Source organism: Pontixanthobacter luteolus, assembly GCF_009828095.1.
GTDB classification, from domain to species: domain Bacteria; phylum Pseudomonadota; class Alphaproteobacteria; order Sphingomonadales; family Sphingomonadaceae; genus Pontixanthobacter; species Pontixanthobacter luteolus.
Genome location: NZ_WTYP01000001.1, coordinates 1 through 57,671, shown reverse-complemented (window position 1 = coordinate 57,671; position 57,671 = coordinate 1). Strand labels below are relative to the sequence as shown.

31 protein-coding genes, 3 tRNA genes, 3 rRNA genes and 1 riboswitch are annotated in these 57,671 nt (G+C 59.0%); of the genes, 14 read left to right on the top strand and 23 right to left on the bottom strand.

Annotation, left to right across the window (positions count from 1 at the left end; all coding sequences use genetic code 11):
* Positions 1 to 12: 12 nt before the first annotated feature.
* The gene (locus tag GRI43_RS00185) at positions 13 to 864 is read left to right on the top strand and encodes a metallophosphoesterase (protein ID WP_202391556.1); all 852 of its coding nucleotides are present in this window, start codon (positions 13 to 15) and stop codon (positions 862 to 864) included.
* A gap of 87 nt (positions 865 to 951) precedes the next feature.
* On the opposite strand, the gene GRI43_RS00180 is transcribed toward GRI43_RS00185, so the two are convergent.
* The 15 genes from GRI43_RS00180 to GRI43_RS00110 form a co-directional block, all read right to left on the bottom strand.
* Positions 952 to 5,037 (bottom strand): hypothetical protein, encoded by a 4,086-nt coding sequence (locus tag GRI43_RS00180; RefSeq protein ID WP_160729118.1) that lies wholly within the window; start codon positions 5,035 to 5,037, stop codon positions 952 to 954.
* Positions 5,037 to 6,794, bottom strand: a complete 1,758-nt coding sequence (locus tag GRI43_RS00175) for a hypothetical protein (RefSeq protein WP_420849991.1) — start codon at positions 6,792 to 6,794, stop codon at positions 5,037 to 5,039. Before GRI43_RS00175 ends, GRI43_RS00180 begins: the two co-directional genes overlap by 1 nt.
* 191 nt (positions 6,795 to 6,985) lie before the next feature.
* Complete coding sequence (locus GRI43_RS00170; protein WP_160729116.1) at positions 6,986 to 8,995, bottom strand: heme-binding protein; 2,010 nt, start codon at positions 8,993 to 8,995, stop codon at positions 6,986 to 6,988.
* Complete coding sequence (locus tag GRI43_RS00165) at positions 8,995 to 10,386, bottom strand: cytochrome c family protein (protein ID WP_235903548.1); 1,392 nt, start codon at positions 10,384 to 10,386, stop codon at positions 8,995 to 8,997. Before GRI43_RS00165 ends, GRI43_RS00170 begins: the two co-directional genes overlap by 1 nt.
* A gap of 293 nt (positions 10,387 to 10,679) precedes the next feature.
* A complete protein-coding gene (locus GRI43_RS00160; RefSeq protein ID WP_160729115.1) occupies positions 10,680 to 11,393 on the bottom strand; it encodes a hypothetical protein in 714 nt (237 codons plus the stop codon).
* Positions 11,380 to 13,440, bottom strand: a complete 2,061-nt coding sequence (locus tag GRI43_RS00155) for an adenylate/guanylate cyclase domain-containing protein (RefSeq protein WP_160729114.1) — start codon at positions 13,438 to 13,440, stop codon at positions 11,380 to 11,382. The genes GRI43_RS00160 and GRI43_RS00155 overlap by 14 nt, the downstream gene beginning before the upstream one ends.
* A gap of 125 nt (positions 13,441 to 13,565) precedes the next feature.
* The gene (gene gcvPB, locus GRI43_RS00150; RefSeq protein ID WP_160729113.1) at positions 13,566 to 15,158 is read right to left on the bottom strand and encodes an aminomethyl-transferring glycine dehydrogenase subunit GcvPB; all 1,593 of its coding nucleotides are present in this window, start codon (positions 15,156 to 15,158) and stop codon (positions 13,566 to 13,568) included.
* Positions 15,155 to 16,516: an aminomethyl-transferring glycine dehydrogenase subunit GcvPA gene (gene gcvPA / locus GRI43_RS00145; RefSeq protein WP_160729112.1), complete on the bottom strand. Its 1,362-nt coding sequence runs from the start codon at positions 16,514 to 16,516 to the stop codon at positions 15,155 to 15,157. The genes gcvPB and gcvPA overlap by 4 nt, the downstream gene beginning before the upstream one ends.
* 42 nt (positions 16,517 to 16,558) lie before the next feature.
* On the bottom strand, positions 16,559 to 16,930 hold the full coding sequence (gene gcvH / locus GRI43_RS00140; protein WP_160729111.1) for a glycine cleavage system protein GcvH: 372 nt from the start codon (positions 16,928 to 16,930) through the stop codon (positions 16,559 to 16,561).
* A 4-nt stretch (positions 16,931 to 16,934) separates the two neighbouring features.
* Entirely contained in the window at positions 16,935 to 18,080 is a 1,146-nt protein-coding gene (gene gcvT, locus GRI43_RS00135) for a glycine cleavage system aminomethyltransferase GcvT (RefSeq protein ID WP_160729110.1), read from the bottom strand.
* Between the two features lie 158 nt (positions 18,081 to 18,238).
* Positions 18,239 to 18,347: riboswitch (glycine riboswitch) on the bottom strand.
* 73 nt (positions 18,348 to 18,420) lie between these two features.
* Positions 18,421 to 19,338 (bottom strand): sulfite exporter TauE/SafE family protein, encoded by a 918-nt coding sequence (locus tag GRI43_RS00130; RefSeq protein ID WP_160729109.1) that lies wholly within the window; start codon positions 19,336 to 19,338, stop codon positions 18,421 to 18,423.
* The gene (metH, locus tag GRI43_RS00125; protein WP_160729108.1) at positions 19,338 to 21,965 is read right to left on the bottom strand and encodes a methionine synthase; all 2,628 of its coding nucleotides are present in this window, start codon (positions 21,963 to 21,965) and stop codon (positions 19,338 to 19,340) included. Before metH ends, GRI43_RS00130 begins: the two co-directional genes overlap by 1 nt.
* On the bottom strand, positions 21,965 to 23,011 hold the full coding sequence (locus GRI43_RS00120) for a homocysteine S-methyltransferase family protein (protein WP_160729107.1): 1,047 nt from the start codon (positions 23,009 to 23,011) through the stop codon (positions 21,965 to 21,967). The genes metH and GRI43_RS00120 overlap by 1 nt, the downstream gene beginning before the upstream one ends.
* Positions 23,008 to 23,937 (bottom strand): methylenetetrahydrofolate reductase [NAD(P)H], encoded by a 930-nt coding sequence (gene metF, locus GRI43_RS00115; protein ID WP_160729106.1) that lies wholly within the window; start codon positions 23,935 to 23,937, stop codon positions 23,008 to 23,010. Before metF ends, GRI43_RS00120 begins: the two co-directional genes overlap by 4 nt.
* Positions 23,934 to 24,920, bottom strand: a complete 987-nt coding sequence (locus GRI43_RS00110) for an ArsR/SmtB family transcription factor (protein ID WP_160729105.1) — start codon at positions 24,918 to 24,920, stop codon at positions 23,934 to 23,936. The genes metF and GRI43_RS00110 overlap by 4 nt, the downstream gene beginning before the upstream one ends.
* Positions 24,921 to 25,027: 107 nt before the next feature.
* Here GRI43_RS00110 and GRI43_RS00105 point away from each other — a divergent pair, with 107 nt between their 5' ends.
* Positions 25,028 to 26,047 carry an aldo/keto reductase gene (locus GRI43_RS00105; RefSeq protein WP_160729104.1) on the top strand — a complete coding sequence of 340 codons (1,020 nt, stop codon included), beginning with the start codon at positions 25,028 to 25,030 and terminating at the stop codon, positions 26,045 to 26,047.
* A gap of 16 nt (positions 26,048 to 26,063) precedes the next feature.
* On the opposite strand, the gene GRI43_RS00100 is transcribed toward GRI43_RS00105, so the two are convergent.
* On the bottom strand, positions 26,064 to 27,089 hold the full coding sequence (locus GRI43_RS00100) for a LacI family DNA-binding transcriptional regulator (protein WP_160729103.1): 1,026 nt from the start codon (positions 27,087 to 27,089) through the stop codon (positions 26,064 to 26,066).
* 82 nt (positions 27,090 to 27,171) lie between these two features.
* The gene (locus GRI43_RS00095; protein WP_160729102.1) at positions 27,172 to 28,677 is read right to left on the bottom strand and encodes a tryptophan halogenase family protein; all 1,506 of its coding nucleotides are present in this window, start codon (positions 28,675 to 28,677) and stop codon (positions 27,172 to 27,174) included.
* Between the two features lie 306 nt (positions 28,678 to 28,983).
* Between GRI43_RS00095 and GRI43_RS00090 the strand changes: the two genes are divergently transcribed.
* The 12 genes from GRI43_RS00090 (at position 28,984) to GRI43_RS00035 (ending at position 51,059) form a co-directional block, all read left to right on the top strand.
* Positions 28,984 to 32,376, top strand: a complete 3,393-nt coding sequence (locus GRI43_RS00090) for a TonB-dependent receptor (protein ID WP_235903547.1) — start codon at positions 28,984 to 28,986, stop codon at positions 32,374 to 32,376.
* A gap of 94 nt (positions 32,377 to 32,470) precedes the next feature.
* Entirely contained in the window at positions 32,471 to 33,487 is a 1,017-nt protein-coding gene (locus tag GRI43_RS00085; protein WP_160729100.1) for a glycoside hydrolase family 16 protein, read from the top strand.
* 1 nt (position 33,488) lies between these two features.
* Positions 33,489 to 34,562, top strand: a complete 1,074-nt coding sequence (locus tag GRI43_RS00080) for a LacI family DNA-binding transcriptional regulator (RefSeq protein ID WP_160729099.1) — start codon at positions 33,489 to 33,491, stop codon at positions 34,560 to 34,562.
* 3 nt (positions 34,563 to 34,565) lie between these two features.
* Positions 34,566 to 35,756: an MFS transporter gene (locus tag GRI43_RS00075; RefSeq protein WP_160729098.1), complete on the top strand. Its 1,191-nt coding sequence runs from the start codon at positions 34,566 to 34,568 to the stop codon at positions 35,754 to 35,756.
* Between the two features lie 107 nt (positions 35,757 to 35,863).
* Positions 35,864 to 38,299 (top strand): glycoside hydrolase family 3 protein, encoded by a 2,436-nt coding sequence (locus GRI43_RS00070; protein ID WP_235903546.1) that lies wholly within the window; start codon positions 35,864 to 35,866, stop codon positions 38,297 to 38,299.
* Positions 38,300 to 38,324: 25 nt separating this feature from the next.
* On the top strand, positions 38,325 to 39,614 hold the full coding sequence (locus GRI43_RS00065) for a sugar MFS transporter (protein ID WP_160729097.1): 1,290 nt from the start codon (positions 38,325 to 38,327) through the stop codon (positions 39,612 to 39,614).
* A 156-nt stretch (positions 39,615 to 39,770) separates the two neighbouring features.
* Complete coding sequence (locus GRI43_RS00060) at positions 39,771 to 41,312, top strand: tryptophan halogenase family protein (RefSeq protein WP_235903545.1); 1,542 nt, start codon at positions 39,771 to 39,773, stop codon at positions 41,310 to 41,312.
* A complete protein-coding gene (locus GRI43_RS00055) occupies positions 41,309 to 42,793 on the top strand; it encodes a tryptophan 7-halogenase (protein ID WP_160729096.1) in 1,485 nt (494 codons plus the stop codon). The genes GRI43_RS00060 and GRI43_RS00055 overlap by 4 nt, the downstream gene beginning before the upstream one ends.
* 167 nt (positions 42,794 to 42,960) lie before the next feature.
* A complete protein-coding gene (locus tag GRI43_RS00050) occupies positions 42,961 to 44,670 on the top strand; it encodes a BCCT family transporter (RefSeq protein ID WP_160729095.1) in 1,710 nt (569 codons plus the stop codon).
* Between the two features lie 376 nt (positions 44,671 to 45,046).
* On the top strand, positions 45,047 to 47,695 hold the full coding sequence (locus GRI43_RS00045) for a TonB-dependent receptor (protein ID WP_160729094.1): 2,649 nt from the start codon (positions 45,047 to 45,049) through the stop codon (positions 47,693 to 47,695).
* Positions 47,696 to 47,779: 84 nt separating this feature from the next.
* Positions 47,780 to 49,756: a tetratricopeptide repeat-containing sulfotransferase family protein gene (locus GRI43_RS00040; RefSeq protein ID WP_160729093.1), complete on the top strand. Its 1,977-nt coding sequence runs from the start codon at positions 47,780 to 47,782 to the stop codon at positions 49,754 to 49,756.
* Between the two features lie 49 nt (positions 49,757 to 49,805).
* A complete protein-coding gene (locus GRI43_RS00035; protein ID WP_160729092.1) occupies positions 49,806 to 51,059 on the top strand; it encodes an MFS transporter in 1,254 nt (417 codons plus the stop codon).
* Positions 51,060 to 51,924: 865 nt separating this feature from the next.
* On the opposite strand, the gene GRI43_RS00030 is transcribed toward GRI43_RS00035, so the two are convergent.
* From GRI43_RS00030 to GRI43_RS00005, 6 genes are all read right to left on the bottom strand, one after another.
* Positions 51,925 to 52,001: transfer RNA gene (locus tag GRI43_RS00030), tRNA-Met, on the bottom strand.
* A gap of 118 nt (positions 52,002 to 52,119) precedes the next feature.
* Positions 52,120 to 52,234: ribosomal RNA gene (gene rrf / locus GRI43_RS00025) — 5S ribosomal RNA — on the bottom strand.
* Between the two features lie 130 nt (positions 52,235 to 52,364).
* A 23S ribosomal RNA gene (locus GRI43_RS00020) occupies positions 52,365 to 55,156 on the bottom strand.
* 255 nt (positions 55,157 to 55,411) lie between these two features.
* Positions 55,412 to 55,487: transfer RNA gene (locus GRI43_RS00015), tRNA-Ala, on the bottom strand.
* A gap of 27 nt (positions 55,488 to 55,514) precedes the next feature.
* Positions 55,515 to 55,591: transfer RNA gene (locus tag GRI43_RS00010), tRNA-Ile, on the bottom strand.
* Between the two features lie 184 nt (positions 55,592 to 55,775).
* A 16S ribosomal RNA gene (locus GRI43_RS00005) occupies positions 55,776 to 57,263 on the bottom strand.
* The 16S, 23S and 5S rRNA genes sit together here with 3 tRNA genes alongside, the layout of an rRNA operon.
* Positions 57,264 to 57,671: the final 408 nt, after the last annotated feature.

The following is a 57,671-nucleotide window of genomic DNA, read 5'->3' as shown; positions in this document are numbered from 1 at the left end:
GAGCGTATCGCAATGCTGATAGCGCAGATGACCGATATCCATATCGGCTTCGATCCGGACGCCAAGCCGGAGGAGCTGAACCGGATTCGCTTTCGCGCGACGCTGGACCGATTGCTCGAAGGGCCGAACGCGATCGATATGCTGGTGCTGACCGGCGATCTGACCGACCACGGCGACAAGGCGAGCTTCGAGAAGACCGCAGCCCTGCTCGAAAAATGCCCGGTTCCGATTTATTCGATCGTTGGCAATCACGACACGCGCGAGGGGTTGCTGCACGCCTTTCCCGATACTCCGGTCGATAAAAACGGATTTATCCAATATGCGGTCGAGCAAGAGGGGCTGCGCATCCTGTTTCTCGATACGCTGGAAATAGGGAGGCACGGTGGTGCTTTCTGCGAACAGCGCGCGGCATGGTTAAGCGCAGAACTTAACGCGCACCCTGACACGCCGACCCTGATATTCATGCATCACCCACCGGTCATCTCAGGCATCGGATGGATGGACCCGGGACCCGACGAAGGATGGATGCTGCGCTTCGGTGAGGCGATAGAGGGGCATAGCCAGATCCGTGCAATCCATTGCGGCCATCTGCACCGCCCGATCACCACAACCTTCCGCGGCGTCCCGCTGAGCGTAACCCCCTCGGTCGCGCCGCTGGTGGCAATGGATTTGCGCCCGATCGACCCGGAAAATCCCGACCACCGCGATCTGATCACCACCGAACCGTCGACCTACGCGGTCCACCGCTGGTCGGGCGGCGAACTGCTGACGCATTACGAAAAGGTCAGCGACTGGATGGTGCTGGCGCGGTACGATCCCAACCTGCAAGGTATGATTAGAGAGATGTTCGCCGAGCGGGAGTAGGCTAGCCTCTCCTAGCTAGTTTTGCCGCTTCCACACGCAAGGCAATCACTACTTTGTCCGCAGGGAAAGGCTCGCGTGAGAGGCTCATCACTCACCCAGCATCACCGCATCTCGCCTGAACGGTCCATCGACCCACGCGCTCATATCAGGTTCGTCGCTGACCTTCCACGGGACGCCGCCGCTGGTCAGGAACAGGCGCTCCATTTCGGCGCGGGTGAAGGGGCGCGAGCCGAGGCGGCCGAACACCGCCATTTGGCCGCCCGTTTCGTCCACCGCGCGATCACGATCGAGGCCTTTGCTGAGCGAAATGGCGGGCGATTTGGTCTTCGCCCAAGCGATCAGTTCGGGCATTGGTTTGGGGCTGAAGCCGTAAAAATTGGGCTGGCTGTCGGGGCTGGTCAATTGCAGCACTTTCATCCCGTTCACGCCGTCTGCAACATAGGCGAATAGCGAGGCGTTGGTCGATCCGACGATCACATCCTCCGCATCGTTGAGCGTGCCGCCCAGTGTTTCGCGCTTGTAGATCGACGGCGCTTCGGGCCGCGTAACATCGAGGATCACCAGCCCATCCTGCTTGGCCGCGACATAGGCATAGGTTCGCGCGACATAGACGCGCTGCGCATTGGCCAGCGGCACCGTCGCATGCGGCAGCGGCACCGGATTGCGCATATTGGTGACATCGAACAGCTTCACACCGTCTGCATCGGTAACCCACAAATAACGGAACTGGATCGTGGATGAGCGGGCATCGGTCAACTCGCGCACGGCAGCCACTTGCGGTGCCATCGGGTCGGCCAGATCAATCACCACAAGCCCGCGTTTCGCGGTGATGAAGGCCAATTCACCGGCCAGCTGGATGTGCCGCGCACCGTCGAGCACACCGCCTTCATTCCAGGTCAGCGCTCGCTTCAGCTTGTTGTTGCGAAATTCGCCGTCATTCATCGTGTTGACGTTGACGAGGATCAGCCCCTCTTCGCTGTCGGTGATGGCCGCATAATTGTAGATCGGCAGGAAGGGCTGCTCTTCATTTTCATCGCGCATCTGCTGTGTGTTGCGCAGCGGGTTGATCGGTTGATTGGTTGGCAGCGCCATGCAGGTCGCGTTCTTGGTGTCGACAATCGTATCATGACCGAGCGAACTGAATGGCGCAGTGATGATGCGTTCGCTTACGCCCTTATTGGCTATGCTGGCCACATCATAGACGCGGAAGCCGCCCTTGCCCTCTGCCACATACATGTATTCCCCGCGCAATTGCAGGCAGCCGACCCGGTCGCCGGTTCCCTCGTGGACATTGGCAAATTCTTCGAATGCCTTTGTTTCCCCCGAAAGGTCATCATCAAATGCCTTGCCGCGCACCCAGTCTTTCAGTTCGCGTTCGTTGTCCTCCACGAACTGCCTGTAATAATCCGGATAGGCATATTTGTGCAGATAGGAACCGAGCACTGCCTGCGGTTCGTCCCATTCAGTCACGCGCACCGCCTCGAACCCGCCTTCCAGCCCGGTCCACGCATTCAGGCCGACAAAATTGACGTAATTCGTGCCAAGCAGCAGCAGCTGCGCCATGATTGCATTGTTGTCGTCAGCCTCGGACAGGTGGCAGTCCGAACACTGTTTCGTCTCGGTCGTGCGGACGGTGTGCGGGAAATGCGGCGCGAACGCCTGAGAGCTGAAACCGATCGCGGAAACCGGCGGCTGCTGCACGTAAATCCGTTCGCGGTTGATGTTGGTCGAGGAAAGCACCAACGCTGAAGTCGAACGAACCGGCGCAACCTGATTGCCCTTGGTCGTCTGGTGCTTGCCCAGCTGGAACATCTGATCGCGCGCGACCTGCGGGTTGTAGGTCGCAAAGTTACGCGTCGTTCCGTTTTCGTAGTGGTGATCCTCTGTCTTCCAGTTCGCTTCGATCGGCAAATGGCACCCACCGCAACTGGTGGTCCAGCTAAGGTGACAGGTGAAACAGGCCATCTCGCCTTCTTCATGCGCGCGGTCACCTGCCGCGATACCGGCGCCAAATTCGAACTTGCCCGTTTCCGCACCCGTTTTGGCCATCAGCTTCGCCCGGGCAGACTTGGCATTGAAATGCGGGGAGGTGTTGTCGACGCTGTCTTTTACCAGGCTGACTTCCCATTCCAGTTCCGGATCGACGATGGACCGCTGGATCAGTTTTTGCCGCCCCATATTATCCCACGACCATTCAAAGCGGCGCTTACCGTCGGGGTTACGCAGCAGCGCCAGATTGTTGCCTTTGGGCGGTGCAGCCGGGCCGCTGGTGCGTAGGGTGGGATAGGCATCGGCGGTGCCGTGGCAATCCTTGCACCCGATCTCGATCGCATTGGCGACCTCGCCATAAATCATTCCGTTACCATGGCTGTCCTGCGCATAGTGGCAGTCCGCGCATTGCATCCCGACCTCTGCATGGATCGACATGAGGTGCACCGCCTTGCCCGGATTTACGCCCGGTTCAACGAACTTGCCTTCACCTTCCTTGCGCCACTTTTCGGGATCGTCATTGGCGACGATTTCCCCCTCTGCATCCAGCAGATTGCCCTCGCGGTCCCGCTTGAAGATGCCGCGGAAATTCCAGCCATGGCCGTGATAATCGGCGAACTGGGTGTCGTTCAGATCCTTGTTGAGATCGTAGACATTCCGCAGAAAATCCAGGTCCGCCCATTTGCCCTTGGGCGATGCACCTTCTGGATTGCGGTCCAGCACCTTCCGGACTTCCTCTGCCGTCGGGTATTTCTGTTCCTTGGGCCACATGGCTGGCGCGTCGGATTCGTAATCCCACATCGTGTAGCCGAGATAAGAGTTCAGGAAGATATTGGGCTGGTGCATATGGCAATTCATGCATTGCGCCGTGGGGATGGAACGGGTGAAGACGTGGCGCAGCGGATGCCCTTTCTCCTTCATCGGCGCATCGTCCCCGTTTTGATCTTCACCGTGACCATCAGAGTGATTATCCCCGGGCTGTTTCAAAGCGCCATGGCCGCTGCTGTCATCGCTTTCGCCATCATGGCCATGACCATCGCCGTGGTCAGGTTCCAGTTTGTTCGCGATCGTCGGGTCGACGGTAATCGTCTGCCCGTCACGCCCGTATTTGGCGTAGGTCAGGCTGTGTCTCGGTTCCCGGTCATTGGCATATACCACGTGGCACGCCGCGCAGCCTGAATGGCGATAGTCGCCCGGCTGATCGTTCGTGCCCATGTACCACATGAAAGGATCATTGAGCCGCGTCTTGTGAATATTGAGCACCGGGATCGCGACACGCAGCCCCGTTCCCATACCCCGGTTGGATTGCTTGATATCGGGACGTCCCGGCTCCTCCAGCCGCTGAATGCTGCCGGTCGGGCTGGGCAGGCCGATCTCTGGGAACTGGGTATTGATGGTGCGACCGCCGCGCTCGAATACGCGGAAAACATCACCCGGCGGAATAACCTGCCATGTCGGCAGCGGGTACATCTCCGCCAGCGCGCCGCGCTTGCGCTGGTTCTCCGTCACCGTACCGGGGGGCGCACCCGGTGAAAGTATCTTCGCCGGCTGGCCATCGCGGGTAAACGCTTCGCCAAACACGTAATTCTTGTAGGGGGCGATTCCGTTATTATACGACGCACCGCCCCACAGCATCGCTCCGGTCGCCATGATCGAACGTTCGCCCGCCTCAATCACATCCATGTGGCAGGCGCCGCAGCTTTCGCGTGCGACGCGGTAATCGCTGGGGTTCACGAAACGGACGAACTCGGGCGATTCCTTGTTAAGCAAGGTGTAGGTCCGCTTGGGATTGGCGGATGACGGATAGTGCCAGCTTTCTGGATATTTCGGCAGCACATGCGCCAGTTCGCGGGCCGCGATATAGGCGGGGTCGTCATGCGCCAGCTCGCTGTTGCCAGTCACGCTTGGGTCGCCGCCATGGCAATCGACGCAGCCCAGCCGGACAGCCGGGGTTTCATGCATGGTTGGCGCATCTGTCTGCACATGACAGGAATAGCAGCCATCCGATTTGGCCATCATTTCTTCCAGCGTCTGCCGGGCAGGTGCAGGCGGCGCAGTCACCCGGCTGTAATCGCGTTTGACCGGTTTCTCACCCGATGCGGCATATGTCTGGTCGCCCAGCAGCATCGCCGCCCCGGCACACAGGATCGCTGACCACAAGGCGAGAAGGCGGATAATACGCATCAGTAAGTCAGCACCACATTTGCAAGCAGGGAATAATAGGTGCCGCTATCGCCAAGCCGGTCGAACAGATCATCGAAGCCGTCCCCCGATAGCAGCGCCGCACCTGACAGGCGCAGGACGATGTTCTGTGTTGCCTTTGGCCGCCAGATAGCTGCGGCCGAAAGGTCCCAACCGATGTCCTTGGGGATCGAACCTTCATTCCGCAGCGCTTCGATCGTGGCGGTGTTTTCGAACCATAGATGGTTGGCATTTGCAGACAGGCGAAACTCTGGGGTCAGGTCGAAATCCGCCCCGGCACCCGCCAGGATCAGGCCGGGATTGTTGAAGTTCGACTGCCCCTGTTCCTTCGAACTGCGCAGGGAGTTGAGAATACCGTTGCGGCCATTCACGCTGATCGCGCGCCCCCCGCCAGCAAAGGGGATCGTCTGTCTGATCCAGTACGACGTGTCGGCACCGGCAAAGATCGGGTTTTCGAACACCGCATCATAGCCTGTTTCAACGTCGTCATAAGGATCGCCATCGCCGCTGGCATAGGCACCCGACAGACGGAACCGCATCCAGTCGCGATCATAGCTTGCCTCAGCTGCGGCGAAGAAGGCGCGAATATCGGCAGGCCGATCGGTGAAGAAACTGTTCCGGTCTTCGCCGAACGCGCCATAGGCGGATGCCGTCAGGTTAATCCGGCCAACGCGGCCATCGGCATTGTATCCGACATAAAGCACATCATATTCGCGCCCTCGCAAGGTGCCGAGCAAGGCGGGTCGAACAGGAAACCCGTTATCGTCGATTTCAACATCATCGGCTTCGCGGTTGCGGTTGTATGCCAGCGTGATCTGGCTGGTCAGCGCAGGGATCAGGAAATCCTGCCGATATGCGTTGGCGATAAACAGGAAGTCGTCACGCGGTGTCTGCGTAACCGCATTCAGCCCGCTATTGGTGTCTTTCTCAAGCCGCCAGAACGCCGCGACGTTATACTGGAAACGATTATTGTCCCGCGTCCCGAAAAAGCGCAGCCCCAATTGCTGATCCTGAAACAGAAAGCCGCGGAAATCCGCCTGAAACGGCTGGATGCCGATGCGGAAACTGTCGAAATCGTACCGGTCGGAAGTGTTGCGGATGTGGTAATCGAAAAACAGTTCCTGCACGCCGACGAAATGGTCCAGCCGGTGGGTCGGCTTGGTCGGCTCAACGAACAGCACCCGGCGTTCCGGCACGTCGACATAGTTTACGTTGAAGGCCAGCGTCGCACGGTATTCGACATCTGGCGGCTTGTACGCGGTATTGCCCTTGAGCAAGGCGAAGCCGGTGATGAAAGTCTGCGACAGAACAAGGCTGGCAGGATCGCCGAACACGTCGAGCCGGTCCGGGTCCTGTGTGGTTTGGACACCGACAGGGATCGGGAATGTGCGTGCCTCCACCACCGTATCGCTGATTGCGTTAGCGACCAAGAACCAGTCATCGCCCTTGATCGGCAGCCACGGAACCTTGTCACGGTTGATCGGTCGATCGCCCTTGTAGGTGTTCTGGTTATACGGGTCCCACCATTTTTCCGTCACCAGCCCCAGAGATTCGATCAATCTCCAGCGGTCAGGGATCGGCAATTGGTCCGTCGGAAACGCCTCTGGCGGGGGTGCCCTGAAAGCGCCCTCGTTCTCCTGCGTCACCAGGTCAGGCAGCGGATCATTGTAACCGGGCCGCCTGCGCCCATCGATCGATTCATTGTCGACCGCCGGCGGCTCTGGCGGCTCCACCTCGATCGTTTGTTCAGCTTCCGTTTCCGCAGCATCCGCACCCGGCCTTTGCCGCCCGGCCGCCGGCTGCTGCAGCGAAGCACTCGTGAGGCTTATAGCCTCTACGCCATTCAGAGCAGCAAACTCAGCCGGGCCGAGCGGCAGATTGTCCGCCACAGGGGCCGATTGGAGAACAAGAGGAATGGCGTAAAACGCGCTCACAGACCCTCGCAAACATTCTGCGCAGGGTCATCAAGGAACGGCGCGAACGGGCAACTGACATAGCGCAGGCGGACCGTTCTGCCGCCAACAGCCACCTGTATCCGATCGGCCCGAATATCATTCGGCGCATTCCCGATGCCGCCGATCCGCAAGCCTGCATTGTGCAGCCCGAGGAAGCTGACCATGTCATCCTGATCGATACCGTCCCCGGAAACTCCGATGCCCCCGATCAGTTGATTGCCTCTGTAAACCGGCACGGATCCGGGGAAAATCTGAATGCCGTTTGCGATGCGTTTGCTACCGCCCGGTGCGTCGGGCACCTGTGTGCATTGCTGCGGCGTGTCGGCACTGGCGCCATTGCTGGCCACGAACGCCAGATGCGCACCGACATTCGGGACAATCAGATCAGTCTGCAATCCAACCGCAAACGGGCTGAAATCACCAGGCGTTTCAACCGATAAAGGGCCGGCAATCGGGCCGACTTGTCCATCTGGGAAATAGGGCCGCGAAAGGTTGCCGCCAGACCGGTCGGCAAACGCGAACGTGCCTGTCAGCGCATTTGGATCGCCCAGAAAGGCGCGCACGCGCTGAACATAGGCCGGCACATTAGTGAGGCCCGGGACCACCGGCGTTCCCAGCAATTGCTGCGCAGCTGCCGGGTTGGAGAAAAATGCCGCCGTGCGGGCTTTCTGCAGTGAGACATCGGTCCCGAAGATCGGACCGTCCGGCGAACGGACGATGCCGAGAACCTGCCCATGCGTATCCACCAGACTGATGGTCGCCTGCATCCGGCTGTCGAGCGGTCGCCTGATCTGCGCGCGCGCGCGCGACAGCACATTGAACGCCTCTTCGAGAATGGCCTGCGCTTCTGCCGCGCTAAGCGGCTGGGTAACGCTCGCGCCGTCCGTACCTGCGCGGATCGGATAGCGGCCCGCGCCGTTTCCATCGGTCAGAATATAGGCATCGGGATTGGCGAATTCCGCATTGGTGCTGCGGCGGATGCCCGACGCTTCACTGCCGTAAGTGGTGCCTGCCCGGACCGCTGCAGCAGCATAACCGGTCACCGCGACCAGCCCGCCTGCCGGGCCATTGATAGCGCCAAAGCTGGTCTGCAGCGGCGACAGATCATTGACAGTCATATCACTGAAACGCAGCGTAGTGCCGTCCACCGGTATCCGATCAGCAACGATCGCAGTGGGCGGGGTAAAGCCCTGGATACCCGCCAGTGCTATCGCTTCCTCGTTATCGACATCGACGTCCAGAATATTCGGGTCGAAACCATAATCGCCATCGCCGGCGATCCCTATGCCGCCGACAACCACGCCGTTTTTATATAGCGGAAACCCGCCAGGATCGGCTGCCAATCCCAGCGGCGAACGTTTGGGGCCAATCAACGCGCCCGGCCCTGCTGCTGAAAAGCGGGCAGACAAGTCTGAACATGGCAGCTGGCTGAACTGGACGCCGAACAACGGGCCGCTTTCCAGCCCCACCGTGGTCGGTGCAGGCGGGAAATGTTCCTGCACGATCTGGCTCGCCGTGCGGGATGAAAATGCGTTGCCCCCGCTCGACAGATAAGCCCCGGTTATCGCCTTTGCGATCGCGGCTGCAGCGTTGGGCACCATCGCACCTTGCAAGCCGACTTCGTCACCCGGCGCGGCATTGCCTGCGATCGTTCTGGTGCTGAGCGCCGCCTGCGCAGGGGCCCCGGTCATATTGAATACCGCCAGCACATTGCCGACGCGGTCGGTCACCGCCACCGTAGATGGAAGGCCGCGTGCCTGCGCCTCGCCCACCGCCTGAGCGATGATTTGCTGAACGTCGGCAACCGACAGCGATTCTGCAGCAGGGTCGGCAAAGACGCGGCCAGATGGCGGCGGAACCGGCGTTGGGGTCGGCGTTCCACCGATGGGCGACGGGGCCGATCCACCATCACCGCCGCCGCACCCGGCCAGTGCCAATGCCAGCGCAGCCGCCAGACAGGATGAATTGCCGAAAGCGCCGCGCATCAGCGGAGCGCCCCGATGGCACGCGCCGCCTGGCCAAGGGCACTGCGGAACTGCGCCGGATTATAACCCTGCGGGCTACGCACCGCGGCGTATGCACGATTGATATTCGCGCGGATGCCAGCAGCAGCCCCCATCGTCACGCGCCCTTCGCGCACCATGGCGTTCAGCAAGGTATCAACTGCCATAACCGCCTGCGCAGAACCGGCATAATCGGTAAAGCGAGGGCTCGTCGCCGTGTCGGTGATTTTCTGGACAACGGTAAACGCATCGCTGCCGGAATATCCGCGCCCAGCCAGTGCATCAGACAAAGCCGCAGCTTCCCCCTTCAGCCGCTGGGCGGCGGCCACTGCCTCGGCCCGGCCCTGTCCCATTGCGCGGTGGAAATCCTTGCTCGCACCGTCGAATGCAGCGGCCCGGCCAGGCGCGAGCGCCCGTGAAACTGCTGACAGCATGATGATGTTTTCGTCGTTGTAGGGCGCAAGACCGAACGGGATCGCGCGCGCCGGATTTGTCTCGAAGGTCAGCTTGCGCTGCGGCCCGTCCGTGATCTGGCGGTGGCAACTGTGGCAGTCATAGAAATAATATTCCGGGAAAACCCCCTCCATGCCGAACTTGGGCCGGGCGAAAAGATCGGTTGAACGGCGCACCGCCTCTGCCTGACCGACTGCCCAAAGGCGCACCGAATCCGTCTTGCCCTTACGGGCGGCATAATCGGCATCCTCGTCGTGATGCTGCTGGAGGGCGGAAAACAGGTCGAGTTCAAACGCGACACGCGGATGGCCGGCCGCCATCATCGAATGACTGACGAACTGGTTGCCGTCAGCGCTGCCGAAATGGCAGTCGAGACACACCTTTGCCCGAACCTGCGGCTTCTCCAGCGGGATCAGGCCATTCGCGACATTTGAGGCATGGGTTGCCGGTTTCGCATAGTGAACGGCGAGCCAGCCGCTCGACGCGCCATGACACGTCTCGCAACCGACCCCGTCGGACGTCTGGAAACGCGGGCCGCGCTTGTTTTGCGGAACGTAGGTCGCATGGCAACCGAGGCAGGCGGGCGCAGACGTTGCAGCGCCCAGTCCAAGGCTGGATGCAATTTGCCTGCCGCGCGGAGATGCGAGAACGGCGTAGGCCCTGCTGTGCGCGCCGGTGGACGAAGAAGGCTCCTGCCAAGTGGCGATCTCATCCTGACGGACGACTTCGCCATTACCTTCTGCCCGGCCGTGACAGGTCGAGCCTGCGCAAGTGGCGACCCCTTCGAAACGAGCGCTGCTGCTTGCGGCCTGCGCACCGGTAGAGGCGAATATCCCGGCCCACTGTGCCGCGACAGCCAGTGCCGGAATGGCCAGCAATGCCATCGCCCGGCCGCCCCATGAATTCTTGCGCAGCTCCATCACGAAAGCCCCTCCCCTGCAAAACAACCTACGGCTTCGCGGGGCGGGTGCAAGAGGCGAATGGCAGGCAGATTGTGTACAATGGCGCGGCATGGCCGTGCTTGCGCGCGCAGCCCGCCGCCAAAGCATTGAAAATACCGCAAAGATGCGATCATCGCTTCTGCCTTCCCCGACCGCCGGATCCGTATGGACCCGCCGCCCCCCTTGAGGGCATTCAAACCACGTATCGGAGGCAGCCTTGTGACTTGTCCGCCGATCTTGCGACCCGGTTTGGCACCAAGTTTATTACATCGTTACATCATCGTGTCAGCCAACAGGTCCAACTGGCCGCTGCATCCCTTTTCCAGCAGCAATTCTGCCAGGGCCTCAGGTGATTGCGGCATCTCGCCCATTTCAGCAAATGTCACCGTTGCAGGGTCGCCGCCGCCCGGACCGGTAATCTGGTAACTCGCCCCGTCAGCCAGCGGCATCCGGGCATTGTCCCAATCCGCAACCATCTGCTTTGGTTCGAAACTGACGTGCACATGCGCTGCCGAGCTGGAATTGGCCAGAACATAGGTCGCGCCCTGATCGAATCCGGGCCGCCATATCTGGACCGAGCCGAAATCAGGGACACACATGGTTCCCGACCGCGAAACATCGACCATCCAGATATTGGGGCGCGACATTGATGGCGCCCGCGTCGCACCTGTGCGCACCCGGGCCTTCGACCTTTGCCGGGTCAGCGCAGCAAACGTCGAACGTTTGCTGGACCCCCGCGCGGCAACGCGGTGGGTGCCCGGGCCGCGGATTACCCGCGTGCCGCCATCGGCCATGATGGTGATCGTATCACCTTCTCTGAGGGTCACGGTGCTGCTGTCCGGCAGTTTCTTGCCCACCGGATATGCGCTGGCAGACGGCCCGCTAGATTTGATCACCACGCCGGCATTGGCGGTGCCCGAAAGCCCCATGAATGCCGCCGAAGTAAGCAGCGCAGCTGAGATCGTTCGTGATTTAACCGAGAACATAAGCCCTCCCCTCGTTCAGATTATTCATTCTATGTAGCAGATTACGCAAGGCCGCGTCATCCGGGTGGTTCTGAAGCACTTCTTCTATCACCGCCGCAGCATCGGTATTGTTAGTTTCCGACAAAATTTCTGCCTGATGCAGTTTCTTCCGGTCTTCCTCGGGGAAATCGGGAGCCGGTTCCATGATGTCGACCGGCCTCGCCCGCCCGCGCAAAACCACCCGTCCCATGGGGCGCCACCAGTCGAGTCCGGACTTCTGTGCGAACTCACGGCTTGCCATGACGCTCGACCCCAGCGCCTTATTGGCTGCTTCGAGCCGGGCCGCTGTATTCATGCTATCGCCCAGCGCAGTATACTGGATACGCGTTTCGCCGCCGAAATTGCCGACAACCGCCTCTCCATAATGCAGGCCCACGCGCGTCTTGCCGATCTTGGGCAGGTTAGGGTCCATTGCCGCCACTTCCGCCCGGAACGCCTCCCCCGCTTGCCAGATTGCATACCCGGCCCTGGCCGCGCGTTCAGCATCGTCCGGACGCGCAATCGGCGCACCCCAGAACGCGACCACCGCATCGCCCACGAATTTATCAATCACGCCGCCATGATCGAGCACCACCTGGCTAAGCATTTCCAGATAACGGTTGAGCAGTTTGGCGACCATTTCCGGCGAGATCGCATGGCTCATCTTGGTGAACCCTTCGAGATCGCTGAACAGCACGAAGATCGACTTTTTCTCGCCGTGCAAGGCAAGCAGCTTGGGGTTGTCGATGATCTCTTTCGCCATTTCGCGCGGCAAGTATTTGCCCAGCGCGCCTTGCGCAAAATTGCGCTGGACTGCGCCGGCGGCACGCGCTGCGGAAGTTACGGCGGTGAATGCGATGATCCATCCGGCCAGCCAGCCGACCGCTGGCAGCCCGTAAGTATCGGCCCCTCGGAAGTGCATTACGAACGGGATTCCGAGCATGATCAGGAATTGCACCCCGAGCAAGGCGTAGATGCGCCAGCTGCCCCATTCCAGCAGCCCGGTCAGAACGGCGGTGCTGACGAACAGGATTGCGAAAGCCCACAGAGTTGCAGGCAATGGTTTGGGAAGCTTCGCCCCGTCGAGCATCTGCGCCATCATTTCCGCATGAACCTGCAAACCCGGCGGTTCAAAGCCGGTCGCTTCGGTCATGGTGGTTGCGACGCGGTCATAATCGACCAGATCGCCACCGATCAGAATGTATTTACCGGCAACCAATTCGTCGGCGAACTCGGCAGTTTCGGGGTCGGCAAAGAAATCGATCGGGAATTTCGGGAAGAGGTCCTCTCTCACTGCATTCTGCCCGCCGGAAACTTCATCGTTCTGCCCGCTGCGCAGGCCAAGACGGTACCGGATCGCGCCTTCATAGCCAGGCATCATCGCCGCCTGCTGCCCGGCGGAAGCCAGCATCGAGCGGGTCAGAGTGGGCGGCAGGCGTTCATCTGCAGTCGGCCAGAGGCGCGTAACCCCGAATTCATCGCTTAACTGGATGCTGGCCGGGCGGGCATTGCTGCCTTCCAATTGGGCCAGGAATTCTTCCAGATATTGCTGCTGATCGTAAACGATATCGCCTTCGTTCGCATCTTGCAGAACGTAGGCAACCGATACCGGGGTCTGCATCGCCCGCAGGGTTTCAATCAATTGCGCATCTTCATCCTGCGGCTGATCGAACAGGATATCGATCCCGATCGCCTTCGCACCCATGGCATCCAGATTTTGCAGTGTCTGGATCAGGATACCCCGGTCGAGAGGGGACCGCTTGCGGGCCTTGATCAGCGTCTGTTCGTCATAGACGACCATGATGATCCGGTCGTCCTGTTCCACCGCATTGCGCCCGGCGACTTCGTAGGCGCGCAAATCGTACATTCCGGTTTCTGCCTGCGCGATGATCGGCATCGACCAGCCAAACCGGGCGATGATCAGCGCGATCACGACGAGCAAAATCGTCAGCGCAAGTCGGCGCGGCCCCGCCTCGCGGACATTGCGCCAGCCGCGTACGATGAAACTTTCACTGCCGCTTTCGGACAAGAGTACCCCCCTCTGCCAGTCTGAACCTTACGCCGGACTGACAGAGTGGTAGCCTAAGCCAGAGCGATCCGCTTGTAAAAAAGCGGCAGGCGCGCGGTAGGAGCGCAGCCCGCCCTGCTCCTGTATTACTCTGCGTCCAACCCGGTGTAGCTGAGCAGCGGCTTGCGCGCGGCCATCGTTTCATCCAGCCTGCTGCGCGGCGCGTAATGCGGCGCGGTTTTCAGACTGTCATCGCCAGCTTTTGCCCGTTCCGCCACACTGCGAAATGCGGTGATGAACTGATCAATGGTAGCCTTGCTTTCAGTCTCGGTCGGTTCAACCAGCATCGCGCCGTGGACGACCAGCGGGAAATACATCGTCATCGGATGATACCCTTCGTCAATCAGCCCCTTCGCAAGGTCCAGCGTCGAAATACCCTCGGCAAAGCCCTTATCCCCGAACAGCGCCTCGTGCATGCACGGCCCGCTATGGGCATAGGGTGCGTGCAACACATCCTCCATCGCGCGCAGGATGTAATTGGCGTTAAGCACGGCATCTTCGGATACCTGCTTCAAACCGTCCGCGCCATGGCTGAGCATGTAAGTCAGAGCGCGCGTGTACATACCCATCTGGCCGTGGAACGCGGTCATCCGGCCAAAGTGCTGGAGGGGTCCGCCGAAATGTTCCTTGGCGAAAGATTCGGCATCTTCTTCCTCGACCAGATGCACAACGCCGTCTGCTGTGCGCGCTGTATAAGGCAGCGGGCCGAACGGGCTGAGCGCTTCGGACAGGACAACGGGGCCTGAACCCGGACCGCCACCGCCATGTGGGGTGGAGAATGTCTTGTGCAGATTGATATGCATCGCATCAACGCCGAGATCGCCCGGACGCACACGGCCAACAATCGCGTTGAAGTTCGCGCCATCGCAATAGACGAAACCGCCAGCCTCATGCACCGCATCCGAAATGGCGCGCATATCGGGCTCGAACAGGCCGCAGGTGTTGGGGTTGGTGATCATCACCGCTGCAACGTCGGGTCCCAACCGTGTTTTCAGCGCTTCCAGATCAACGCGGCCACCAGATGTGGCAGGGATGTTCTCTACGCGATAACCGGCAAAGGCAGCGGTGGCCGGATTGGTGCCATGCGCACTTTCCGGCACAAGAACGACTTCACGCGCATCGCCGCGGGCTTCCAGAGCGGCGCGAATGCAGAGAATACCGCACAGCTCGCCATGCGCGCCCGCCTTGGGGCTCATCGCCACGCCATGCATGCCGGTCAGCTTAATCAGCCAATGGGCCAGTTCATTGATCACGCCCAACGCTCCGCGCACCGTATCGACTGGTTGCAGGGGATGGACGTCAGCGAAACCCGGCATCCGGGCGACTTTTTCGTTGAGCCGCGGGTTGTGTTTCATGGTGCACGAACCGAGCGGGAAGAACCCTAGATCGATCCCGTAATTCTGGCGACTGAGGCGGGTGTAGTGACGCACCGCCTCCGGTTCAGACAGGCCGGGCAGGTCGATCGCGTCATCACGGATCATGCCCGCCAGCCGGTTACCTTCGCCAATAACCGCATCGGGCAGATCGACTCCGGTCGTGTCGGACGTGCCGATATCGAAGATCAGATCCTCCTCCAGCATCAGCGCATAATTGCCGGTGGTGGTGGCAGGGCCGCCATGTTTGGGCGCACCCTGTGCCGGTGAGGTTGGCTTCCATCCGCTCTTGTTCGGGGCGTTCATGACAGTTTCTCCTTCAGAGCGGAGCAGAGTGTTTCAATATCTTCCTCTGTCGTCGTTTCGGTCAGCGCGACCAGCAACCCGCCCGAAAATTCCTCGACGTCAGGATAGAGCCGGGCCAGCGAAACACCGGCCAGAATGTTCTGCTGCGACAGGTCGCGCACAATCTGCCGCGCATCGCCGTCCAGCAGGAGAGTGAACTCGTTGAAGAAGCTGTTGTTCAGCAATGTCACGCCCGGCACCGCAGACAGCTTGTCAGCGGCAATGCACGCCAGACGGTGATTTTCCGCCGCCAGCTGGCGCAGACCCTTCTCGCCGAGCAGGGTCATGTGGACACTGAACGCCAGGGCGCACAGGCCCGAATTGGTGCAGATGTTGGAAGTCGCCTTCTCGCGGCGAATATGCTGTTCGCGCGTCGACAGGGTCAGGACAAAGCCGCGCTTGCCATCTGCATCCACGGTTTCGCCGCACAGCCGGCCCGGCATCTGGCGGACATGTTTCTTGTCGCGCACTGCGAACAGGCCAAGATACGGCCCGCCGAATTGCAAACCGACACCGATCGACTGGCCTTCGCCAACGACGATATCCGCGCCAAGTTCGCCGGGTGACTTGATCGCGCCCAGCGCTACCGGTTCGGTGTTGACTGCAATCAACAGCGCGCCCTTGGCATGGGCTGCCTCGGCAATTTCCTCCAGATTGGGCAGACGGCCCAGGATATCGGGATACTGCACCACGACGCAGGACGTTTCATCGTCGATCCGGGAAATCAGCCCGTCATTGTCCGGCTCCGCCTGAATTGCAGGCTTCGCGTCCGCGATCACATCTTCGGTGAACTTGGCCATTGTCTTGACGACTTCGGCATAATGCGGGTGCAGCGCGCCCGACATTACCACCCGCTTGCGCCTGGTGACGCGCCCCGCCATCGCGACCGCTTCCCAGCACGCGGTCGAGCCGTCATACATCGAGGCATTGGCCACCGCGCAGCCATAAAGACGCGCAACCTGACTCTGGAACTCGAACAGCATCTGCAGCGTGCCTTGCGCGATTTCGGGCTGGTACGGTGTGTAAGCTGTCAGGAATTCGCCGCGCTGGATGATGTGATCGACGCTGGCCGGAACATGGTGTCGATATGCGCCCGCACCAAGGAAGAAGGCCGCATCTGCCGCCGCCAGATTCTGCTTCGACAGGCCGCGCATATGCTTTTCAACCGCCATTTCGCTGGCGTGCATCGGCAGGTCGCGAATAGGCCCGTCGAGCCGCGCCACTTCGGGTACATCGACGAACAGATCGTCGACCGAAGCGGCACCGATAGTTTCAAGCATTGCCGAACGGTCAGTGTCGGTCAGTGGCAGATAGCGCATTGCAAAATTCCTTCTTCCTCCGCGCCTGCGGAGGGTCGGTGCTTAAAGTCCGTCGACGAAAGCCTGATATGCCTTGGCATCCATCAGGCCTTCCAGCTCTGACTTGTCGCCAATCGTCATTTTGAAGAACCAGCCATCTTCTTCGGGCGAAGTGTTGACCAGCGCGGGATCTTCTTCCAGCGCCGGATTGCCTTCGACCACTTCGCCGGTGATCGGCGCGTACACATCGCTGGCAGCCTTCACCGACTCAACGACAGCCGCATCGCCGCCCTTGTCGACCATGGCACCCACTTCGGGCAGTTCCACGAATACGATATCGCCCAGCTGTTCCTGTGCGTAATCGGTAATGCCGACGGTGGCGGTATCGCCTTCTACGTCGATCCATTCATGCTCATCGGTGAAGTAACGGGCCATCGGTTCATTCTCCTCGGTAATAATTCTGCGGAACGAAGGGCATTGGCGTCACGGTGGCATCGAGACGCTTGCCGCGAACCTCCACCTGCAACGCGGTATCTTTGCCGGCATGTTCTTTCTGGACGTATGCCATCGCAATCGGGTGACCCAGCGTGGGCGAAAATCCGCCACTGGTCACGCGGCCAACCTCTGTATCGCCGACGAACACCAGCGAACCCTCGCGCGCGGGGAGCCGGCCATCGAGTTTCAGGCCGACCCGCTTGCTCTGCGTGCCGCCAGCCAGTTTCTCGGCAACCGGTCCATGACCCATCCAGCCGCCGCTTTCCCGGCGCGATTTGGTCAGCGCGAACAGCAGCCCCGCAGATACCGGATCGGTCACATCGTCCAGATCATGTCCGTATAGCGGCAGCCCGGCCTCAAGCCGCAGGCTGTCGCGCGCGCCTAGACCGGCCGGCTTAACCCGTTCGTCTGCCACGAGCGCATTGGCCAACGCTTCGGCATGGTCCGCAGGAATGGAGATTTCGAAGCCGTCTTCGCCGGTATAGCCTGCGCGGCTGACCCAAAGCGGAATGCCGTTCCATTCAAACATTCCGGCGGTCATGAACACCAGCTTCCCCGTGCCCGGGATCAATTCTTCCAGCACCGCGCCCGCCTTCGGCCCTTGCAGCGCCAGCAGGGCCTGATCCTGATAGTGGGTCAGCGTAATCTCGTCCGACAAATGTTCGCGGAGATGGGCGATGTCATCCCATTTGCACGCACCGTTGACGACCAGGGCATAGTGCGAACCGGCATTGGTCACGATCAGATCGTCCAGAATGCCGCCTTCTTCATTGATCAGCAGCGAATAGCGCATCCGCCCTTCGCCAAGGCTGGAAATATCGCCCGGCAGCAGCGCCTCGAGCGCGTGTGCGGCGGCGGTCATATCGCCGTCCGGACCTTCGACCGAGAGCTGGCCCATATGGCTTACGTCGAACAGGCTGGCCGAACCACGGGTCCACTCGTGTTCGGCCACGATGCCTTCATACTGGATCGGCATTTCGTAACCGGCAAACGGCACCATCCGGCCGCCCTGATTGCGGTGCCAGGCATCCAGCGGGAGCACCTGCTCTTCCGGCATGTCGTCTGGGTGGATTTCGGTATCTTCGCTCATCAAAAATTCCTGACACGAGTGCATACGCCTCAAAACAAGGCGTCGTTCCTGCACCCCCTCTGTCGGGAAGACCTGAGAGTTTTTACGCAGGCCAATAACCCGGCCCAACGCTTACCCCTTCGGTGGCCCCATTTGCATGAGACGCTTTCCAGAGTGTCTGCCACTACGCGGTCCCTGGTACCTGAGAGTTTCCGGGGCGGTTGCTCCTTCGGTGCCGACAGCCACGGAGCAAGTCCGATAGCCGGCGGTCTCTCCCGCGTAATGGCCGGGAATCGGTAGACGCCCGGCGACCGGTCGGCATTCGCTCAACCCCGTGCGTGCGTCAATCCCAAGATACGCTTCAGCGCCAATTGAGCCACAATAAATAGCACGCCGAAAGCAGTATCCACGCACCGCCCAGCGTTTTCAGTCGCCGCGCGCCCAGCCGGATGGCAATTGGCCGGGCCAGAAACCCGCCCAGCACCGCACCGGGTATGGCGAGCAGCGCGACCTCCCAGATCAGCGTGCCTTGATGAACATGCCACACGCTGCCGGCAATCATGCTGACCGACGAAATCACGCACGCTGTTCCGACGCACAGCAGCACCGGATAGTGCCGCAGGAACAGGTAGAACGCGACCAGTTCGCCAATTCCGACCGAAAACAGCGCAGTGATCGCGCCGCCGGGCACTGCAATTATCAGCAGCACCGCCAGATCGATCGGTGCCAACCTGCCGCGTTCGGGCAAATCGCGGTTGATCGTCCATGTGGCCGCAATCAGCGCCAGTCCCAGCACGATTGAAAAACCCTTATACCCCAGCAGCACCATTTGCGGATCGAACACGGCAAGCCGCTGCACCGCCAACATCGCGGGCAGCGACAGCGCCAGCACAAGCACCACCAGCAGCCAGTAATCGCGCGGGCGCACGGCGGCTTCGTGATGGACAGGCGCGGGCTGATGCAGCAGCCGGTCGGTCCATCGCAGCGCGCCCATTGTCATACCGAATGCCTGGATCATCATCGAAACACCGGTCACCCGCAGCGGATCGATTTGCATCACGCCGAGATCGCTCAGCGCGTTGAACACCGGCACGAACACCACGCCGCCGCCCGTTCCGGAAGTGTTGGCAATAATTGCGCCGATCACGCCGACGAACGGCAGGGCAAACAACACATCCGGCCATTCAGGGCCTGTGGGCACCGCCGCCCACAAAGCGGCATAGCAGGCCAGCAGAACCAGCCCGCCGATCCACACCAGCCGTCCGGCGGGAAGCGTCATCAGTCGAGATTGGGGCGTAGCCAGCGCTCTGCCGTCTGCAAATCCACACCGCGCCGCTGCGCATATTCCTCCAACTGGTCACGGCCAATCCGGGCAACGCCGAAATACTGGCTTTCCGGGTGGCCGAAATAGAACCCGCTGACGGCGGCTGTCGGCCACATGGCGAAACTCTCCGTCAGGGTCAGCCCCGCATTTTCCGGCGCATCAAGCAGGTCGAACAGGATCGGTTTCAGGCTGTGATCCGGGCATGCCGGATATCCGGGTGCCGGCCGGATGCCGCGATACTTTTCCTTGATCAGCGCCTCGTTGGTCAGCTGCTCGCCCGGCGCATAACCCCACAGATCGGTGCGGACATGCTGGTGCAGCCGTTCTGCGAATGCTTCTGCAAACCGGTCTGCGAGCGCTTTCAGCAGGATGTCCGAATAATCGTCATTGTCGGCCCTGAAACGGGCGAGATGGCTCTCGATCCCGTGGATGCCGACTGCGAAACCGCCGATCCAGTCGCCTGCCGGATCGATGAAATCGGCAAGACACATATTTGCCCGGTCACGGCTTTTCTTCACTTGCTGGCGCAGGAACGGCAGGACCACGTGTTCCTCACGGTTTACCCGGTGGATGGTCACATCGTCCCCGTCGCGCGCGCAGGGCCAGAAACCGCACACGCCCCTGGCCGTCAGCCATTTTTCGCTGATGATCTGTTCGAGCATCGCCTGCGCATCATCCCACAGCGAACGTGCGCTTTCGCCGACCACGTCATCCTGCAGGATCGCGGGATAGGTGCCGTGCAATTCCCACGCGCGGAAGAACGGGGTCCAGTCGATGCAGCCGCGCAAATCCTCGAGCGACCAGTCATCGAACACGTGAACTCCGGGCTGCAGCGGCGGAGCGGCCTTGTCGCTGAGATAGGCGTCGTAGTAATTCGCGCGCGCATCCTCGATGCTGAGCAGCTCACTCTGACCCTTGCCTGCACGCACATCGCGCACCCGTTCATATTCCGCAGCCGTTTCGGTTACGAAATCATCGCGCAGCGTGTCGGACAACAGCTTGCTGGCCACACCGACCGCGCGGCTGGCATCGAGCACGTGGATCACCGGACCGTCATACGCCTCATCAATCCGCAGCGCCGTGTGAACCTTGCTGGTGGTCGCGCCGCCGATCAGCAGCGGTATGTCCATTCCGGCGCGCTGCATTTCTTCCGCAACCGTCACCATTTCATCCAGCGACGGGGTGATCAGACCGGACAATCCGATCATGTCCGCACCTTCGGATTTCGCAGTCTCGATGATTTTCGACCACGGAACCATCACGCCAAGGTCGATCACTTCATAACCGTTGCATTGCAGAACGACGCCGACGATGTTCTTGCCGATATCGTGCACGTCGCCCTTGACGGTCGCCATTACGATCTTGCCCTTGGCTTTTGCGCCATCCGCCTTTTCCGCCTCGATATAGGGGATCAGGTGCGCCACCGCCTTTTTCATAACGCGGGCGGATTTAACAACCTGGGGCAAGAACATCTTGCCGCTGCCGAACAGGTCGCCGACCACGTTCATGCCGTCCATCAGCGGGCCTTCGATCACCTCGATCGGGCGCCCGCCAGCGGCCTGCGTCGCCGCACGCATTTCCTCTGTATCGGCTACGATATCGGCGTCGATGCCTTTGACCAGCGCGTGTTCCAGCCGCTTTGCGACCGGCCACCCGCGCCATTCGGCAGTCGCCTTTTCATCTTCCCTGGTCTTGCCCTTGTAGCTTTCCGCGAGGTTGATCAGCCGTTCTGTCGCGGTTTCCTCGCCCCCGGCATCGCGCATCAGGATCACGTCCTCGCACGCATCGCGCAGCACCGGATCGATCTGGTCGTAAACATCCAGCTGCCCCGCATTGACGATCGCCATGTCGAGGCCCGCCGGTATCGCATGATACAGAAAGACGGAGTGCATCGCGCGTCGAACAGTCTCGTTCCCGCGGAAACTGAACGACAGGTTGGACAGGCCGCCGCTGGTCTTGGCAAGCGGACAGGCGGCCTTGATTTCGCGCACCGCCTCTATGAAATCCAGCCCGTAACGGTCGTGTTCCTCAATCCCGGTGGCAACTGCGAAGACGTTCGGATCGAAGATAATGTCTTCTGCCGGGAAACCGATCCCGGTCAGCAAATCATAGGCGCGTTTGCAGATCTCGACCTTGCGCGCCTTGGTGTCAGCCTGACCCGCTTCATCGAAGGCCATCACCACCACGGCAGCGCCATAATCCATGCATTTGCGGGCTTGTTCGAGGAACTGGTCCTCCCCCTCTTTCATGGAGATCGAATTGACGATCGGCTTGCCCGAAACGCATTTCAGACCTGCCTCGATCACGTTCCATTTGGAACTGTCGATCATCACCGGAACGCGGGCAATATCGGGTTCCGCGGCGATCAGTTTCAGAAACGTCGTCATGGCATGGACAGCATCGAGCAGCCCTTCATCCATGTTGACGTCGATCACCTGCGCGCCGTTCTCCACCTGCTGGCGGGCAACTTCGACTGCGGCATCGTAATCGTCGGCCATGATCAGCTTCTTGAAACGGGCCGATCCGGTCACATTGGTGCGTTCGCCGATATTGACGAAGCGGGAGGTCGATTTTTCAGTCATCAGGCTGCAATCGTAAAGGGTTCAAGGCCGGCCAGTTGCATCTGCGAGTCGCGCCGGGGGATTCTTCGCGGGGAAAGACCCTGCACCGCCTTGGCTATTTCAGCGATGTGATCCGGGGTGGAGCCGCAGCATCCGCCCAGAATATTGGCCTGTCCATGCTCCGCCCATTCCTGCACCAGCGATGCCGTGGTGGCCGGGGCTTCATCATATTCGCCCAGTTCATTGGGCAGCCCGGCATTGGGATAGGCGAGGATGAGCGTATCAGCGATCTTGCTCAACATTTGAACATGCGGGCGTAGCTGTTCCGCGCCGAAGCTGCAGTTGAGACCAATCGTGACCGGGTTCGCATGGCGCACCGCATACCAAAATGCCTCCACCGTGTGACCCGACAGGTTCCGTCCGGAAAGATCGGTGAGCGTCATGGACAGCATGATCGGCACATCGCGGCCAAGTTCCCGCTCCAGCTGCTTGACCGCCATGATGCCGGCCTTGGCGTTCAGCGTGTCGAAGATTGTCTCGATCAGGATGAAATCCGCCCCGCCTTCCACCAAAGCGGCGGCCTGTTCGTGATACACCTCTGTCAGAAAGTCGAAATCGATCTCGCGGAAACCGGGGTCTTCGACATCCGGCGAAAGCGATAGCGTCTTGTTGGTCGGCCCGATCGCACCCGCTACGAAACGGGGTCTGCCATCACGCCGTGCATACTCATCGGCCAGTTCGCGCGCGATCTTGCCCGATGCCAGATTGATGTCCCGGACAAGATGCTCTGCCGCGTAATCGGCCTGGCTGATCCGGTTGGCTGAAAACGTGTTGGTGGAGACGACGTCGGCCCCGGAATCGAGATAGGCGCGGGTGATGTCGCCGATCACATCGGGGCGGGTCAGCGCGAGGATATCGTTATTGCCCTTCTGGTCGGCCTTCAGCCCCAGATCGCCAGCATAGTCGCTCTCTTCCAGCTTGCGGTTCTGAATCTGGGTTCCGAACGCACCGTCGAAAATCAGGATACGCTCTGCGGCCTGTGCCTTCAGGCTTTCACGCGGTGTCATCGGACATCCCCTTTCGGACGCATGCCGAGCATGTGGCAGATCGCATAGGCGAGGTCCGCACGGTTCAGCGTGTAGAAGTGAAAATTGCGTACGCCGCCAGCGTACAGCCTGCGGCACAGTTCCGCCGCGACGGTCGCCGCGACCAGTTGCCGGGCAGCAGGCCGTTCATCAAGCCCTTCGAACAGGCCGTCCATCCATTGGGGAATTTCGGCGCCGCACGCACCGGCGAACTTGCGCGCCTGGGCCACGTTGGTCACCGGCAATATGCCCGGCAAGATCGGCGCATCGATACCGTTTTTCGCCGCTTCGTCGCGAAACCGGAAGAACGTGTCGGCGGAGAAGAAGAACTGGCTGATGGCGCGGGTTGCGCCGGCATCCAACTTGCGCTTGAGGTTGTCGAGATCGGCCTGCGGACAGTCGGCATCGGGGTGGGTTTCTGGATAGGCAGCGACCGAGATTTCAAAGTCTGCAATACCCTTCAGTCCGGCCACCAGTTCGGCCGCGTTCCGGTATCCTTCCGGATGCGGTTCGAACGGCGCACCTGGCTCGCCCGCATCGCCGCGCAAGGCAACGATATGGCGAACGCCGGCTTCCCAATATTGTTCTGCAACCTCGCGAATTTCATCCTTGCTCGCGGCGACGCAGGTCAGGTGCGCTGCTGCCGGAAGGTGAGCCTCGCGGATGATCCGGGCAACGGTGTTATGCGTCCGCTCGCGGGTGGAGCCGCCAGCACCATAGGTTACGGAAACAAAGCTCGGTTCAAGCGGGGCAAGATCCTGCACCGCGTCCCACAGCTTGATCTCCATCTTTTCGGTCTTGGGCGGAAAGAATTCGAACGACGCCTCGATATCTCCCGGCAACCCTGAAAACAGAGGGGTGTCGGCAGCGGTCTGCGCCTCGTGGATTGGATCGAGCGTGTCGGTCATGAGGCAACCTTTTGCAGATCGGTAGAGGAAGGCCCGCCCTGGCGGGTACCGAGCCAGATCTTCACGGTAAGCTCGCCCTCGTCGAGGGAGATCGGCTTGGCCGGCGTAAAGCCTGCCTCTTTCAGCAATTCGCGAATGGCCTTGTCGGTGAAACCAAGCCGCGCATGGGCATGACGGTCACGCAATTCCTCGCGGTCATGCGCAGCGAAATCGACGATCGCGATGCGTCCGGCGGGGCGGGTAACACGCGCCGCTTCCGCCAATGCGGCAGCCGGATCCTGCGCGAAATGGAGCACCTGATGCAGCAGGATGGTATCGAAACGGTGCGCTGCAAACGGCAGAGATACAAAATCGCCCTGCACCAGTTCCACCGCGTCGGCGGGCAGGTTTTGCAGCTTCGCACGGGCAACGCGCAGCATGTCGAGGCTCTTGTCGAGCGCTACGATATGGTCCGCATTGGGTGCAAACAGTTCAGCCATGCGGCCGCTGCCGGTTCCGATATCCAGCAATTGGCCCAGCGAATGAGTGCCCAGCGCCTCGACCAGGCTATCCTCGACCAATTTGTCGGGGCTGTGCAATTGCCGCAATTCGTCCCAGTCATCAGCATGTTTGGCGAAATAGTTGGCAGCGTTCAATTCGCGTGCGCCGCGTATGCTGGAAAGCTGGCGCCTGTCATCCGCGCACACCGCAGCGAAATCCGGGTCTTCCCGCTCCGCCGTGGCCAGCAGGCGCGAAACCGCTTCCCCCACGGGATTGCCGCGTTCATTCCCGACCGCTGCGCGAAGGAACACCCAACTGCCTTCCCGGTGACGTTCCGCCAAGCCAGCATCGCACAGAATCGCAACGTGGCGTGAAACGCGCGGCTGACTCTGACCCAGGACCTGCGCCAGTTCACCGACTGCAAGCTCCATCGCGGATAGCAGCCGCATCACCCGTAGTCTGGTCGGATCGGCAAGCGCGCGCATGGTCGTTTCAATCTGCATGGATCAGGGCATATAAAGATATTGTTATATCCGCAAGTCCGATTCAATGCGCTTGGATGTCTGGTACCGCGTGCTAGGCTGTGCGAACAATCTAGAGAGAGACCACCATGAAATACGTCCAGTTCGGAAACACCGGCCTTACCGTTTCACGCCTGTGCCTCGGCTGCATGAGCTTTGGCGATGCAGCGGCCGAAGGGCATGACTGGGCGATGGATCTGGACAGTTCGCGCCCATTCATCCGGCAGGCGCTGGAAGCCGGGATCAATTTCTTCGACACCGCCAATGCCTATTCTGGCGGCACGTCGGAAGAATATGTCGGCAAACTGCTGAAGGAAATGGCCAACCGCGATGAAGTGGTTATCGCGACCAAGGGGTTCTTCCGCTGGCGTCAGGCACCCAACACTGGCGGCCTGTCTGCCAAGGCGCTGATGCATGCAGTGGATGACAGCCTGCGCCGGCTGGGGACCGACTACATCGATCTTTATCAGATCCACCGGCTGGACCCGAACACACCGATGGAAGAGATTGTCGATACGCTCGACGCAATCGTCCGTTCTGGCAAGGTCCGCTATGTCGGAGCGTCATCCATGTACGCCTGGCAGTTCCAGAAAATGCTGCACATTGCCGAGCAGGCGGGGCTGAAGCAGTTTGTATCGATGCAGAACTATGTAAACCTGATCTACCGCGAGGAGGAGCGCGAAATGCTGCCCCTGTGCGCCGATAGAGGAATTGCGGTGATGCCGTGGAGTCCGATGGCGCGCGGCAAGCTGACCCGGCCGTGGGACAGCACCACCAATCGCAGCGAAAGCGACCTGGTCGGCAAGGCGCTGTATGCGCGCACGCAGGAAAACGACCGCAAGGTTGTGGAGGCGGTGGAGGCTCTTGCGAAGGAACGCGGTCTGCCCATGGCCCAGATCGCGCTGGCATGGGTGCTGCACAAACCAGAGGTCACCAGCCCGATCATCGGCGCGACCAAGCCCAAACATATCGAGGATGCGGTCGCAGCCCTCGACGTTTCGTTGTCCAAAGACGAGATCAAGCGGCTCGAGGCGCCCTATGAACCGCACCCGGTGATGGGCATTTTCGGGATGCCGCAGGCGGAAATGAAGCTGACCGTTAAGGGCTGACGGCGAAAGGCCGAATTCAGCCGCGGCGAACGCTGCTGCGATGGACGAGACGCACCGGCACGCGGCGTTCGGCCGCCTGGTCTTCACCCAATGCGGTGCGCACCAGCATTGCACCGGCTACGTCGAAATCGGGTTCGATCGAGGTTAGCGGGGGGTTGCTGTGCTGACCGGCCCGGATGCCGTCGAAACCGATCAGCGAGCAGTCACCCGGAACCGAGATGCCTCGATCATTCAATTCATCCAGCGCGCCAAGCGCGATGGAATCGCAGGCGATGAACAACGCGTCGAATTCGGTATCGCTATCGGCCAGCAGCGAAGCAGCGCGGCGGCCCTGATCTTCGCGTTCCAGCGTGTCGTCGACCGACTGCAGGACCGGTTCAAGCCCGCTTTCCTTCATCGCGGCCAAGTAACCCTCGTGTCGCTCGCGGAATTGCTGCTGGGGCGAATCTATCGCCCCGATATGGACAATCTTGCGGCACCCGGCGTTGATCAATTCGCGTGTCGCAAGCATGCCGCCTTCGTAATTGTCCGACCGCACCCATTCGAGATCATCGAACGGAGAGCCCCAGAAAGCGACAGCCCGGCCATCACCGGCAAGATCGTGAAAATATTCCCAGGCCGCCTCGTTGATCGTCGTGCCGATCACGATAACCGCATCCGCCTGGCCGCGTTCTTCATACCGACCGAATATTTGCTCCGCCTCGGACTGAAACGAAACGAGTGTTTCATACCCCTGCGCTGCTGCTGCCGCGCACACACTGCCAAGCAGCGAGAAATAGAACGGGTTCACATCGCTTGCCGCTTCGTCGGGCCGACCAATGACCACCACCGCGATAGTGCCGGTTTTACCCCGGCGCAGCCGCGCAGCCCGTTCGTCAACCACATAGCCGAGTTCTTCGGCTGCTTGCATGACTTTCGCCCGCGTTGGTTCCGTTATCGCGCTGGAACCCGCAAGGGCGCGCGACACGGTCGACTGGCTCACACCGGCTTTCTCGGCAACGTCGAACGACGTCACGCGGTGACGGCTCGCGGTACGTGTCATGTTCTCTCCACACCCATTCGCCGCGGTCATTGCTCGGCGTTCAGGCGAATGCAAGCCCTCCCCCTGCTTTCTGCCGCAGTGATCAGGCGGGCGCGGGGCAGTAGCGTTGCAGGTATTCGCCGTGGCCAGGCATTTTCTGGACAAGGAATCTGATCGACTTTTCCATTTCATCGAGTTCCTTGCGCGTGTCGGCGACATCCAGAGTGTTGGCGATGGCATTGTTGCCGCCCATGCCGATGCGCTGTCCCATCATCACCGCAGCCCAGCTGGTTTCCGTGAACAGTTCGTCTTCCTCGCGGAATATCTGGCCATTCAGCCGGAACAACTCGACCTTTTCAGTAAGAGAGTCAGGCACGTCCATGGTGCGGCAATAATTCCAGAACTCGGTGTCGTCTCGTTCCGTCGCGTTGTAATGCAGGATCAGGAAGTCACGAATACGCGCATATTCCTTCGCAGTCAGACGGTTGAACGAATCTTCCTGTGTCTGGCTGATCCCGTCCAGCGAAAGCAGCGCCATCAGTTTGTTGATCCCGGTGTGGATCAGATGGATCGATGTCGACTCCAGCGGCTCCATAAATCCGGCCGAAAGGCCGAGTGCGACCACGTTCTTGTTCCAGAACTTCTTCCGGCGTCCGGTTACGAACCGCAGGAAATTGGGATCGGCGGCAGGCTTGCCCGCCAGATTGCCTACCAGAATATCAAGTGCCTGATCATCGCTCATATAATCGCTGCAATAGACATGCCCATTGCCGTTGCGGTGCTGCAGCGGAACCTGCCACTGCCAACCCGCATCATGCGCCGTTGCCTTCGTGAAAGGCGGCGGCGGCGCCCCGTCGTCACGGCCGCAAGGCAGCGCAACCGCCCGGTTGCAAGGCAGCCAGCGGGTCCATTCTTCGTACCCTGTTTCCAGCGCCTGCTCGATCAGCAATCCGCGGAAACCCGAACAGTCGATGAAGAGGTCGCCGGACACGTCTTCGCCGCTTTCCATAACGACAGAGGCGACATGGCCCGTTTCGCCGTCCAGCTTTACGTCGCCGATCCGGCCTTCCTTGCGGACCACGCCGCGCCCTTCCGAAACCCGCCGCAGCAGCGCGGCATAGCGCCCTGCATCAAGGTGATAGGCATAATTAATGGGCGGGACATCGTCGCGCTGGAAATCGGCACTGCGCGCGAACTTGCCGAAATAGGCAGCCATGGTTTCGACGTTGAAGACCTGGATAGGGCGCTTGTCGCCATCACCGCGAAACTTGTGCCACACCTGGTGAAAGGCGATGCCGCCCATTTGGTAACCATATGCACCGAACGGGTGGATGTAGCTGTCGCCCTTCCTGCCCCAGTTCTCGAACTGGATGCCGAGCTTGAACGACCCTTGCGATGCAGCAAGCAAATCCTGCTCGTCGACGCCGATCAACTGGTTGAATTCGACAAATGGCGGGATCGTGGCCTCGCCGACGCCTACTGTCCCGATGGCCTCGGATTCGATCAGGACGATATCCAGATCATGTCCGGTCTTGAGCCGCGAAAGCGCAGCAGCGGCCATCCAGCCTGCTGTTCCGCCGCCAACGATTACGATCCGTTTGATCGCCATTTCCAATCCCTCTCCCAATCGCCCTCAATGCCGGTCCGCTTCTGCGAATCGATGGCTCTATCCATGATCTAGCAGACGGCAAGATGACGGCCACCTCGCTGTTGCAATTGCACAACACCCGGAGCACTGAAATCCAAAGCGCCGTGTCTGGACAGGCTGCAAGTCCGCAGAAACGCTTGAGTGTTAGCATTCGAATGCCCGTTTGTGAACGTTCATTTTATCACTTGTGAACGCTCACATTTGAGCCTAGTCATACTGCCACAAGAGCGCATGAGTTGCGTCGCAATGACATTTGGGGAGAGAAAATTGTCTAGCGAAATCCTGATCGACCGGAAGAATTCCACCTTGCGTAATTTTGCGTTGGGGACTGCATCTTCGCTCGCCATGACTCTGGCGATGACCGGAACTGCCATGGCGCAGGACACCGCTCCAGCTGACGAAGCAGAAGCAACGGCTCAGGCGGATGACGATACCGTCATTGTCGTCAGCGGCTACCGTGCATCGCTTGGAACAGCGCAAACGGTCAAGCGCGACGCAGACACTTTTGTCGATGCCATTAGTGCAGAAGACATTGGCGCTCTCCCTGACCGTTCGGTCGCAGAGGCTTTGCAGCGCGTACCTGGTGTCAATATCGGCCGTTTCGAAAAAACCACTGACCCTGACCGTTTCTCGGTCGAAGGCACCGGCGTCATCATCCGCGGCCTCCCCTATGTCCGGTCGGAACTGAATGGCCGCGAGATTTTCTCCGCCACGGGTGGCCGCGTTCTCAGCTTCAACGACATTTCGCCGGAACTTCTGGGCCGCGTCGAAGTGTTTAAGAACGTCACTGCAGACATGGTCGAAGGCGCGATTGCCGGTACGGTCAATCTGGTTACCCGCAAGCCGCTGGATACAAACGGCCTCAAGGTCGCAGGTACGATCGGCGCCAATTACGGCGACCTTCGCGAAGAATGGTCGCCAGAGTTTTCCGGACTGATCTCGAACAGCTGGAATACAGACGGTGGTTCCTTTGGCCTTCAGCTCGGCTATGCCTACTCAGAACTGAAGAGCCGCACCGACGCATCGCAAGTAGCAGACCCTTGCTACCGCGCTGACACATTCGATGGGCCGTGCCTTCGTGCGCTGACTGTCGGATCGGGCGGCTTCGTCGGTGATCCGAACTTCGATGAAGCCAATTTCCCGCCAGCAGGCTCGCTGGTCGTGCCCAAGGGCGCAGGCGTTCGCACGACCGATCTTGATCGTGACCGCGAAGCGTTCTCTGCTGTCGGCCAGTACGAAAGCGCCGATGGCCGGTTCCTCGCGACTGTTGAATGGCTTCGTTCCGAAACCAATTTCGACACCGAAGAATTCGCCCTGATCGCCCGTGTGGACGACGAACTGCTGTTCCCGACACCGGCAGATGGCAGCACCTGGCAGTTCGACGAAAACGGCGTGTTCGAAAGCGGCGTACTGACCCAGCGTTTCGGCGATGCCTACGCAACCCCGTTCGGTCGCGGCGGCATTCCGATTGACTCGCTCCGCTTCCTGCGCAGCGCAAAATCGGTAACCGAAGACTTCTCGCTCGATCTGAAATTCGAGGCGACCGATCGCCTGCGCTTCAACTTCGAAGCACAGCATATCGATTCCAAGCTCAGCCGGGATTCGGTGTTCGGTGCACTCAGCACCTTTGCCAATATCGACCTCGACCTGTCCGGCAAAACGCCAAGCGTGCAGTTCCTCGCGCCTCCGGGCTCACCAGCGGATTATTTCTCCTCGGGTGAAAGCACCTATTACTGGTTCGGCCTCGACAGCCGTGAAAAGAACGAAGGCGATCTCGACAGCCTGCGCTTCGATGCCGAATACGACATCAGCGATGATGGCTTTTTCCGCCAGGCACGTTTCGGTGCTCGCTGGGCAGAACGTGACCGTACCACGCGCAACACGAACTTCAGCACATGGGGCAATCTGTCCGCTCCGTGGGCTGGCCGTGCGGGCTGCGCGCCATGGAATGATGGCCCTGGCTGCGCAGCAACCGGCGGCTTCGTTCCCGGGCGCTGGTTCACCGGCCTTCCGGGCCAGGACTTCGCCATTGCAGGCGGTGCCTTCACCGACGAATTCCCTGATTATTCGCAGTACCGCGCCCCCTTCAATGACGGTTTCCAGCGCGGCAACACCCCGCTGCCGATTGAAAACGGTGCCGGCTGGTTCTTCGGCGGTGACGATTTCCTCGGCGAATATCTGGATGGAATCACTGACCAGCAATTCGACGAAATTCAGACCTTCGGCCAGTCGCCAGAACGCTTCAACTATGGCGTGAACGGCCGGACCCGGGTCGACGAACTCACCGGTGAAGTTATCCCGTGTGACATCGAAGGCGTCTATTGCCCCGGCGAAGTTTCGACCGTTTCCGAGACTACCAAGGCAGCCTATGCCCGGGTCGATTTTGGACACGATTTTGACAACGGCATGAGCTTGGTCGGCAATTTCGGTCTTCGCTATGTTGAAACTTCCGTCACCAGCGGCGGCCGGATCGGCTTCCCTGACGCGGGCCGTTTCGACACGCCTGTGATCGAAAATGGCGTTCAGGTTGGCGGCGGAAACGGCGACGGCGTTGTCCAGGTTTCAGAACTGACTGTCGGCTGCCCCGATCCAAGCAACCCGAACGCTGTGGTCCCGGTAAGCCTCGTCGGTATCTGTCAATTGTCCGACGCTAGATTGGCTGAATTTGCAGCTGCCTTCACCGGTGAAATCCTCGACGATAGCCGCAAAATCCGCTTCGATAACTGGCTGCCCAGCTTCAACGCAAAGCTTGATGTCGGCGGCGGACTGCTGTTCCGTGCAGCAGTTTCCAAGGGCATCTCGCGCCCTGACCTGCAATTGTTCCGCGCGGGTGGCGGCATCAGTGACAACACTGTTGCCCTGAATGCGGCAAACAATTTGGAGTCAGGCCCGCTGTTTGCCCTGGAGACAGGCAACCGCAACCTGAAGCCGATCACGTCGTGGAACTACGACCTCTCGGCCGAATGGTATTTCGACGAAGTGGGTTCGCTGACATTCTCGGTCTTCCTGAAAGATATTCAGGGCATCGTTAATGACGGCTTTGAAGTGGTGAACTACACCAGCCCAAGCGGTGCATCGACCGATGTTCAGGTTAAAGGCCCGGTCAACGACCAGGGCGGCGATCTGAAGGGCTTCGAACTTGCCTATCAGCAGACCTATGACTTCCTGCCAGGATTGCTCAGCGGTCTCGGCACGCAGTTGACTTATACCTACGTCGACGGCGGGGACTTCTCGAACCCGAACCTCGCAGCAGTTGGTCAGTCCTCTGTAACGACGGGCATCAACGAACTCGGCGGCGGTGCCTTTACCGGGGCGCAGCCAGTGGCTGGACTGTCCGAACACACGATCAATGCCACGGTCTTCTACGAGAAGGGTCCACTGGCATTGCGTGCGGCATACAACTGGCGCTCCGACTTCCTGATCACCCCGCGTGACGATATCTTCCCGTTCTCGCCAATCTGGCAGGAATCAACCGGGCAGCTTGACGCGTCGATCTTCTATTCGGTGACCGACAACATCAAACTGGGCATCCAGGGCGTTAACCTGCTCGACGAAGTTACGGAAACCACGCAGGTCGTCGACTTTGACGGTACCCGCGTAACCCGTTCGGCGTTCCGGAACGACCGCCGCTTCACCTTCCTGGCACGTTTCGACTTCTAAAAATCCTGCCAGTGTTATGATCTATCCTGCGGGCCCCTGTCTTGATGACCGGGGCCCGCTTCCATTTGCAGCGAATTTAAGGGATGCCCGTCTGATGAAAAACAAACTGACCTGTCTCGCCGTGGGAATCCTCGGTGCTTCATTATCCGCCTGCAGTGCGGCCGGGCCGCAGAAGAGCGAAGTGATCTCGTCCGTCCAACTGCCTGACCGCTCCACCGCGCGCATTCCCGGGGACGAAAGCGGCTGGCAAATGGTCTGGTCGGACGAATTCGACGGCGTAGCGATCGACCGCGGCAATTGGGCGTTCGATGTGGATTGCTGGGGCGGCGGAAATGAAGAGCGCCAATGCTATGTGGATGATCCGGCAAATGCCTCGATCGAAGACGGCAAGCTGGTGATCACGGCCCGCAAGCAGGGGCATGTTGGCCCTGCATATCCACCGCATATCCGGGGTTCGATGGAAGATCCCGACGCGCTGGCGACAAAGCCGTTCACATCGGCGCGGCTCGCAACCCGGGGCAAGGCCGCATGGCAATATGGCCGGATCGAAGTGCGAGCGAAATTGCCGCAGGGTCAGGGAACCTGGCCCGCCATCTGGATGCTGCCAGAAGACAGCGCCTATGGTTCGTGGGCCGCATCGGGCGAAATCGACATCATGGAAGCCGTCAATCTCGGTGTGGAATGCGCCGAATGTCCGGACGGCAGGGAAGACACCATCTTGGGCACGCTGCACTTCGGCGGATTGTGGCCGAAAAATTCCCTCAACAGTTCCGAAATGCACGCGCCCGCCGTGCTGGACGGATTTCACACCTATGGCATTGTGTGGACGCCGGGCCGGATCGAATGGACTTTTGACGGGGCGGTATTCGCGGTGAAGGAAGCGGAAAGCTGGTGGAGCGCCAATTCGGATAAAGCGAACGCCCCCTTCGACAAGCCCTTTCATTTGATATTGAACCTTGCGATTGGCGGCGGACTGCCGGAAAGAAGGGGCGTCGGCGGCGTGTCGGAAAGCGATTTTCCAAAACGCTTCGAAATTGACTGGGTGCGCGTATGGGAATGTGATGCCTCCCCTGGCGTGGAAGGCACGTGTTCCCAAGCAGCGGAGGAATGACATGGCGCGGCGACGTCAGTCGGTAACGATCAAACACGTAGCTGCGGATGCGGGCGTTTCCCTGCAAACCGTCAGCCGTGTCATCAATAACGAAGCCAATGTGCGGCCCCAGATGAAGGAGCGTGTGCAGGCATCAATCGACAAGCTGGGTTACATCCCCTCGATCGCGGCACAGCGGATGAGCGGTTCGCGGTCATACCTGATTCTTGCGCTGAACGACCGCGAGCGGACAATCGAAGACTGGCGTTCGCGTCAGGGTTCGGACTGGGTCGACCAGATGCTGTATGGTGGCATGTTGAAATGCGCCGAATACGGCTATCGCCTGATTTTCGAACTGGTCGACACGCACAATGATCATGTCGAGCGCGAACTTCAGGCCGCGATTGCCGCGCTGCAACCAGACGGTGTGATCCTGACCCCGCCCCATTCCGACAATCCGCTGATCACCGGCGTTCTGCGCGAGCACAATATTCCATTCGCCCAGATCGGTTCGGAAGGCGCGGGCGGCGGAATACCGCTGATCATGGGCGATGAAGGCGCAGCGCATCTGGCAACAAACCATTTGGTGCGGCTTGGGCACAAAAAGATCGGTTTCATCACCGGATCGGCAGAATACCTGCTGAGCAAATGGCGCGAAGATGGGTGGCGCGGCGCGATGGATAACGCCGGTCTTCCCACCGATGGACTATGCGCGGAAGGCAATTTCACTTTCAAGTCCGGTCTAGAAGCGGCGCGTAAATTGCTGGATCAGCCAGCCCGCCCCACCGCGATCATCGCCAGCAATGATCAGATGGCTCTGGCTGTGCTGAAAGTTGCGAAGGAACTTGGCCTCGGTGTCCCCGCTGACCTTTCGATCATCAGTTTCGACAACACTCCGGCAACCCGGTTCGCGCAGCCGCCGATCACTGCAATCGACCAGCCCATCGCTGCCACATCATCGCGTGCGGTCGAACTGATCATCTCCGCCAAACGCGGCGAAGACCTGCCCGATGCCCCCACGGTGATCCCGGCAGAACTGATCGAGCGCGATTCCACCGGACCGGCAGCAGACCGGTCTGCTGCCAACAGCAACTAACGGGTGGACCGCCCCCGCTTCCAGTCGCCGCGGTTCCTGATCCTCTACGCGCTTGCGGCAGCCGGAGGGGCGATCGCCTACGTCCCTTTTCTGACGATTCTGCTGCCTATGCAGGTAACCTCGCTGGTCGGTTCTGCTGATGTCGAATGGCTCGCCTATTGTGCCTTTGCCGGGGCGGTAGCCGCAAGCATCGCCAACATCGCGTTCGGCTGGTTCAGCGATGCCACCCGCAACCGAAAATCATGGATGCTCGCGGGTCTGGGGCTGTCCAGCGCAGTGCTGGTGTCCATGTCCCACGCGCGCGATATGGAAACGCTGATCGGCCTGATCGTGCTCTGGCAGGTTTTCCTGAACATGATGCTGGCTCCGCTTGCCGCATGGGCGGGTGACTGTGTGCCCGACGGGCAGAAGGGCATATTGGGCGGGTTACTGGCATTTTCGCCAGCTGCAGGTGCGCTTGCCGCAGCAATTGTGACCTATCCCGGACTGGCTGGGCCCGATGCACGGTTGGTCATCGTGGCGGTGATCGTTGCGGCATGCGTATTGCCGGCAATCCTGTTTGGTGCCCCGACTGAGTTTCCCGAACTCAACCGGCCCACCGCGAGCGATGAAAAACTGATCCAGACCACCGAAACCGCCCGCTCTGTCGTGGTCAGGATGTGGCTCGCGCGGCTGCTGATCCAGATTTCCGAAGCCGCGCTGTTTGCCTATCTGTATTTCTGGTTCCGTTCGGTCGATGGATCGATGACCGACAGTTCGGTTGCGCGCATTTTCAGCGTGATCCTGATCGCATCGATACCGGTCGCATTGTGGACCGGCCGGTGGGCCGACAGGACCGGGCGGCCCATCCTGCCCCTGCCCGTGACCGCCGCGCTCGGCAGTGCAGGACTGGTCGCTATGGCGCTATCGTTCAGCCTCGAAACTGCCATTGCCGGTTATGTGCTGTTCGGCATAGCAACATCCGTATTCCTCTCGCTGCACACCGGGCAGACCCTGCGCGTTTTGCCGAAACCGCAAACGCGCGGGCGCGATCTGGGGATATTCAACCTGACCAATACCGGCCCTTCCTTGGTTGTGCCGTGGATGGCGATTGCACTCGTTCCGGTGTTCGGATTTTCCGGACTGTTTTACCTGCTTGCCGGCCTAGCCCTGCTGGCCGCGTTCCTGCTCGCCAGTCTGCCCCGCCCCAGATAGCCGCTTGCTTTTGAATCTCGCCTCTGTAAAACCCCTTTTTGAGAACGTTCACACAATGCGCCAGACGGTTTCAAAGAACACGGCGTCAGTACGTTAAAGAGGATGGGATGAGGGTGCGATTTCTTACACTTGCAGGGGCAGTCGCCCTTTCGGCTTGCAGCAATACGGGGCCGGTGCAGAGCGCCGCGTCCGATGCGCCGCCAGCCGCCGAACAATCGGCGGTGCCGCTTTCCGCAATGTCTGCAGAACAGATAGTTCAGGCGATGTCGGTCGAACGGAAAGTCGCGCAGCTTATCATGCCCGACATTTCAACGATTACGCCGGACGATGTGCGCACCTATCGCTTCGGATCGATCCTGAATGGCGGCAATAGCGGGCCCGGCGGCGATGATCTGGCGCCGGCGCCTGAATGGCTGGCGCTGGCCGACGCTGTCTGGGAGGCTTCTTCCGCGCCGCTTGCGAACGGTGAACCGGCGGTCCCCGCACTATGGGCCACCGATGCAGTGCATGGTCACAGCAACATTCCCGGCGCAACGATCTTCCCGCACAATATTGCCCTTGGCGCGACGCGCGATGCAGAGCTGATGGAGCGGATCGGCGAGGCGACGGCAGCTGAAATCGCCGCAACTGGAATCGACTGGACGTTTGCCCCGACACTGGCGGTCGCAACTGACGATCGTTGGGGCCGCACCTATGAGAGTTTCTCTGAAGACCCGCAGTTGGTCAGCAAACTGGGCGAAAGCACCATTTGGGGTCTGCAAGGCCGGCCTGGAAGCGAGGGTTTTCTCGACCAGACGCGGGTAATCGCGACTGCCAAGCATTTCTACGGCGACGGCGGGACGGGCGGCATCGATCGCGGTAATACTGCCGGTTCCGATGAATTCCTGCGCAGCGTGCACCTTGCACCTTACAAGCCGGCAATCGGCGCAGGCGCACAAACGGTCATGGCATCATTCTCCTCCGTTAACGGAGAAAAGATGCACGGCAGCAAGCGTTTGCTGACCGATGTTCTTCGCGGCGAGCTCGGCTTTGGCGGGCTCGTGGTTGGTGACTGGAACGGTCACGGGGAACTGGACGGCTGCACGAATACCGATTGCCCGCAATCGCTGATGGCCGGGCTCGACATCTTCATGGTTCCGGAAGACTGGAAGGGTCTTTACCAGTCGCTCCTGTCACAAGTGAACGATGGCACCATTACGATGGAACGCCTCGATGAAGCGGTTATCCGCATTCTCAAGGTCAAACAGAATTACGGCCTGTTCAGCAAACCCAGGCCTTCGGAACGCAGCCTTGCCGGTGATTACTCGGTGATCGGGGCTGATGCGCACCGCGCCATCGCCCGCGAAGCCGTGCGAAAATCGCTTGTACTGCTGAAGAATAACGGTGTCCTGCCGCTGAAACCGAACGCGGCGATCGAAGTTGCCGGGGCGGGCGCGGACTCAATTGCCATTCAATCGGGCGGCTGGTCGATCACCTGGCAGGGCGGCGGCGAACTGACCAACAGCGATTTCCCCGGCGCGACTTCGATCTTTGCCGGACTGGCGCAGGCGATGGCGGAGGCCGGCGGCACTGCCCGGCTAGCCTCCGATTCTGCGGCAGGCGCAAACCCCGATGCAGCAATCGTCGTGTTTGGCGAAGAACCTTATGCCGAATTCGTGGGCGACCGCGAAGATCTGGCCTTCCGCGATGAAGAGGGGCTGGAAATGCTGCGCGAATACAAGGAACGCGGCGTGCCTACTGTCGCCGTATTCCTGTCCGGCAGACCGCTATGGGTGAACCGCGAGATCTCGCTTGCCGACGCGTTTGTTGCCGCCTGGCTTCCCGGAACCGAGGGCGCCGGCATCGCCGATGTGCTGGTCGGAGATGCCGATGGGTCGCCGCGCCATGACTTTACCGGAAAGCTCGCCTTTGGCTGGCCGTCAAACTGCGCCCCCAACAGCGGCAACCTGTTCGAATTCGGACAAGGCGGCAGCTTTGCCGCTTCACCCGCTTTGCCGGCGCTCGATCTTGAATGCGCGTTGCTGAATCAGGACTTCTCCAATGGACTGCGCATTTTCGAACGCGGCCTCAACCAGGCAATCACCGCCAGCGCAGCCGATAGAGGCGGGCAAGCGGACTTGACCAACCTGGTCGGCAAAAGCCCGGAAAATGCAGTTAGCATCGCAGCCTTCGACAAGGATGCTCAGGAAGATGCGCGCCGGATTACATGGAGCGCGCCGGGAACGGTCGTTTTCGACTGGAAACGGCAGGCGTTGCCTGAAGCTGGCGCACTCAACCTGACCTACAAGGTCGGCGCACGGCCGCAGGGGCAATTGCTGCTGAAGCCGCAATGCGAAGGATGCGACGATGCGATTGACCTGACATCGACCGTCGCACTCGCGGCGAACCTTGGCTGGCGCACAATGCAGATACCGCTGAGCTGCTTGTCGGACGGCGAACTGGCCGGTTTCACACTGGAATCTTCATCCGCATACGAGTTCGAGATGGAAATCGCCGGAATTGTGCCGCAAGCGAATGATCAGAAATGTACCGGCCCGTTCTGAGGCTGGACAAGGGAGGGAATACACCATGGCTCTAGCGCCAGACGTTGCGTCGAGCACCGATCCGAATCCGATCGAGGCAGAAGACATCCATGTAAACGAGCCGGGTCTGCAATGGTTCGTGTTCGCGCTGTTTTTCATTTTCGGCGGTATCACTTCGCTCAATGACGTGATCATTCCCAAGCTGAAGGAACTGTTCACCCTCAATTACACGCAGGCGATGCTGGTTCAGTTCTGCTTCTTCGCGGCCTATTTCGTGATCGGGATACCCGGCGCAAAGCTGGTGAAACGGATCGGATACATGCGCGGCGCGGTTGCTGGCCTGTTGATCATGATGACCGGCTGCCTGCTGTTCATCCCCGCATCGCAGACCGCGACATACAGCCTGTTTCTGTTTGCCCTGTTCGTCCTCGCCAGCGGGGTCGTGGTGGTGCAAGTCGTGGCAAACCCGCTGATCAGCCTGCTTGGCCCGGCAAAAACCACCCACAGCCGGCTGACTTTCGCGCAGGCATTCAATTCCTTCGGTACTTTCATTTTCCCGCTGGTTGGTGCTGGCCTGATCCTCGGCAGCTTGGCCAACGTCAGCGCGGAAGACCTCTCGGGTGCTGAACTCGACGCCTACCGCTCGCTGGAATCGGCAGTGATCGTGAACACCTATGTCGGTCTGGCGATTGCGCTGGCGATCGTGGCCGCGGTCGTATGGATGTTCCGCAACCGCCTGAAATCGGAAAAGCACGAAGCGAGCGCCGGCCTTGCCGGGCTGGATCTGCTGACGCGGCCCCGCTTCCGTTTCGGCGCGCTATCGATCTTCCTCTATGTTGGCGGTGAAGTCGCCATCGGTTCGATCATCATCAATTACCTGTCGCAGGACTTCGTTCTGGGGCAGCCTGAAAGCGTGATCGGCTGGATGGTCGCACTGTATTGGGGCGGCGCAATGGTTGGCCGACTGATCGGTTCGGGCTTGCTGCGGATCGTCAGCCCGGGACTGCTGCTGGCAACCGTAGCCGCAGGGGCAATCACATTGATCGTGATTTCCGCCAACACCACCGGCGAGCTTTCTGCCTATAGCCTGCTCGCAATCGGACTGATGAACGCGATCATGTTCCCGACGATCTTCTCGCTCGCATGCGAGAAGCTGGGTACCCGCGCAGCGGACGGATCAGGCATCATCAATGTCGCGATCTGCGGCGGCGCGGTTGTTCCGCTGCTTGTCGGAGCTGTTGCCGATGCGACCACATTGGCATTTTCGCTGGTCATTCCTGCGATCTGCTATGCGGTGATTGCCGGCTTCGGGATTTTCGCCCGCAAGCCTGCCTGACCGAAGACAGCCTATGATCTATGCGGGCGGGCAGGCTTCGGCGTGTCCGCCCGTTTCATTTCCGCCACGCTGCCGATCAGCACCGCATCGTGATTGCCGCGCCCGGTTGATCTTCCATGACAATCTGCGAATGCTCCTCTCAATCGGGAGTGAACGTTGAAAGATCGGTCTGACAGGCTAGTCCGCAAAATCGTGATCGTTGGCGGCGGCACGGCTGGCTGGATGACTGCAGCCGCCTTGTCGCACCGCCTGTGCGGGCTCGGCTTGGACATAACGCTAATCGAATCCGCCGAAATCGGCACGGTTGGTGTGGGCGAGGCGACACTGCCGCAGATCCGATATTTCAATCAGGCGCTTGGCATTGACGAAACCGAGTTGATGGCCGCCACCAGCGCCACGATCAAGCTGGGCATCCAGTTCTGCGATTGGGGCCGGATAGGGGATAGCTATTTCCATCCTTTCGGCGCGTATGGTGACACCATCGGCCCGGCAGATTTCCATCACTACTGGGTCAGGCAGGCCAGCCGTTCCGGCTGCGAACCGTTCGGAAATTTCAGCTTCCCGATTGTCGCTGCCGAGGCGGGGAAATTCGACCTCCCGGGTCCGCAGAATGAAGACGGGCCGACCGCATATTCCTATGCCTTCCAGTTCGATGCGAGCCTCTACGCCGCATTTCTGGGCCGCTTTGCACAGCAGCGCGGCGTCCGGCGCTTAGAGGGCAAGATCGTGTCCGCAGCATTGGACGGTGAAAACGGTTTTATCCGTTCTGTCAGCCTTGAGTCTGGCGAAACTTTCGGGGCGGACCTGTTTATCGACTGCTCCGGTTTTCGCGGCGTTTTGATCGAACAGGAACTGAAGACCGGGTATGAGGACTGGAGCAAGTTCCTCCCCAATAACCGCGCCTATGCAGTGCCCTGCGAAATGAAGGGACCACTATCGCCATATACACGCGCGACAGCGCGCGAAGCCGGATGGCAGTGGCGTATCCCGCTGCAGCACCGGGTTGGCAACGGCCATGTCTATTGCGACAGCTATATCAGCGACCAGGACGCGCTCGACCAGCTGATGACCACGCTGGAAGGGAAGCCTCTGGCTGAACCCAAGCAGCTGTTCTTCGCGACTGGCAAGAGGCGCAAGATGTGGAGCAGGAATTGCGTCGCAATCGGTTTGTCCGGCGGTTTTCTGGAGCCGCTGGAATCGACCAGCATCGATTTGATTCAGAGCGGTATCGACAATCTCGTGGCGCTGTTCCCGGAACAGGAATGCGCTGTCAGCGACGCGGATGAATACAACCGCCTGATGGATGCCGAGTATGCCCGGATCCGCGATTTCCTGATGCTCCATTATGTCGCTAACCAGCGCGAGGATTCGCCTATGTGGCGTGATTTTCGCGAGAGCCAGATGCCAGATAGCCTTGCTGCGAAAATCGACGCGTTCAAATCGCGCGGGCTGGTTCCGGATTTCACGCAAGGGCTGTTTCTGGCGCCCAGCTGGCTATCCGTCTTTATCGGCCAGAACGTGATGCCCGAAACGTGGGACCCGCGCGCCGGCATGATGCCCAAACAAGAGCTTGAAACAAAACTGGGCCAGGTTTCCGCAACTATCCGCAAAGGCGTGGACGCGATGAGAACCCACTCCCGGTTCATCGCCGAATCCGGTGCCGCTTTCCAGCCGCCAGAGGCAGGTCAGCGCCAATGACCGATCAGCCGCATCTTGCAAAAATCGCTCTATTCGGCGCTTCCGGCGATGTCTGGCCGGTAGCCGCATTGCTGGCGGGCAGCCTGCCGGACCAGACAAAGCTGACGATCGTCGAGACATCCGGAAGCGGCATCGGCACCAATGGCGCAATGGTAGTCCCTGCGGCACACCGATATTTCGAGCGGTCGCAGATAGACATAGCTGACCTGCTCAAACGCTCCGACGCCTCGGTCGGAATCGGCATCACGCATCTCGGCTGGCTCGGTGCGGGAAGTGAACTGTTTCTCGGGCCGTCCGGTTCAATGCCAAAGATTAACGGAGTGCCGCTTCACCAGATCATGCTCCGCGCAGCGATGCTGCATGATGATCGCAGGCGGCTGGCACATCTGCTCGAACCATTCCGCCTGCCTTCGCGCGCCGCAGCCGCAGGAAAACTCAGTTGGCCCGCCGGAGAGGCCGGCTCGCCCAAGCAAATGCTCGGTCCGCAGATCCAGATCGGAATGAACGCTTTCGCTGAATACCTGCGCGGGCGATCCACTCGCGACCGGTTCGAAACTTTACAAGGAATAGCCTCTGCAGTCGCGACTGGCGGTGAGAATACTGTCCGCTCCGTCTTGCTGGAAGACGGCCGCGAAATTGCTGCAGACATTTTCATCGACTTATCCGGCGAGATTTCAGATTTTGCGGTGCTGGAGCAGGGTACGCATCCGAAGCAGTCGGTATTTGAATTCCCATTCAGTCAGCTGCGTTCGGGCTTCATTCCGGCGGCGGAAGGGCAGCGTAGCTTCAATCCTGCCGCGGAGGCGATCGAAGGCGGCCTGATGATGCGTACGACACTTCCATCTGGCACCATCATAGAGGCGCTCGCCAGCGAAACCGGGCACGAGGCCGCCGGCATTGGCAATCTTCCCGCCAGCGATATGACGTGCGCAGATTTCCGGATGTTTTCGACCGCTGATCCGTGGAGCGGCAATTTGGTCCGCATGGGCACAGCGGCGTGCGCGCTCGGTCCGTACCATTCGGCAGACCGGCTGCTGCTGCTGGAACAAGCTTTGCATTTCGCCGAACTGTTACCCGCCTCGGCCAACATGGCTGCGGAAGCGCAGGCCTATAACGCGCGGCAAGCAGCCTCATTCAGTCAAGTTCGAGATCGCGTGCTTGCGCCGTTTTTGCTGAACCACAGAACCGACGCGGCGTGGACCGCTTGCCGAGAGGTGGATGTGCCGGAAAGCCTGCGTATCAGGATGGATCAGTTTGCTGCCAGAGGGCGGCTGGTGACTTTCGAGCATGAAATCACCGACGAACAGGAATGGATAGACCTGTTCATTGGATTTGGACTGATACCGGATCGGTGCGACCCGCTGGCGCTGACACTGGATATGCAGAAACTGGTGCCGGTCCTCGGGCGGATCGCCAGCGATCTGGGCGCCATCGTTGCAGCGATGCCGGACCACAAGGCGCCTTTCCGCGCGCAGGGTTGAGCAACGGGGCCATTACTTCCTCCGGCGATCATCTCCCCTGCTACCCTTGCAATGCTCGCCGTAGGCTTTAGGCATGTGGCACACCTTTTTCCCTGACAAACCGTGCCTTGCAAAATGTGCTTCGGCATCGCGGGAAAACCGTACCCGATGGAAAGCAGAGCAAATCTATGAGTGACACCGCTGACGGAAATTCGATTGATCCGCCATTGGTGCATCTGCACATCAAGACTGCGAGTAAGGGGTTTTACAATGGTTTCAGCACGATTGTGACTGTTCCGTCCAAGGTGATCGTCACCCTTCTGATCCTTTGGGCCATACTGTTCCCGGTGCAGGCAAACGAAGTACTGGCGCTCGCCAACGATACGATCATTCGCGATTTCGCTGGTTGGTATGTTTACCTGGTGGCATTCCTCATGCTCATCGCATTCATTCTTGCGGTGATCCCAAAAACCGGAACACTGCGCCTCGGTTCTCATGGCGAGAAACCGGAATTCTCGCGCTTCTCGTGGTTTGCTATGCTGTTCGGGGCCGGGATCGGGATCGGCATGCTGACCTATTCCACCGGTGAGCCTTTGGCCCATTTTCAGAATAATCCGGACATCATCCGCGGGATGATCGAACCGGTTTCTGCCGAGGCTATCCGCCCGGCCTATATTTACACTTTCCTGCATTGGGGCTTCGCCGCATGGGCCACCTATGCGCTGGTCGGCCTGGCAGTCGGCTATGTCGCCTATCGCCGCAACTTGCCGCTGACGATCCGGTCGGCACTCGCTCCGCTGTTTGGCAAGGCAATGTCCGGCCCTGCCGGTCACATTGTCGATATCGTTGCGGTTGTTGCAACGGTTTTGGGCGTTGCCGTAACGATGGGCCTGGGGGTCGAACAATTCGTCACCGGGTTGCACCGGCTTGGCCTTGGCGACTGGTTGATCGGTCCAGAAGGCACCGCTTCGTCTGCGGCCATTGTTGTCGCGCTGATCCTGCTGGTCGGCGCATCGACGATATCCGCGCTTTCCGGTGTCGGCCGCGGTATCAAATGGCTGTCCAATCTGAATATGGGCCTGTCTTTCCTGTTGCTGGCAGTCTTCGTCATCCTCGGATCGGGTCTGCTCGGATTTGAGCTCCTGCTGACCGGCATATATGATTACATCGTGAATTTGCCCGGACTGGCGCTTACCCTCTGGTCCGCCGATGGAACTACTTCCGGTGACGCGCTGGCACAGTGGCAACTCGACTGGTCGGTTTTCTATTGGGCCTGGTGGATCGCCTTCGCACCCTTCGTCGGCATGTTCATTGCGCGCGTGTCGCGCGGACGGACAGTGCGCGAATACGTTCTGGGCGTAATCCTTGTCCCTTCGCTGATGTGCTTTGTTTGGATGGCGATTGTCGGCGGAACCGCGATCGATCTGGAACTGAGCGGAGCTGCGCAAGGCACAATTCTCTCATCCGGCATTTCCGACCAACTCTATGCCACGCTGGCCGTGATGTTCGATCCGGCAATAGCGCTGGTTATGTCGGGCCTCGTGGTGATCCTGCTGATGACCTATCTCATCACATCGGCCGACAGTGCGATCCTGATCGTCAACACGATCAACGGGGCCGGAGAAGACAGCAGCGCATCTGACCGCCGCCACCATATTATTTTCTGGGGCGCCGCCATCGCATTTGTGGTCGGCAGCATGTTGCTGCTGGGCGGGATAGAGGCGATCCGCATCACCATGATCATCGGCGCACTGCCATTCTCGTTCGTTGTCGCCCTTATGGGCATTTCGATCATAAAAGCAGTGATCTACGATCTCATCCGCAAACGTCAGGGCGTTGCATGCACCGCCCACGCCAGCGAAGTGATCGAGAACCCAGCCGCAGCAAGTTCAGTATAGCGACCCCGGCGATCGCCGGGAATGTCCGATAGCAACTTGATTTCGACTTGCGCGTGACAAGTATTTTATTACTCCTATTTGAGTTAACTATAAATACTTCCCGATTACATGGTCAGATTGAAATAATGAACCAGTAAAAATGCAATGTATATCGGCTCCAAGATATATATATTTGCCTTTATTTGATTTATTGTTTTCCTGTGATGATAATATCACAGACTCTTTTCGCTTCGTAATTATTGGCCTCCTGCGGTGGCCAGCTCTGGGTGACTTTGTTATTCGCCCGCCACCGTGCGCAAAATCAATCCGCTCAGGCGTGATTTATTGCGGCGAGATCCAAAGCCAGACCTTCGAAGTCGACAGGGAAAAAATCCAGATGATCAAATTTACAAGCGGCACGTCGATCGTGGCGATCGCCGCCTTTACGGCAACAGCAGCCTCCGCGCAGGACGCTCAGCCGCGCACCGGGGGCGTCGGTGAAATCGTGGTAACTGCAACCAAGGTTTCCGAAAACCTGCAGGACGTTCCGATCTCGGTAAACGCAATTGGCGAGGAAGCGCTGGACGAGCTCGCGATCGACACGTTCTCCGATTACCTTGATCAGCTTCCCACCGTTACTGCAGGCGGCAGCGGTCCGGGCCAGAGCACGATCTATATTCGCGGCCTCGCCTCGACCACGCCCAACCTGACCACCGCCGGTGTGGCTGGCCTCGCGCCCAACGTTGCGCTTTATCTCGACGATCAGCCGCTCGCACAGCCGGGCCGCAACCTCGACGTCTATGCTGCCGACCTTGAACGTATCGAGGTTCTCGCAGGTCCCCAGGGCACGCTGTTCGGCGCAAGCTCGCAGGCAGGTGTTGTCCGCCTGATCACCAACAAGCCTTCGCTGAGCGGCTTTGACGCTGGCGCAAAGGCCGGTGTTTCCTTCACCAAGGGCGGCGAAGCCAGCTACAACGCTGAAGCGATGCTCAACATCCCGGTCACCGACAATTTCGCCGTTCGCGGGGTATTCTATCTCGACAGCCAGGGCGGTTATATCGACAATGTTGCAGGCACGATCACCGCACGTGACAGCGCCCGCTTCCGTCCGGCCGGAACCGTCCGCTCAAACGGTGTGCCGGTGAACACGCAGCGCGCCGGTTTCCAGTCCGACCCGGCAACGCTGGCACAAATCGATGCCAACGTGAACTTCATCGCCGCCGACAATTCGGGTCTGGTGGAAGAAGATTTCAACGACACCCAGTATTCTGGTTTCCGCGCATCGGCTTTGTACGAATTCACACCCGACTGGCGCCTGACCGTTTCGCATGCACGCCAGTCAATTGAATCTGACGGTGTGTTCTTCGCCGATCCCGATCTCGACCTCGATGATCTGGAAATCCAGCGTTACGAACAGGACCGGATCGAAGACGATTTCTCCAACACCAGTTGGACGGTCGAAGGCCGCCTGGCGATGCTCGACGTGGTCTACACCGGTGCATATACCGACCGTGAAACCGAACAGCGGGTCGATTACACCGACTATCTGTTTGTCGGCCAATACCTGCCTTATTACATCTGCGACGGCTCCGTCAGCTATCCGGGTGCAGCGGTGCCGAGCGGCACCTGTCAGGCACCAAACCTGTTTGTGACCTCGTCTTCCAAGACCAAGGTCTTCACGCAGGAATTCCGGGTCAACACTCCTCAGGAAGAGCGTATTCGCGCAACTCTGGGTGCGTTCTATTCCGATCTGGAACTTCAGGAGCGGAACGACTTCACCTATCCGGGCAGCGTCGCCGCTGCACCATTTGGCGCCTTCGCTCCGAACTTCCCGTTCCCGGGCGGTTTCCAGAGCGATGCCGGACCGTTCCCGGCTGGCGTGATTTTCCGGAATGACATCAAGCGGACCGATGAACAGTTCGGCCTGTTTGGCGAAGCCAGCTTCGACGTCGTGCCCGATCTGCTGACCGTCACGCTCGGCGCGCGTTACTACAACATCGAAGTCGACTTTGAAGGTGATGCCAACAGCTCGTTCTGCAACTCGGGCGCTGCGCAGGATGCCGACGCGTTCGGCACCAATGTTTCCGACCTGTATGATGGCGATGGCCAATTCACCTTCGTTGGAAGCTGTAACGCGGCACTTCGCCAGACATTCAGCCAGGGCGATACGCTGGCCGATATTCAGGCTGCCGGCCTGACCGCTGCACAGGCACAGCAGGTGTTCAATTCGTTGAACGCACCTGACGTCGCCAAGGCCAAGGGCACGATCCTGAAAGGCACCGTAACGCTGACGCCAAGCGAGGATCTGCTGTTCTACGCGACCTATTCGGAGGGCTTCCGCCCTGGCCTGCTGAACCGCCCCGGCGGTGCCGGAAACGGTGCAGGCTTCACGGTTCCATTCGAACTCGAAACCGATGAAGTGAAGAACTACGAACTCGGCTGGAAGATGGACCTGATCGACGGCCAGCTGCGACTGAACGGCAGTGCGTTCTTCGTCGACATCAGCCGTCTGCAAACGACGATCTTCGATCCTAGCATCACCAATCTGTTCTTCTCGGACAATGCCGCGGATGCAGAGATCAAGGGCGTCGAAGGCGAGATCACGTGGGCACCGTACAGCATTGAAGGCCTGACCGTTTCCGGGGCGTTTTCATTCCTCGATACGGAAATCACCAAGGTCCTCACGCCGACCAACGATGTGATCAAGGGCGAACCGCTTGCTTATGCTCCGGAATTCCAGGGCAACCTGCGCGTTCGTTACGAATGGGATCTCAACGACGATCTCAGCGCGCACATACAGCCGCAGCTCGTCCATTCGGGTTCGAAGTTCACCGACATCATCGAAATCAACAAGTTCAAACTGGAAAGCTACACAACCTTCGCGCTCAGCGCAGGGGTCAAGACCAACCAGTGGTCGCTTGAAATCTTCGGTGAGAACCTGACCGATACGCGTGCGGAAATCGCAGGCAATTACATCAACGATCGCGAGCGGATCACCACAAACCGCCCGCTGACCGTGGGTATGCGCGTCAGCTTCGATTACTGATCGTCTGACCTCACATTGATCGAAACGGCGGACAGGGCTTAACTGCCTTGCCCGCCGTTTCTCTTTTCTGGCAAAGGCATCGTCATGGCAGACACACGCGATGAACGTTCGGCGCAGCTCAAATCGGGGCAGGATGCCCTTCGTTCGGGTGATTTCGGTTCCGCCCTGGCGATTGCCCAGACGCTGATCCAAAGCGGGCCCGAGGATGCCGAAAGCCTGTATCTGGCCGCTGTTGCCAGCCGCTACCTGTCCGACTTTGCCGCTGCGCAGGGTTATTTAAGCCAGTTGCAAGCCGCCTCACCCGAATTCGGGCGCGCTTGGCAAGAAGCCGGTCATCTCGCCCGCGCGGAAGGCAATCAGCATGGCGCGATCGCTGCGTTCACGCGCGCGGTACAGTTCAACCCCGCCCTGGAGGCAAGCTGGCGGGCGCTGGCAGAAATGCATTCAGCAGCCGGCAACACCGCAGAGGCCGCAGCTTCTCAGGCGCAGGCAGACCGCATCCGTTTGATGCCGCGCGAATTGCTGGCAGTGACTAACCATCTGGCAGAGGGCCGCCTGTTGAAGGCAGAGGAATTCTGCCGGCACTATCTGCGCCACAGCCCGCGCAGCACCGAGGGCATGCGCCTTCTGGCGCAGATCGGGATTAAGCTGGGCATCCTCGACGATGCGGAATTCCTGCTGGAAAGCGCCGCGGAGTTCGAGCCCGACAATATCCAGGTACGCCTCGATTACATCGATGCCCTGCGCAGGCGGCAGAAATTTGCCGAAGCGAAGGCCCAGGCGGAAGCCCTGTACGCGCGCGATCCGGAAAGCCCGCTCTTCCAGTCGCACCTTGCGATCGAGGCCATGCAAACCGGCGAATACGACCGCGCTTTCGAACTGTTTGATCAGGTTCTGGAAAAGCTGCCCAACGACCCGGCTACGCTGACTTCGCGAGGTCATGCACTGAAAACCACGGGCGCTCAGGATGATGCGATCGCATCCTACCGCAGCGCATTGGCCGCGAAGCCGGACCATGGGGATGCATACTACGCACTTGCCAATCTGAAGACCTATCGGTTCGCAAATGATGAGATTTCCGCGATGCTCGCGCAGATCGATCGCCCTGAGCTTGCGTTCATGGACCGGGCGCACATGTCCTTCGCGCTAGGCAAAGCGTTCGAGGACCGGGAAGAATACGAGGCATCATTCCGCCATTACGATGCCGGTAACACGCTGAAACGCCGCCAGACACGATATGATGCTGATACAATGAGCGCGGAACTCGCCCTGCAGGCGCAAATCTGCACTCCCGATCTGTTCGAGAAGCACGACGGCGCCGGGCATCCCGCACCCGACCCGATTTTCATCCTTGGCCTCCCGCGTGCAGGTTCAACCTTGCTCGAACAGATACTGGCTTCGCACAGCCAGATCGACGGGACGCTTGAATTGCCCAACATCCTTGCCCTTGCCCACCGGCTGCGCGGACGGAAAGCTGGCGAAACGCTTTATCCTGCGGTCCTGCATGATTTAAGCTCGGAGCAGCTGGCTGAAATGGGCGAGAACTTTATCGAGAACACCCGCATCCACCGGCAGGGCGCGCCGATGTTCATCGACAAGATGCCGAACAATTTTCGCCATATCGGCCTGATCAAGCTCATCCTGCCGAATGCCCGGATCATCGATGCCCGCCGTGATCCGATGGATTGCTGCTTCTCCGGCTTCAAACAGCTGTTCGCAGAGGGGCAGGAATTCACCTACGGGCTCGAAGAAATCGGGCGGTATTACAGCGACTATGTTTCCCTGATGGACCATTGGGACACGGTTTTGCCGGGCGCGGTATTGCGGGTTCAGCACGAGGATGTTCTCGACGATCTGGAAGGCCAGGTCAGCCGGATGCTCGACTATCTTGGCTTGCCTTTCGAACAATCCTGCCTGGAGTTCCACAAGAGCAAGCGCGCGGTTCGAACTGCCAGTTCTGAACAGGTGAGGCGGCCGATCAACCGCGACGGTGTAGCTGCGTGGAAACCGTTTGAGCCGTGGCTGGGGCCGCTGCGTTCTGCACTGGGTTACACAGACTGAAGACTTGCCGCTGGTCAAACCCTGACCTTCGCTGATAAGCGCGCGAATTATGCTCGCATCGCTACTCAATGTCAGGACCTTCCTGCTCGCAATCTTCCTGATCATGGCGGGCAGCGGTTTCCTGTCCACACTGATTGCAGTCCGGCTGGAGGCTGCCGGTGCCAGCGCGCTGGTGATCGGCCTCGCAGCGACAGCGTATTTTACCGGTCTGTTTGCCGGATCGCTGACCGTGTCGAAACTGATCGGCAATGTTGGCCATATCCGCTCGTTTGCGGCATTCGTTTCGGTATTTTCCGCCAGCAGCCTTGCCTATGCCTTGCACGAGAATGCAGCAATCTGGCTGGTGCTGCGGTTCATCGACGGCTTGGTAATTGCCGGCATCTATATCTGCCTTGAAAGCTGGCTGAACGAAAAGGCCGAGCCAGCCAATCGCAGCAGCGTTCTGGCCGGGTACATGGTGGCGCTGTATTCCGGGCAGGCGATCGGCCAGTTCCTGCTCAATCTCGGGGAGGAATCGCCTGCCCTGCCCTTCATGTATTCGGCGATCCTGCTTTCGATCGCAGTGCTGCCGGTGGTCCTGACCAAGGATGTGCAGCCGACGATCGAAGATCTGAAGCCTCTGGCGGTAAAGAAGCTCTACAGAATATCCCCGCTTGGTGTCGTCGGGGTCACCGCGACAGGCCTGATGCTCGGCGCATTCTATGCACTGGGTGCAGTTTTCATCCGGCGTCTGGGGATGGACCTGTCTGACGTGGCGTTTTTCACCTCGTGCGTCATCGCGGGCGGCGTGGCGCTGCAATGGCCGCTTGGCATGTTGTCCGACCGGTTCGACAGACGGCGCGTGATTGTCGGGACGTTCGTAGGTGCGGTGTTGGTGTGCACTGCGATCGTATGCAGCCTGGACAGCCGCCTGCTGCTGTTCCCGCTCGGCGCGCTTTTCGGCGGAATGACCTTCGCACTTTACCCCCTATGTGTCGCGCACACGAACGATCACATAGAGGAAAGCGAGCGCGTTGGGGCAACCGGCGGATTGGTGCTGGCCTATTCGGCAGGCGCGATGGTGGGGCCGGTTGTCGGCTCAATCGGAATCGGAAGCTTCGGCGCTGGCGGATTGTTCGGCGCCATCGGCCTAGTCGCGCTCTTTGTGACGGCATTCGGCTTCTGGCGATTGTTCATTGCCCAAGCGGTTCCGGCAGAGGACCAGCAGGCCTTCCAGAACCTGCCGCGCACAACGCCGATGGCGACATCGCAGGAGCTGGAGCTAGACGATCCTGGCAGTTCGGACGAAACCAGTCCGTCGTAGTTCCCGCAGCATCTGTTTCCGAAGGGCTTTGCCGCATTCATCATGAAAACGCGGAGGGCTAGGCTCGATGCCGGACGGCGGAGAAAAAATGCGGTCTTACGGCGCAATTGCACAAAGAGGCTTTCGACGGAGGTAGCCTTATTATGGAATGCGGAAGCTTCTGCTCGCTTTTGAATGGAAGAAATCTTCACTTTTTGCACTCTTTTTCCGAGCGAACCTTCGTCGGACGTGGCCAAATAGCGGTGCTGAAGGGGGAACTCTATCAAAGCGCTTCACTTGAGCCGATGAAGCCCGCAACGGCGGCCAGAACGTTTGAGTTGCTCGCAACAATTCCGTTGAGGCGACAGCCGCCCATCGAAAAAGTGGCAGTTCCGCTTTTGCGCAAAACACGATGGACCTGAGACATAATTCGACGATGGCCGCAACATGTACCTTTCGATCATGTTTCTCTGTCGAGGTTGCACCTCTTCCATAATGCTTGTCTGTTCTTCAGCCGCAATAGCTACTCGCTCATTTACAGACTGAATGTAATTCACAAGATTGTGAGAGGTGGGCCGAAGGCAGAAGGCGAGAAAGCAATCGCGGTGACGCAAACAGCGCCAGACCGAGCAAAGCTGGTCTTCAACGTAACATCATCATTGAGCCGAGATAGGCGGCATGTGTTTGCTGAGGTGGCTCTTGGCAAGCTGACTATGAGCCTTCCCGCATCCCCTTCTGTAATTGTGTCTGCTCGCGGGCAGCCCTAAGAAGTCTGGGCCCCCACAGCAGATGTACCGCCTTCGGCCCGATTAGGGGCGTCATACAGACGCGCAGAAGCCCTGCTGGATTGCAGCAGGGCGCAGGGTGTTGAAGTGCTTGAAAACGGTGGTTGCGGGGGTTGGATTTGAACCAACGACCTTCAGGTTATGAGCCTGACGAGCTACCGGACTGCTCCACCCCGCGTCACCGATTTGCGGCGTCACGAGGCGCGAAGCCTAGAGACGCCAAAAGGGCTGCCCTTGTGGGGTCAGCCCTTTGACATATGAATGGGTTTTTTCCTCGCTCACCCACCAGCTATAATGCCTGGCGACGACCTACTCTTCCAACGCTTAAGCGTTAGTACCATCGGCGCTGTCTGGTTTCACGGCCGAGTTCGAGATGGGATCGGGTGGGTCACAGACGCTATGGCCACCAAGCAATAAAGCCAGTGGATGTGCGGGTTTAATCGATGCGATACGTTTAATTAGGCGTCGTAGATCTGGCTGGATGTCTTCCGACATCATCAAGCGCAGCACCTTTTCAGGCCTGTCGTTGATGGTGGGATTCATCAAGCATGATCAGAGTTATTAGGACTGGTTAGCTTCACGTATTACTACGCTTCCACACCCAGCCTATCAACGTGATGGTCTATCACGACTCGAAGATACCTTATCTTAAGGGAGGCTTCCCGCTTAGATGCTTTCAGCGGTTATCCCGTCCATGCATAGCTACCCAGCGGCACGCCTGGCGGCATGACTGGTACACCAGAGGCATGTTCACCCCGGTCCTCTCGTACTAGGGGCAACTCCTTTCAAGTATCGACGCCCACGGCAGATAGGGACCAAACTGTCTCGCGACGTTCTGAACCCAGCTCACGTACCACTTTAATTGGCGAACAGCCAAACCCTTGGGACCTGCTCCAGCCCCAGGATGTGATGAGCCGACATCGAGGTGCCAAACGATTCCGTCGATATGAGCTCTTGGGAATCATCAGCCTGTTATCCCCGGCGTACCTTTTATCCGTTGAGCGATGGCCCTTCCACGAGGGACCACCGGATCACTATGACCGACTTTCGTCTCTGCTCGACTCGTCAGTCTCGCAGTCAGGCAGGCTTATGCCATTGCACTCTCGCAGACGGTTTCCAACCGTCCTGAGCCTACCATCGCGCGCCTCCGTTACTCTTTAGGAGGCGACCGCCCCAGTCAAACTACCCGCCATAGAGGGTCCCTGATCCGGATAACGGATCTAGGTTAGATATTAGAAAACAACAGGGTGGTATTTCACAGGTTGGCTCCACTTGGACTGGCGCCCAAGTTTCAAAGCCTCCCACCTATTCTACACAGTTCTTTCCCAATACCACTCTAAAGCTGCAGTAAAGGTGCACGGGGTCTTTCCGTCTAACCGCGGGTACTCCGCATCTTCACGGAGAATTCAATTTCGCTGAGCATATCCTGGAGACAGTGGGGAAGTCGTTACGCCATTCGTGCAGGTCGGAACTTACCCGACAAGGAATTTCGCTACCTTAGGACCGTTATAGTTACGGCCGCCGTTTACTTGGGCTTCAATTCGGAGCTTGCACTCCTCCTCTTAACCTTCAAGCACCGGGCAGGCGTCAGACCCTATACGTCGTCTTGAAGCCGACTTAGCAGAGTCCTGTGTTTTTGATAAACAGTCGCTACCCCCTGGCCTGTGCCCCCCATCAAGAGTTGCCTCGAGATGGGGCCTCCTTCTTCCGAAGGTACGGAGGCAATTTGCCGAGTTCCTTCAGGATACTTCTCTCAAGCGCCTTGGTATACTCTACCTGACCACCTGTGTCGGTTTCGGGTACGGTCTATATGAAGAGGCTATTTCCTGGATCTGCTTGGCAGCCTGCCCAATCCAATAAGGACAAACTACTTCCACAAACCGTCACACATCTTCAGGCCCACGAATATTAACGTGGTTCCCATCGACTACCCCCTTCGGGCTCGTCTTAGGGGCCGGCTTACCCTACGCTGATTAGCATTGCGTAGGAACCCTTGGTCTTTCGGCGAAAGGGCATCTCACCCTTTTTATCGCTACTCATGTCAGCATTCGCACTTCCGATACGTCCACCGTCGGTTACCCTTCGGCTTCATCCGCTTACGGAACGCTCCGCTACCGCTCAGATCAAAGATCTGAACCCTAAGCTTCGGTGCATATCTTTAGCCCCGTTACATCTTCGCCGCAGGAACCCTTATTTAGACCAGTGAGCTGTTACGCTTTCTTTAAAGGATGGCTGCTTCTAAGCCAACCTCCTGGTTGTTTTGGGATTCCCACATGCTTTCCCACTTAGATATGACTTGGGGACCTTAGCTGTAGGTTAGGGCTGTTTCCCTTTTGACGACGGACCTTAGCACCCGCCGTCTGTCTGCTGGACAAGACTCGATGGTATTCGGAGTTTGGTTAGGTTTGGTACCGCTCGCGCAGCCCTAGCCCATCCAGTGCTCTACCCCCATCGGCATACATCCAACGCTCTACCTCAATAGATTTCGCGGAGAACCAGCTATTTCCCGGCTTGATTGGCCTTTCACCCCTAAACACAACTCATCCGAGCATTTTTCAACATGCAACGGTTCGGTCCTCCAGTGCGTGTTACCGCACCTTCAACCTGGTCATGCCTAGATCGCCGGGTTTCGGGTCTAATCCAACATACTCAGTCGCCCTATTCAGACTCGCTTTCGCTGCGCATACACCTAACGGCTTAAGCTTGCATGTTAGATTAAGTCACTGACCCATTATGCAAGAGGTACGCTGTCACCCCCCAAAGGGGCTCCAACTGCTTGTAAGCATTCGGTTTCAGGTACTATTTCACTCCCCTAATCGGGGTGCTTTTCACCTTTCCCTCACGGTACTTGTTCGCTATCGGTCACATACGAGTATTTAGGCTTGGAGGGTGGTCCCCCCATGTTCAGACAGAATTTCACGTGTTCCGCCCTACTCGAATCCTTTGTAATCACTTTCGCATACGGGACTGTCACCCACTATGGTCTCACTTTCCAGAGAGTTTTGCTAATTTATACAAAGGCATTGGCCTGGTCCGCGTTCGCTCGCCACTACTAACGGAATCTCGGTTGATGTCTTTTCCTCCGGGTACTGAGATGTTTCAGTTCCCCGGGTTCGCTTCACCAAGTCTATATATTCAACTTAGTGATACCTTATCCACCTCGTTCCGATCGTCCGAAAACAATCGAAAAGAAATGGTGAAGGTGGGTTTCCCCATTCGGAAATCGCCGGATCAAAGATTGCTCACATCTCCCCGACGCTTATCGCAGCGTGCCACGTCCTTCATCGCCTGTATGTGCCAAGGCATCCACCAAATGCTCTTACCTCACGCTTGAGAATCCACACCATCAACGACAGGCCTGCATAAAAGCCAGTCGCCTAATGATCGTGCGGAAGATATCTCAGCCAGATTATTACATCTAATTTGTGATGCATATCGAACAGACGCAAGATTGCTCTCACACCTGTAACGCTATGCGCCACGGCATCGATTAAAAACCCATTCACAATGTCAAAGATCGCGGGGCAGATCCCCGCTACTGACCGAAGTCAGATACGTTTACTTTTCACCCTGGAGATATTGAATATCTGGTGGAGCCTATCGGGATCGAACCGATGACCCCCTGCTTGCAAAGCAGGTGCTCTCCCAGCTGAGCTAAGGCCCCATAGATATAGGCGAACGCCTGTCGAAATGGTGGGCCGAGGAGGATTTGAACCTCCGACCTCACCCTTATCAGGGGTGCGCTCTAACCAACTGAGCTACCGGCCCATTTCGCACCAGCTGGCCAAAAAGGCCGCGGGCGGCGTGAGCCAGCTCAGGCAATACAACTCACGCTTTAACAGCGTAAGCTGATCTCCAGTGATGAAAGGACATGAGGACGACGGCAATGTTCTTTGAAAGCTTACGAAGCACTTCCGATGGCTAGCATCGGCGCTTTCGTAAAATTCCTTAGAAAGGAGGTGATCCAGCCGCAGGTTCCCCTACGGCTACCTTGTTACGACTTCACCCCAGTCGCTGATCCCACCGTGGCTCGCTGCCTCCTAAAAGGTTAGCGCACGATCTTCGGGTGAAACCAACTCCCATGGTGTGACGGGCGGTGTGTACAAGGCCTGGGAACGTATTCACCGCGGCATGCTGATCCGCGATTACTAGCGATTCCGCCTTCATGCTCTCGAGTTGCAGAGAACAATCCGAACTGAGACGACTTTTAGAGATTAGCGTACTCTCGCGAGTTAGCTGCCCACTGTCATCGCCATTGTAGCACGTGTGTAGCCCAGCTTGTAAGGGCCATGAGGACTTGACGTCATCCCCACCTTCCTCCGGCTTATCACCGGCAGTTTCCTTAAAGTGCCCAACTAAATGATGGCAACTAAGGATGAGGGTTGCGCTCGTTGCGGGACTTAACCCAACATCTCACGACACGAGCTGACGACAGCCATGCAGCACCTGTCACTGATCCAGCCGAACTGAAGGAAAGAGTCTCCTCTATCCGCGATCAGGATGTCAAAAGCTGGTAAGGTTCTGCGCGTTGCTTCGAATTAAACCACATGCTCCACCGCTTGTGCAGGCCCCCGTCAATTCCTTTGAGTTTTAATCTTGCGACCGTACTCCCCAGGCGGATAACTTAATGCGTTAGCTGCGCCACCCAAGCACCGTGTGCCCGGACAGCTAGTTATCATCGTTTACGGCGTGGACTACCAGGGTATCTAATCCTGTTTGCTCCCCACGCTTTCGCACCTCAGCGTCAATAATTGTCCAGTAAGTCGCCTTCGCCACTGGTGTTCTTCCGAATATCTACGAATTTCACCTCTACACTCGGAATTCCACTTACCTCTCCAATATTCTAGCCTTCCAGTTTCAAAGGCAGTTCCAGGGTTGAGCCCTGGGATTTCACCTCTGACTTAAAAAGCCGCCTACGCGCGCTTTACGCCCAGTAATTCCGAACAACGCTAGCTCCCTCCGTATTACCGCGGCTGCTGGCACGGAGTTAGCCGGAGCTTATTCTCTAGGTACTGTCATTATCATCCCTAGTAAAAGAGCTTTACAACCCTAAGGCCTTCATCACTCACGCGGCATTGCTGGATCAGGCTTTCGCCCATTGTCCAATATTCCCCACTGCTGCCTCCCGTAGGAGTCTGGGCCGTGTCTCAGTCCCAGTGTGGCTGATCATCCTCTCAGACCAGCTATAGATCGTCGGCTTGGTAGGCCATTACCCTACCAACTACCTAATCTAACGCGGGCCCATCTAAAGGCGATAAATCTTTGGTCCGAAGACATTATCCGGTATTAGCAGTCATTTCTAACTGTTATTCCGAACCTAAAGGCAGGTTCCCACGCGTTACGCACCCGTGCGCCACTCACCCCGAAGGGTTCGTTCGACTTGCATGTGTTAGGCATGCCGCCAGCGTTCGTTCTGAGCCAGGATCAAACTCTCAAGTTTGTGTCACGAACCAACCGGCATAATCCGAAGATCATCAACCGTTTAGCCCGAATTTTAGGAGCCGATACCTGCATTCAAACGTATTTTATGGATACATTTGAGACATGTTTAGTCTTGGCGTGTACCAAGATTAGGCATCGACTTAATTTAACAGGTTACCAAGGCCTAAAAGCCCTTGGACCTGGCGCCGTCGCCCACATGTCCCTTCATCATAAACTAACAATGTCAAAGAGCCGTCCAACATGCAAAAGCGGACAACAATGGTTCCCCGATTGAAAACCGGGGGCCGGTTGTCCGTTGATATTGGCGACCAACATGGTGGGGCGTTTGAACCGCCCGCTCCGTGTCGGTGAGAGGGCTTCTAGACACGACTCACATTCCCGTCAAACCCTTTTTGCAATTTTATTA

Bases quoted from the DNA above. Each gene is read 5' to 3' on its own strand.
- GRI43_RS00185 (WP_202391556.1), top strand. From the start codon at position 13: ATGCTGATAGCGCAGATGACCGATATCCATATCGGCTTCGATCCGGAC.
- GRI43_RS00180 (WP_160729118.1), bottom strand. From the start codon at position 5,037: ATGCGTATTATCCGCCTTCTCGCCTTGTGGTCAGCGATCCTGTGTGCC.
- GRI43_RS00170 (WP_160729116.1), bottom strand. From the start codon at position 8,995: ATGCGCGGCGCTTTCGGCAATTCATCCTGTCTGGCGGCTGCGCTGGCA.
- GRI43_RS00165 (WP_235903548.1), bottom strand. From the start codon at position 10,386: ATGGAGCTGCGCAAGAATTCATGGGGCGGCCGGGCGATGGCATTGCTG.
- GRI43_RS00160 (WP_160729115.1), bottom strand. From the start codon at position 11,393: ATGTTCTCGGTTAAATCACGAACGATCTCAGCTGCGCTGCTTACTTCG.
- gcvPB (WP_160729113.1), bottom strand. From the start codon at position 15,158: ATGAACGCCCCGAACAAGAGCGGATGGAAGCCAACCTCACCGGCACAG.
- gcvPA (WP_160729112.1), bottom strand. From the start codon at position 16,516: ATGCGCTATCTGCCACTGACCGACACTGACCGTTCGGCAATGCTTGAA.
- gcvH (WP_160729111.1), bottom strand. From the start codon at position 16,930: ATGGCCCGTTACTTCACCGATGAGCATGAATGGATCGACGTAGAAGGC.
- gcvT (WP_160729110.1), bottom strand. From the start codon at position 18,080: ATGAGCGAAGATACCGAAATCCACCCAGACGACATGCCGGAAGAGCAG.
- GRI43_RS00130 (WP_160729109.1), bottom strand. From the start codon at position 19,338: ATGACGCTTCCCGCCGGACGGCTGGTGTGGATCGGCGGGCTGGTTCTG.
- metH (WP_160729108.1), bottom strand. From the start codon at position 21,965: ATGACTGAAAAATCGACCTCCCGCTTCGTCAATATCGGCGAACGCACC.
- GRI43_RS00120 (WP_160729107.1), bottom strand. From the start codon at position 23,011: ATGACACCGCGTGAAAGCCTGAAGGCACAGGCCGCAGAGCGTATCCTG.
- metF (WP_160729106.1), bottom strand. From the start codon at position 23,937: ATGACCGACACGCTCGATCCAATCCACGAGGCGCAGACCGCTGCCGAC.
- GRI43_RS00110 (WP_160729105.1), bottom strand. From the start codon at position 24,920: ATGCAGATTGAAACGACCATGCGCGCGCTTGCCGATCCGACCAGACTA.
- GRI43_RS00105 (WP_160729104.1), top strand. From the start codon at position 25,028: ATGAAATACGTCCAGTTCGGAAACACCGGCCTTACCGTTTCACGCCTG.
- GRI43_RS00100 (WP_160729103.1), bottom strand. From the start codon at position 27,089: ATGACACGTACCGCGAGCCGTCACCGCGTGACGTCGTTCGACGTTGCC.
- GRI43_RS00095 (WP_160729102.1), bottom strand. From the start codon at position 28,677: ATGGCGATCAAACGGATCGTAATCGTTGGCGGCGGAACAGCAGGCTGG.
- GRI43_RS00085 (WP_160729100.1), top strand. From the start codon at position 32,471: ATGAAAAACAAACTGACCTGTCTCGCCGTGGGAATCCTCGGTGCTTCA.
- GRI43_RS00080 (WP_160729099.1), top strand. From the start codon at position 33,489: ATGGCGCGGCGACGTCAGTCGGTAACGATCAAACACGTAGCTGCGGAT.
- GRI43_RS00070 (WP_235903546.1), top strand. From the start codon at position 35,864: ATGAGGGTGCGATTTCTTACACTTGCAGGGGCAGTCGCCCTTTCGGCT.
- GRI43_RS00065 (WP_160729097.1), top strand. From the start codon at position 38,325: ATGGCTCTAGCGCCAGACGTTGCGTCGAGCACCGATCCGAATCCGATC.
- GRI43_RS00055 (WP_160729096.1), top strand. From the start codon at position 41,309: ATGACCGATCAGCCGCATCTTGCAAAAATCGCTCTATTCGGCGCTTCC.
- GRI43_RS00050 (WP_160729095.1), top strand. From the start codon at position 42,961: ATGAGTGACACCGCTGACGGAAATTCGATTGATCCGCCATTGGTGCAT.
- GRI43_RS00045 (WP_160729094.1), top strand. From the start codon at position 45,047: ATGATCAAATTTACAAGCGGCACGTCGATCGTGGCGATCGCCGCCTTT.
- GRI43_RS00040 (WP_160729093.1), top strand. From the start codon at position 47,780: ATGGCAGACACACGCGATGAACGTTCGGCGCAGCTCAAATCGGGGCAG.
- GRI43_RS00035 (WP_160729092.1), top strand. From the start codon at position 49,806: ATGCTCGCATCGCTACTCAATGTCAGGACCTTCCTGCTCGCAATCTTC.